The following is a 57,671-nucleotide window of genomic DNA, read 5'->3' on the forward strand; positions in this document are numbered from 1 at the left end:
CAAACCCACCGCCAGCGAAATCACATATAACTTCATGGCGCATTCCTTTCGATGAAAAAAAACGCCGCGCGCGGTCAGGCGCGCGGCGCATGGCACTGCCGCGTGGCGTTTACTTGGCCGGCACTGGCGCCAGGGTGGCGTGTTCGCCATGGATGCGCTGCGGCGCCTTGTGCACCATCGTGTAGGCGTAGTCGACACCCATGCCATAGGCGCCCGAATGTTCGCGCACGATGGCCATGACGGCGTCATAGGTTTCCTTGTGCGCCCAGTCGCGCTGCCATTCCAGTAGCACCTGCTGCCACGTCACGGGCACCACGCCAGCCTGGATCATGCGCTGCATGGCGTAATCGTGCGCTTCCTTCGAAGTGCCGCCGGAAGCGTCGGCCACCATGTAGATTTCGTAGTCGCCTTCGAGCATCGCGCACAGGGCGAAGCTGTTGTTGCACACTTCCGTCCACAGGCCCGAAACGACGACTTTCTTCTTGCCGTTGGCGGCCAGCGCATCGCGCACCTTCTGGTCATCCCACGAGTTCATCGAGCTGCGCTCGAGGATATCCTTGCCGGGGAAGACGTCCAGCAGTTCCGGATAGGTATGGCCGGAGAAGCTTTCCGTTTCGACGGTGGTGATGATGGTGGGGATGTTGAATACCCTGGCGGCCTTGGCCAGGCCCACGGTATTGTTTTTCAGCGCTTGCCGGTCCATCGACTGCACGCCGAACGCCATCTGCGGCTGCTGGTCGATGAAGATGATCTGGCAATTATCGGGGGTGAGGACTTCCAGTTTCGGATTGGTCATGATGTCATCCATGAAGAAAGGGTTGAGTGGGTACTGCCGTGCATCGTATGCCTGGCGGCGTGCCCGCACCACTATCTAAATATAGGCTGGCATGCAGGCTGCCTCCGGGAAATGCCCCCTGCAGGAGGGCGGGCGCTGCGGTAAAATACCTTTTGCTCACCATGCTCCGACGACTCTTGATCGATAACTCCTCTTTGCCAGGCAACATCATGCGCAGCGATACGGCGCCGATACGCGTCCTCATTGCCGACGACCACCAGTTACTGCTCGACGGCATCGCGGCCCTGCTACGCGCCTTTCCCGGCGTGGCGCTGGTGGGCCAGGCCACCGATGGCCAACAAGCGGTGCAGCAGTTTGACGCGCTGCTGCCCGATGTCACGCTGATGGATTTGCAGATGCCGCGCATGAACGGCCTTGACGCCATCGGCGCCATCCGCGCACGCCATCCGCAGGCGCGCATCATCGTGCTGACCACCTACAAGGGCGACACGCAGGTGCTGCGCGCCATCCGCGCGGGCGCATGCGGCTATGTGCTGAAAAGCGCGCTGCGCCACGAATTGCTGGCGGCGATACAGAACGTGCATGCAGGGCGGCGCCACATCACGCCCGAGATCGAGGCGGAACTGGCGCTGTATGCCTGCAGCGACGTGCTGTCGAACCGCGAACTGGATGTGCTCAAGCAGGTTGCGCAAGGCAATTCCAACCGCGAGACAGGCGCCCTGCTGCAAATCAAGGAAGAAACCGTCAAGGCGCACATGAGCACCATCCTGGCCAAGCTGGGCGCTCGGGACCGCACCCACGCCGTCACCATCGCGCTACGGCGCGGCATCCTCGACGCCTGAGCGGCGCCAGCGCTGCCACCAGCGGCGCAGCGGGCCGTGCTCCGCCGGCCAGGCGCGGCGCGCCGGCACCCGCAGGCGCCACTGCGTGCCGCCCCCATCGCGCCCGCCCACAGTCAGGCGCGCGCCAAGTTTCACCGCGCGCTCGCGCATGCCGGGCATGCCCCAGTGTCCGGGAATCTGCCCGTTCGCCGCGACCACCGGCGGCAAGCCCTGGCCATCGTCGCGCACGAGCAGTTCGATGCCTCCGCACGCATAGCGCACCGCCACCTCGACCACCTGCGCGCGCGCATGCTGGAAGGCATTGCGCAGCGCTTCGCTGGCGATGCGGTAGATTTCATGCGCGGCACGCGCATGCAGCATGCGCGCCTCGCCTTCCTCCGCATAGCGGAACACGATGCCGTGCTGCGCCGCCAGACGCTCGCCTTCGCGCCGCAGGATGGCGCTCCAGCGCGCGCCCGCATCGTCGCCCGCGCGCAGGTCGTGCACATGGTCGCGTCCCTCGCCCAGCATGCGGTCGGCATCGTCAAGCGCGCGCAGCATGGCGGCGCGCGCGGGATCATCCTCGGCGATGGCCATGCTGGCATTGTGAAAGTGCAGGATCATCGCCTGCGTGCCCTGCAGCAGGGTATCGTGCAGCTCGCGCGCGATACGCTCGCGCTCGGCCTGCTGCGCCTCCATCCGCGCCTGCAGGCGCGCGGCGTGCTGGCCCAGCCGCCAGCGGCAAACGCCGTATGCGGCCGCCAGCAGCGCCGCCGCGCACAGGCTGCGGAACCACCAGGTCTGGTAAAAGGCGGGCAGCACGCGGAACGGCAGTTGCGCCACCGTGCTGGCCACGCCGTCGCCATTCGCCGCGATGACTTCGAAGCGGTAGCTGCCCGGCCCCAGGCCCGTGTACTGCGCCAGGCGCCGGCCGCCCGCCTGCTGCCACTGTGTATCGTAGCCGTCGAGCCGGTAGCGGAACTGCAAACGCTCCGGCGTGCCCAGACTGGCGGCGTTGTAATGGAATTGCACGTCGCGCGTGCCTGCCGCCAGCTGCAGGCCGGCGCTTGCGGGCGGATCGACGCGTCGGCCGTCGGCCAGCAGCGCGCCGATTTCCACGCGTGGTGCCGGCAAGGGAGCAAGCGTCTGGCGCGGATCGATCCAGAACGTCGCGCTCTGGCGCGAAAACCAGATCTTGCCATCGTCCGCTTCGGCAACCGAGCGGTTGTGCAGCATGCCGATGCTGCCGTTCAAGCCATCGACGGCGTCGTACGAGGTGGCGCGCATGGCATGGGCGGCGTCGCGCAGCGCCAGGTCCACTTCCGCGGCGGGAATGTGCGCGGCGCCGCTGCCGTGATTGAGCCACAGGCTGCCGTCGCGCACGCGCAGCAGGCCCACCACGCCCTCGGTGGCGCTGGCCGGCTCGCTGCGCAGGGTGACGAAGCGGCCACCGCGCCACAGCGCCACGCCACGCTGCCCGCCCGCCCACACCTGCCCGTGGTATTCGATCAGCATGGGAATCTTGCCCAGGTCCAGGCCCTGCGCGGGACCGAAGGCGTGCAGCCGCCCCCGTTCCAGCATGGCGACGCTGCCATCGGCATACGATAGCCACAGGCGCCCGGCCGCGTCGGCCAGCAGCGCCAGCGGCACTTTCGCGCCGCCATCGGGCAGCAGCGGTTCGCGCCGCCAGGCCCCGTCGCGATACTGGAAAACGCCGGCGCCGCTGAACACGCCCCAGATGCTGCCATCGGGCGCGAGCACGCCGGCGCGCATGCGCTTGACCGCGGCAGCGCCGGATGGATAGGCGATCGTGCGCAGTACGCGCCCATCCTCGCCGGCCAGCTGCTGCAGGCCGGCGCGGGCCGCCACCCACAGGCCGCCCGGCGCTTCCAGGATGGCGCTGATGGGGCCCAGGCGCGGCGCGCGCAGCACCGTGCCGTCGGCCCGCGCCAGCAGCAGCGGCCCCAGGACGTCATCGCGCGACAGCCACATCGCGCCTGCCGCTCCGGCCAGCATTTCCTGGGTACGGAACACTTCGGCCACGCCGGGCGCGGCACGCGTACGCAGGACCACTGGCGCGGCCTGACGGAAACGGTCCAGGCCTCCGTACGTGGCAACCCAGACATTGCCTTCATTGTCGTCGCACATGGAGCCGACGAGGACATTGCTCAAGCCATCGCGCGGCAGGAACGATTCCGTGTCGCTGCTGATGCCCAGCTGTCCCGGCGCCAGCGCGCCGCTGCTGCGCGTGCGGTGCAAGCCGTACTGGCTGTCGAACCACAAGGTGCCGGCGCGATCGACCAGCATGCTGCCGCTGGTGCCGCTGGTATCGCGGTAGATCCACCGATGATCGAGCTGCTCGTAGCGTTCCAGCGACTCGATGATGCGGATGCCGCGCATCTCCAGCAAATAAATGCGGCCGTCGGGTCCCTGCTGCGGCGGCGCGCGCAGGTCAAGCCGGCCGATGGGCGGCGCGAAGCGCGACTGCGTCGCCTGCCACATGAACAGGCCGTTTTCACTGAACACGGCGATGCGGCCATCGCGGTCGGCAAACACGGCGGACGCCTTTTGCGCCGTGTAGCCCTGCGCCGGTCCCAGCGCCTGCCAGCGCCGGCCATCGAAGCGCGAGATGCCGGACACGCCGGCCGCCCACACGGCGCCGTCACCGCCGATGGCAAAGCCCCAGATGGCGCCCGCCGGCACGCCCTGGGGCTCGGCGTAATTGCGCACCACGCCATCCTTGACGTGGCTGATGCCGCCCACTTGCCAGCCTATCCACATGCCGCCGTCGGCGGCGCGCTTGAGCGCCAGCGCCACCGTGTCGGGAAAGCTGCCCTGGCGCGCGCGCACGGGCTCGAAGCGCAGGCCGTCGAAACGGCGCACGCCTGCATGCGTGCCCAGCCACAGGAAACCGTCATTACCCTGTGCCATGACGATGATATCGTCGGGCGCGCCGTCACTGGCCGTCCAGCGCGTGTGCTGCAGTTGATGGATGCCGCGTGCGGCATCGATGGCCAGCCCGCAAGGACTGGCCAGCATGAACATCAGCCACAGCAGGAAGGCGCGCATGGCGGCTGTCAGGACACGGGCACGGCGGTCCGACCGCTACGCTGCTCCACGACGATCAGGCCGCCCAGCAGCACCAGCGGCACGGCCAGCGCCGCGAAACCGAAGACCAAGTAGCCAAAGCCGGCAGCGATGGCGCCCAGCGCAAAGGCCAGCAGCGGCCAGAAGAACTTGCCGCAGCGCGCGCGCGTGCCCTCGTCGGCCGCGCCGCGCAGCACATCGACGGTGTCGAGCACGATCTGCGTCACGTTCCCCGTCATCATGGAGGTCGGCGCCAGGTGTGCCAGCAGCAGACGGCTGGTGGCGCTGTGCACGCCCATGGCGGCCGTGCCCAGCAAGCCTGCCGCCATGGCCATGGAACTGGCATCCTTGCCGACCGGCTCGGCCAGCACGCCAAACACCATGAAACCGGCCAGCAAGATCCATTGCAGCAGGAAGGCCAGCGTCAGCGCCGGACCGCCGCGGCGCTCGATGGCCAGCACCATCAGGCGCGTGACGACGATGCCCGCGATAAAGGCGGGAAAAGCAAGGATTTTCAGCAGGATGGGGATGCGCGTCGGTTCGGCCAGGGCGGCGCCGATCAGCACGAAGTTGCCCGTGACATGGGCCGTAAACAGGCCGAACAGGGCGATAAAGCCCAGGGTATCGACATACCCGGCCAAAAAGCCCAGGCTGGTGCCGTATAAACGGCTATGTGGTGGCTGATCCATCGAATGACTCCTGATACCGTGCAATGCACTAAAAAACGAAAAACGCGCCAGGGAAGCGCCCCGGCGCCGCTGCCTGCATGGTAAGCCATGCGGCCGGCCGCCGCCCCCGCCATTCGGCCAGTGCGCGACGCGCCACCTGATCTTTTGGCCCGTGTTCAAGCGCGGGACGTCCGCTACACTGGCCGACGTGACTTTCGCGCCGCGCACGCCGGCCCCCTCCCCCTGCACCGCAACCATGGAGCTGCACCATGCCAGAACACACCCTCCCCGCCGCCGCACCCTTGATCCTGCTCAATGGCTGCTTCCATACCGTCGATAAAAGCTGCCCGCAAGCGAGCGCCGTGGCCATCGCCGACGGCAAATTCCTCGCCGTGGGCGATCTTGAAGACGTCATGCGCCACCGCGCGCCCGACAGCCGCGTGATCGACCTGGGTGGCTGCACGGTCATTCCCGGCCTGAACGACTCGCACCTGCACCTGATCCGCGGCGGCTTGAACTACAACCTGGAATTGCGCTGGGAAGGCGTGCCTTCGCTGGCCGACGCCCTGCGCATGCTCAAGGAGCAAGCCTTGCGCACGCCGAATCCGCAATGGGTGCGCGTGGTGGGCGGCTGGAACGAATTCCAGTTCGCGGAAAAGCGCATGCCGACCCTCGATGAAATCAACGCGGCCGCGCCCGACACCCCTGTCTTCATCCTGCACCTGTATGACCGCGCCCTGCTGAACCGCGCCGCCCTGCGCGTGGTCGGCTACGACAAGAACACGCCGAACCCGCCGGGCGGCGAAATCGTGCGCGACGCTGCCGGCAACCCCACTGGCATGCTGATCGCCCGTCCAAACGCCATGATTTTATATGCGACCCTGGCCAAGGGTCCGACCCTGCCGCGAGAATTGCAAGTCAACTCCACGCGCCAGTTCATGCGCGAACTCAATCGCCTCGGCCTGACCAGCGCCATCGACGCGGGCGGCGGCTTCCAGAATTATCCGGAAGACTACGCGGTGGTCGAGGAACTGGCGCAAAAAGAGCAGCTGACGATACGCATCGCCTACAACCTGTTCACGCAAAACAAGGGCCGCGAACTGGAGGATTTTGAAAAATGGACGGAGATGGTCACGCCGGGCCAGGGCGACGACTACTACCGCCATAACGGCGCCGGCGAAATGCTGGTATTTTCCGCCGCCGACTTCGAGGATTTCCTCGAACCGCGCCCGGACCTGGCACCCGGCATGGACGACGAACTGGAAAAGGTCGTGCGCCACCTGGTGTCCAAACGCTGGCCCTTCCGCCTGCACGCCACCTATGACGAATCGATCGACCGCATGCTGACGGTATTTGAAAAGGTCAACCGCGATATCCCGTTCGACGGCCTGCACTGGATGTTCGACCACTGCGAAACCATCACGCCGCGTAACATCGACCGGGTCAAGGCGCTGGGAGGCGGCATCGCCATCCAGCACCGCATGGCTTTCCAGGGCGAGTACTTTGTCGACCGCTACGGTGCCGAAGCAGCCAAGGCCACGCCGCCGATCGCGCGCATGCTTGCCTCGGGCGTGCCGGTAGGCGGCGGCACCGACGCCACCAGGGTCGCCAGCTACAACCCGTGGACGGCGCTGTACTGGCTGGTGTCGGGCCGCACCGTGGGCGGCTTGCGCCTGTACGACGCGGGCAGCCGCTTGTCGCGCGACACGGCGCTGGAACTGTGGACGGCGGGTAGCGCCTGGTTCTCCAGCGAGCAAGGCAAGAAGGGCCGCATCCAGGAAGGCATGCTGGCCGACCTGGCCGTGCTGAGCGCGGATTTTTTCAGCATAGCTGAAGAGGCGATCAAGTCCATCGAATCGGTGCTCACCATCGTCGGCGGCAAGATCGTCTACGGCCAGGCGGAATTTGCCAATCTGGCGCCGCCTCCTATCCCCGTATTGCCCGACTGGTCGCCCGTGAAAAACGTGGCCGGCCACTACCGGTCCGCGCCGCCGCAAAAGAGCAGCGTGATGCAACAGCACCAGTGCCAGGGCGCCTGCGGCGTGCACGCCCACGCCCATGACGTGGCGCGCAAGAGTTCCGTGCCCGTCTCCAGCCACTCCGGCTTCTGGGGCGCGCTGGGGTGCAGCTGCTTTGCGTTCTGAGGCCATGCTGACGCGATTGCCCCTGCTGGCGGCCGGCGCGCTCGCGCTGGCGGCTGCCCTGCCCGCCGCGGCACAGGACAATGTGCAGCTGTACGGCCGCCTGAACGTGGCGCTCGAAGCGATGCACTCGTCCGCCAGCGGCGACAGCGTACAGCGCCTGTCCAACAACCGCTCGGTACTCGGTTTTCGCGGCGGCGAAGACCTGGGCGGCGGCTGGCAGGCGCTGTTCCAGGTCGAGGGCACCTTGTCGCCCGATACGGGCGCAGGATCAATCGCCGCGCGCGACACGCGCGTCGGTATAGCCGGACCGTGGGGTACGCTCTTTGCCGGCAACTGGACCCTGCCCTACAACAGCGCCACGTCCGCGCTCGACCCGTTCTACCCCACCACGGCCGGTTACATGAGCCTGATGGGCAACGGCGCGGGCGCCACCGAAAGCAATACCAGCAACACGTATTCCTTCGACCGGCGCCAGCAAAACAGCGTGCATTACTGGACGCCGCAGTGGCAAGGCTGGTCGCTGCGCGTGGCGCGCGGCATGGCGGAAGAACGACCCGCCAGCGGCGCGCATCCGGCACTGACCTCGGCCGCCTTGCTCTACGATGGCGGCGCCCTATACGCCACCCTGGCGCATGAGGCACACCACGACTATCAGGGACGCGGACTCTCCGACCGTGGCAGCAAGCTGGCCCTGGCCTGGCGCGTCGACAGCGCCACGCAGCTGGCTGTGGTACTGGAAAGCCTGCGCTACGCCACGGCCACGGGCCAGCTGCGCCGGCGCACGGCCTACTTTTCCGCCACGCGCCAGTTCGGCCGCCACGGCCTGCGTTTCGGCCTGGCGCATGCCCAAAGCGCCAGCGGCGGCGCGCTGGAAAGCATCGGCACCGTGCGCGCGGGAGCCGGTACGGGCGCCACCCACGCCACCGCCGGCTACGACTACCAGCTGTCGAAACGCAGCAGCCTGTATGCCTACTACACGCGCCTGGCCAACGGCCGCCACGGCATCGCCGACTTTGCCATCAACAGCTTGGGACACGAAACAGGCAGGGCGGGCGCCACCATGTCGGGCGTGGCGCTGGGGATCAGGCACAACTTCTGAGCGGCGCTCAGTCCCAGCAGACCGACAGCACGGTATAGCCCTGTGACGGGTCAGGAGCGTTGTCGGGCTTGCCGTAAGGCCAGCCGGGGATGACGCCGTCGGCTTCCATGCCGGCGATCCAGCGCTCCACCTCGTCCTGGCGTGCGGACGTGAAGATATGCACGTTTTCCGCAGGCGGAAAACGTTTCGCGTCCACGTCCGCCTCGCCATAGTCGCACCAATCCTGGTGCAAGCCGACCAGCACCTTTTCCACGTCCGGCCTGGCGGCGATCTCGCGGAACCTTTCATACAGCTGCGCAATCGGCGGGCGGCCATAGCCCCACTGGTTCGGCGCGATCGACTCTTCGTCGGTATTGCCTGCAAAGTAGAGATCGAGATCAATCACGGGTGGCGCATCGCCATCGTAGGCGTCGAGCGAGGCCAGGTACTGGGACAGTTTTTCGGGCATGGGTAAAGTTCCGCTGATGTAAAAGCCAATGCAATATTGTAGCCTGCAGACGTATATGCCGGCGGAGCACCGCGCCCGGGTTCGAGCTCGCGGCCGGCTTCCAATACAGATTGGTCCCGTCAGCCATGGCGCTGAAATCGAGGACGACAAAAAACCCGCTGACTTTTGCAAGCAAGCGGGTTTTCTGATGAAACTTGGTGCCGTTGGCCGGAATCGAACTGGCGACCTTCACATTACGAATGTGCTGCTCTACCAACTGAGCTACAACGGCGAAGACCCACATTCTACAAACAATGCACAAAATTTGCTAGTGTCAACGCGAACTTTTTTTGCATTTTTTTAGCGGCCCGGCTGCGGGCCGCTGAAAATCGTGGAAAAGTGCGGCTTTTTACTCCGCGTGGTAGGCGGTCACGCGGGCCACTTCGTCTTTCGAGCCGAGGAAGACGGGCACGCGCTGGTGCAGCTTGTGCGGGGCGATGTCCATGATGCGCTGCTGGCCGTCGGTGGCTGCGCCGCCGGCTTGCTCGACGATGAAGGCCATCGGATTCGCTTCGTACATCAGGCGCAGCTTGCCCGGCATCGACGTATCGCGCAGGTCGGCAGGGTACATGAAGATGCCGCCGCGGTTCAGGATGCGGTGCACGTCGGCCACCATCGAAGCGATCCAGCGCATGTTGAAGTTGGTGCCGCGCGGGCCCGTGTCGCCGGCCAGCAGTTCATCGACATAGCGTTTCACGGGCGGATGCCAGTGGCGCGCGTTCGACATGTTGATGGCGAATTCCTTCGTCGTCGGCGGAATCTGCATATTGCTTTGCGTGAGGACCCACGAACCCATCTCGCGGTCCAGGGTGAAGCAGTTCACGCCATTGCCGAAGGTCAGTACCAGCATGGTTTGCGGGCCGTACACGGCATAGCCGGCCGCCACCTGCTTGCTGCCCGCCTGCATGAAGTCCTGCTCGGTCGGCTGACCCATGCCGTCCGGCGCTTTCAGCACCGAGAAGATGGTGCCGATGGAGACGTTGACGTCGATGTTCGAGGAACCATCCAGTGGGTCGAACAGCAGCATGTATTCGCCCTTCGGATAGCGGTTCGGGATCGGGTGGATCGATTCCATCTCTTCCGACGCCATGGCCGCCAGGTGGCCGCCCCATTCATTCGCTTCAAGCAAGATCTCGTTGGAGATGATGTCGAGTTTCTTCTGTACTTCGCCCTGCACGTTTTCCGTGTCGGCCGTGCCCAGCACTTCACCGAGCGCGCCCTTACCGACAGCGTGGCTGATGGTTTTGCAAGCGCGCGCGACGACTTCGATCAGCAGGCGCAGTTCGGCCGGAATGCTGTTGTTCGAGCGCTGCTCTTCAACCAGGTATTGCGTAAGACTGATGCGTTTCATGAAATCCCTCTGTTTTGATGATTATTGCGGTGTTAATTGGCCAATGCCTTGCTGACGACTTCCATCACGTCATTCGACAGGCTGGCCTGGCCGGCGACTTTTTCCAGCGCCTCGCGCATGTGGCTTTGCAGCGCAGGCACGTAACGGCGCCAGCGGTCCATGGAGCGCGCCAGGCGGGCCGCCACTTGCGGGTTCAGCGCGTCGAGCGCGATGACTTGTTCGGCCCAAAAGGCATAGCCGCTGCCGTCAGCCGCATGGAATTGCGACGGATTGGCGTTGGTGAAATTGAAGATCAGGCTGCGCGCGCGGTTCGGGTTTTTCAGGGTGAAGGCCGGATGCGTCATCAGCTGACGCACGGCTTGCACATCGGTCGTTGGCGCGGCCGCCTGCATGGCGAACCACTTGTCGACCACCAGCGCCTCGTTCTCGAAATCGCCATAGAAGCTGGCCAGGGCCGCCTGCGCATGCGGCTGCGAGCCGGAATGAATCAGCGCCGCCAGTGCCGCGGCGCGGTCCGTCATGTTGCCTGCATTGTCGAACTGCAGCCGCGCCAGGTCCAGCTCCGCCGCTGCGGGCGCAATCAGCAGATACGACAGGGCCAGGTTTTTCAGCGCGCGCTTGCCGGCCGACAGCGCGTCCGGGCTGTACTCGCCCGGCGTCTGGTTGGCGTGGTATTGCGCCAGCAGCTCAGGTTTCAGCGCGGCAGCGATGGTACGGCGCATGAACTGGCGCGCCGCATGGATGGCCTGCGGATCGACTTGCGCCAGGCGCTCGGCGATGATGGTTTCCGACGGCAGGATCAGGGCCAGCTCGCGGAAGGCAGGATCGAGCGTTTCATCGGCCAGCAGGGCGCGCTGCGCTTCGATGAAGGTGTCGTCCAGCGCCAGCGCTTCGCCTGCGGCGACGGCGCCGGTCAGTTTCAGCAGGCGCTCCATGGCCAGGCGCTGGCCCGCTTCCCAGCGGTTCACGGGATCGCTGTCGTGGCGGAACAGGTGCAGCAGTTCGGCGTCGGTATAGCCGTATTCGAGCACCACGGGCGCGGAAAAGTCGCGCAGCAGCGACGGCACGGGGGCTTGCGTCACATTCGTGAAGCGGAAAGTCTGCGACGCCTGCGTCAATTCCAGCACGACGCTGGTGGCGCCGTTCGATGCCACGCCATCCACATACAGCGGCAGGTCGCCGCCATCGGCAGCCAGCAGGCCGACGGTGACGGGAATGTGGAACGGCAGTTTCTTCGGCTGGCCCGGCGTGGCGGGGCAGCTTTGCGCCAGGGTCAGCTCGAACGTCTGGCTGGCGGCATCATAGCGCGTGGAAGCGGTGACGACAGGCGTGCCGGCCTGGCTGTACCAGCGCTCGAACTGGCTGAAGTCGCGGCCATTCGCATCGGCCATGGCGGCGCGGAAGTCGTCGCACTGGACGGCCTGGCCATCGTGGCGCTCGAAATACAGGTCCATGCCCTTGCGGAAGCCGTCGCGGCCCACGAGGGTCTGGTACATGCGCACCACTTCGGCGCCCTTTTCGTAGATCGTGACCGTATAAAAGTTATTGATCTCGACGAAGGAATCGGGACGCACGGGGTGGGCCATCGGGCCCGCGTCTTCAGGGAACTGCGCCTGGCGCAGGGTGCGCACCTGGTCGATGCGCGTGACGGCGCGGCCCGTATCCGTGCCGATCATGTCGGCCGAGAATTCCTGGTCGCGGAACACCGTCAAGCCTTCCTTCAGCGACAGCTGGAACCAGTCGCGGCACGTCACGCGGTTACCGGTCCAGTTATGAAAGTATTCATGGCCCACCACCGCTTCGATGCCCGCGTAATCGACGTCGGTCGCCACGCGCGCATTGGCCAGCACATACTTGGTATTGAAGATGTTCAGCCCCTTGTTTTCCATGGCGCCCATGTTGAAGTCGCCCACGGCGACGATCATGAAGCGGTCCAGGTCCAGTTCCAGGCCGAAGCGCTCCTCGTCCCAGCGGATCGAGTTTTTCAGCGACTGCATGGCGTAGTCGGTCTTATCGAGGTTGCCGTCTTCCACCCACACTTGCAGCAGCACTTCGCGGCCCGACTTCAAGGTGTAGCGCTCTTCCTGGCACACCAGGCGCGCGGCGACAAGGGCGAACAGGTAGGACGGCTTCTTGAACGGGTCTTCCCACTTGGCGTAATGGCGGCCGTCACCGAGGTCGCCCTCTTCGATCAGGTTGCCGTTCGATAGCAGTACCGGATATTGCTCCTTGTCGGCGCGCAGCATGACCGTGTACTTGGCCATCACGTCCGGGCGGTCCGGGAAGAAGGTGATGCGGCGGAAGCCTTCGGCCTCGCATTGCGTGAAGAAATTATGGTTCGACACGTACAGGCCGGACAGCGAGGTATTGTCCTGCGGCGCCAGCACGGTTTCGATATCGAGCGTAACATCGTCCGGTGCCTTGGGAATGGTCAGCATGCTGGCCGTCAGCTTGTACTGCGACGGCTTGAGCAGCTTGCCGTTCAGGCGGACTTGCACCAGTTCAATATGTTCGCCGTGCAATTCGATGCTGCGGCTGGTGCTGGCCGGGTTGTGGCGCATGCGAATCCGGCTCGCCACCACTGTGCGGGCGGGATCGAGATCGAAACCAAGTTCGACGCTGTCGACCAGGAAGCTGGGCGGCGTGTAATCTTTGCGGTAAATCGTCTGAGGGCTGTCTGTGCGCATAGGGATTTGGGTGGGAGCGGAGGCAAAAGCCTATTTTACCAACACCAGCCCCCGATAGTCGCGATTCAGGCCAGGAATGTTGGATTCCCTTACACGCCAACATGCTCGGTAACATTCTGTAATAATGAATAGAAACAAATAGAACTATTCTTATAATACTAAGCGATGAATTGTGTCTACTATCAGGAGGTCATGCAATGAAACGTTATCTCACCATCATGATGGCCGCATTGACCGTGTTGCTGACCGGATGCGCCACCACCATACGCAGCGACGTCACCGTCTTCCACGAGTGGCCTGCGCAATTGCAGGACAAATCGTATGCGTTTGAAGCGCCAGCGGCGGAAAACGACACGCTGGAATACCGCAGCTACCAGAACCTGGTGCGCGCGGAACTGGCCAAGCACGGCTTCGGCGAAGCTTCCGGCCCTGCGGCAGCCAATCTGCGCGTGGCGATGCAGTTTTCCACCGTCGACTATCCTGAGCGCGTGCTGCAGGCGTCCGATCCATTCTGGTATGGCCCCGGCTACTGGCCTGGCCGCTACGGCTACCGCTACGGCGCGTGGCCAGGCTATGGCCGCTTTGGCTACAACCCCTACTGGTATGGTCCGATGGACATGGAAGAAAGCGTGCGCCACAAATACGAACGCGAATTGCGCGTGACGATCAATGACCGCAACGGCAAGAAACTGTACGACGTGACCGTGCAATCGACCAGCAACAAGCGCGCCACGTCGCAAGTAATGCCCGCCATGGTCGCCAGCGCCTTTGCCGACTTCCCCGGACAAAGCGGCGTTCCCCGCAAGGTGGAAGTCAAGGTAGAATAGTTACGTGGCAATACAAAAAACCGGCTGGTGCAGCGATGCGCCAGCCGGTTTTTTTATGCCTACGAATAATACGCTTCTGCCGCAATGGTCAGCGCGCCGATCAGGGCGACGGCCAATAACAGCACGATCAGCAGGCGGCCGAACTTCGGCGTGCCGTCATTGCCGCCGCTCATGGCACGATGATGGTGGAACCGGTCGTCTTGCGCCCTTCCAGGTCCGTGTGCGCCTGGGCGATATGGGCCAGGCTGTAGCGCTGGTTGATCTCGATCTGCACTTCGCCGCTGCTGACGACGCCGAACAGCGAGGTGGCCATTTCTTCCAGGTTGGCGCGGTTCGAGGCATAGCTGAACAGGGCCGGGCGCGTGAGGAACAGCGAGCCGCGCGACGCCAGTTCACTGAGGGTGAAGGCCGGCACGGGACCGGACGCGTTGCCGAAACTGACCATCATGCCCAGCGGCGCCAGGCAGTCGAGCGAACCCGTAAACGTATCCTTGCCGATGGAATCGTACACCACGGAGACGCCCTTGCCGCCCGTGATCTCGCGCACGCGCTCGACGAAGTTTTCCGTGTTGTAGTTGATGACGTGGGCGGCGCCATGCGCCTTGGCCAGCGCCGCCTTTTCATCGGAACCGGCCGTGCCGATCAGGTTCACGCCCAGCACTTTCGCCCACTGGCAGGCGATCAGGCCCACGCCGCCCGCGGCCGCGTGGAACAGGATGGTATCGCCCGCCTTCAGGGCCACCGTGCGGTGGAACAGGTATTGCACCGTCAAGCCTTGCAGCATCATGGCGGCGGCCGTATCGAAAGCGATGCGCTCGGGCAACACCAGCAGCAGGGCCGCCGGCAAGTTACGCTGCTGCGCATACGCACCATTGATGCGCGCCGCATACGCCACCCGGTCGCCGATTTTCACTTCCGTGACGCCCTCGCCCACTGCCTCGACGATGCCCGCCCCCTCGACACCGAGGCCATTGGGCAGCGGCTGCGGGTACAGGCCCGTGCGGAAATACACGTCGATGAAATTGAGGCCGATGGCCTCATGTTTCACGCGCGCCTCGCCGGGGCCGGGCGGCGGCAGTTCCACGTCCACGTATTCCATCACGTCCGGGCCGCCCACGCGCTGTACGCGGATGGCCTTGGTGGTAATCGTTGCACTCATGCTCATCTCCTTGTCTGGGGGAATCAGGCGGCCGCGCCGGCCCGCGCCTGCAACTGCGACAGCACCAGGTGCGCCGAAGACAGATTCGTCGCGCACGCCACGTTGTGCACGTCGCAGGCGCGCACCAGGGCGTTGATGTCCGGCTCGTGCGGCTGCGGCGTCATCGGGTCGCGCAGGAAAATCACGCAATCGATCAAGCCTTCCACCAGCAGCGAGCCGATCTGCAAGTCGCCGCCGAACGGACCGGAATGCTTGCGTTCGACCGCCAGGCCCAGTTCGTTGATCAGGCGGCCGCCCGTGGTGCCCGTGGCCGACAGTTCGCAACCCTTCAAAAAGTCCAGGTATTCGCCCGCCAGGGTAATCATGTCATCTTTTTTCTTGTCGTGGGCAATCAGGGCGATACGTGTTTTCATGGTGAGGACCATTTCAGTGGGTGGAGGAATTATTTCTTTTTCGACAGCAAGTAGATGCCGGCCAAGACCAGGCTGGTGCCAGCCAGTTGCCAATTGGTGATCGGCTCATCGAGAATCATGGCGCCCAGGAACAGGGTCGACACGGGGCCTATCATGCCCGCTTGCGAGGCGACGGGCGCGCCGATGCGCTCGACGGCGATCATCGTCATGAAGACGGGCATCACCGTGCAAAAGATGCCGTTCAGCAAAGACAAGCCATACACGGGCATGGGCTGGATCAGCAGCTCGACGGGACGCAGGATGAAGAATTGAAAGATGCAGGCAAAGCTGGCCACGCACATCGCATAGCTAACCAGGCGCATCGAGCCGATGCGCTTGACCAGTTCACCTGAGCCCAGCAGATACACGGCATACGCGCAAGCCGAACCCAGCACGAGAGTCGATCCCAGCGCCACATTGCTGGCGCCGCCCTGCAAGTCGTGCACGAACACCAGCACGATGCCGCAGTAGGACGTGAATAGTGCCAGCCACTGCAGGCGGCTGATGCGCTGCTTGAAATACACGGTCGTAATCAGCAGCACGAAGGTGGGCGTAAGGAACAAAATGAGCCGCTCCAGGCCCACGGAAATGTATTGCAAGCCAAGAAAGTCCAGATAGCTGGACAGGTAGTAGCCGACGAGGCCCAGCCCGACGAGGCGCCAGCGGTCGCTGGTCGACAGCGGCGGCTCCGTGCGCATCTTCCACCAGGCGATGACGGCGAATACGGGCAGCGAGAAAATCATCCTGAAGGCGATCAGGGTGACGGCATCGATCTGGTAGCGGTACAGCAGCTTGGCGACGATGGCCTTGGTGGAAAACAGCACCGCCCCGCCCACGGCGATGGCCAGGCCACCGAGGTAGACGGAACGGGGAATAGATGCAGGGGTTGCTTGCGGGGAACTGGAGCTCATCTCCAGATTGTAAGGCAAAAGCGACAGGCGGCTGATAAGCCCGACGGCAAAAAACGGGGTCGGACCCTGAGGGTCTGACCCCAGCCCTTGCTTTGGGCTTGACGTTTAATAAATAATTTTAAGACACCACCACCGCCGCCGCGCCCGCCGTCACCGTCGCCGTCGTCACCCGCGCAATCACGTTGCCTGGTGCCGCCGTGCCGATCAGTTTATTTACCTGCTTGAACTGCGCCACCAGCTTGCCCGGCGTCAAAGTGACCACCGTGTAGCCCTGCGCATCCGTATTCAAATGCTTGATCCACGGGTTGTTGCCCAGGCCGGACAATTGCTGCGCCAGGCCCAGCAGGGTCGCGCTGAAGTCAGTGCTCGCTTTCAAGCCGGCCTGCACGGCAGCTACCGTGGCTTCGAGCTGCGCCTCCGGCACGCCCTTGGCGGCCAGGGCGCCGCGCAGCTGCACGCGCAATTGCTCCAGCAGGCTGTCGATGGTGGCCGCCGCCTTGCCCATGGTGTAGTCGAGCAGATTGATGTCGAGATTCACCGTGCCCAGGCCCGTGACGGGAATGGCCAGCGGATAGCTGACGAGGGTGCCGATGTCGCCCATGCTGCCGGCGGCCGATTTCAGGTAACTGAAGAAGGAATCGGAGCTCACGCCAGCCGACACCAGGTCCACCATGACGGGCGTGCCGCCGCCGGCGGCGTCGAAATCGTCGCTGACCGTGCCCGCAAAGAAGGAGTGGATATCGCCGGTAATCGCCACCACGTTGCCGATGGCATTGTTTTTCAGGTGCGCCATCAGATTCTTGCGCTCGCTGTTGTAGCCATCCCACTGGTCGCAATTGAGCAGGAAGCGCGTGAAGAATGGCGCCAGCGCGGCCTGCTGGCCGGAAGCGGCGACAAAACTCGATGCCGCACCCTTGGCCTGCACGTCGGGCTTGATCCAGCCGAAGGCGATCACTTGCGCGGCGGCGGCCAGCGAGCCGCTGTTGTAGGCAGCCACCGTGATGCCGGCCTGGGCCGCGCTCAAGCCGGCGCCCACGGCAGCGGCGCCCTGCGCGCCGGCATTGGCTGGCGCAGCGGCAATCGCCATGGCCGCCGCTTGCGCCACGGTCGCCGATGCGCCTGCCGTCGAAGCGGCCACGATGCTGGAGGCCAGTGGCACGCTGCCACCCACCAAAGGCAGGGTGCTGGCGATGGCCTTGCCCACGTTCGCCATGGCGCTCAGGGCCAGCAAGGTGGCGATCGCATCCGTGCCATTCAAGCCCATGCGCAGCAGCGACACTTCATTGCCCCACAGCTTCCAGGTAGAGGTCGCTGCCTTCATCTTGCTTTTCCACCAGTCGCGCTGGGTCGTGCCCAGCATGCCGACGGCCGCCAGCGGGTCGGCGCCGGCCTTCGTGGCGGTGGCCATCTTCTGCCCTTCCACGCTGTCGAACAGCGCTTGCGGCACCAGGTAGCGGCTGCCGATGCTGCCCAGCGGCTTGCCCGTGGCGGGATTGATGGTCGACTCGGCGATCGCATGGTCGGCGCGGTACAGGCGCTCGTCCGTCATCACCAGCTGCATCAGTTTGCCGAACTGGAAATCGCGGTAGATCTGGATGTTCTGGAACGTTGTCGCGGCGGCATCGAACGTGACGTCGGCCGGCATGTATTCGAACCACGCCTGGTTGGCGCTGCGGCGGCGGGCCGGCTGGTGCAAATCGCTGCCGTCGGCGGCCACGATGCCCTCGTAGGTGGACGCGTCCTGCCAGGCGTCGTCCGTGAATTCGTGATCATCCCAGATGGCGATGAAGGCAAAGCGTTCATGCACCGCTTGCAGGCGTGCATCGGTGCGGTATTTCTTGTACAGGTAGCGGTAATCGGCCACCGTAGTGGCATATTTCGAGCCGGACGTGCCGCTTTTATACGTGCCGTCTGGCAGTTTCAGCTGGTCGTGGCGACTTTCCACGGCGCCGCTCTGGAAGGCCTCGCCCACCGCTTCATAGATGTAATCGCCCAGGTGGACGATGAAATCCAGGCTTTCATTGGCGGCGATGTGCGACAGCGCGCCCCAGTGGTTGATGCTCCAGTCCTGGCACGTCAGGTAGGCGAACTGCAGCTGCGGCACGTCGGCCGTGGCGGCGGGCGCCGTCTTGAAGCGGCCCACGTTCGAACGCACGTCGCCGGCGATGAACTGGTAAAAATACACCTGGCCCGGCTGCAAGCCCGTCACCTTGTGGCGCAGCGTATTGTCGAAATCGGCTTTCAGCGGCAATTTTGCATCGACGATGGGCGTGCCGGCCAGGGCCGTGTTGCTGCCCAGCGCGGCTGTATTGTCGCTCACGCTGACGATCAGGCGCACGGCAACCTCGTCCTTGCCGGCCACGGCGGGCGCGACGGCATCGAAACTGGCGGGCACGACGCGCGTCCACAGCATGGCGCTGTCGGCGCGCGGGTCGCCCGAGGCCACGCTTTGCGGGAATTTCCAGTCGCTGCCCGAGGCCAGCGGCACGCCAGGATCGCTGTAATCGGTGCTGCCGCAGGCGGCGAGGCCGGCGGTCGCCACGGAGACCGTGATAAAGCCGCCCAATTTCAGAAATTGCCGCCTATCCATTTGACTTGCCATGATGTCGCGCCCTCGATATGGTGAAAGCGCGTCACTTTAGCAACAGATTGTGTCATCCTGATGACGGGGCCATGCCGCTTCGCAGGGGGCCGATATGCTAAAATGTCGGCCACAATTGAACACCCGTCTAAGGAAGATTCGACATGGCAGGACATAGCAAATGGGCCAACATCAAGCATAAAAAGGCTGCCACCGATGCCAAGCGCGGCAAAATCTGGACGCGCCTGATCAAGGAAATCACGGTCGCGGCCCGCATGGGCGGCGCCGATGCCATCACCAATCCGCGCCTGCGCCTGGCGGTTGACAAGGCGGCCGATGCGAACATGCCAAAAGACAACGTCCAGCGCGCGATCAACCGCGGCAGCGGCGGCGTCGACGGCGCCAACTACGAGGAAGTGCGCTACGAAGGCTACGGCGTGGGCGGCGCGGCCGTCATCGTCGAATGCATGACCGACAACAAGGTGCGCACGGTGGCCGAAGTGCGCAACGCCTTCAACAAGAATGGCGGCAACATGGGCAATGAAGGCTCGGTTGCCTTCATGTTCCAACACTGCGGCCAGCTGCTGTTCGCGCCGGGCACCGACGAAGACAAGCTGATGGAAGCGGCACTGGAAGCGGGCGCCGACGACGTCATCGCCGATGAAGAAGGCGGCTTCGAAGTGGTCACTCCCGTGCACGATTTCGCTACCGTCAAGGAAGCGCTGGAAGCGGCCGGCTTCAAGGCCGAAGTGGCCGAAGTCATCATGAAGCCGGCGACGGAAACCGTGTACGCGGGCGACGACGCCATCAAGATGCAAAAGCTGATCGATGCGCTGGAACTGCTGGACGATGTCCAGGAAGTGTTTACGAATGCCCTGATCGAGAATTAAGCAACAACATCAAGGGCGGCACCGCCGCCCTGCAACCCACATTGAACGAACGGTACCTATGAAAATTCTGGTAGTCGGCTCTGGCGGCCGCGAACACGCCCTGGCCTGGAAACTGGCCCAGTCCGAACGCATACAGATGGTGTATGTCGCGCCGGGCAATGGCGGCACCGCGCGCGATGCGCGCCTGGTCAATCTCGACATCAGCGACCCGCAATTGCTGGCCGATTTCGTTCAACAGGAACACATCGGCCTCACGGTCGTCGGTCCGGAAGTGCCGCTGGCGGCGGGCATCGTCAATCTGTTCCGCTCGCGCGGCCTGAAAATCTTCGGCCCGACGAAAGAAGCGGCGCAGCTGGAATCGTCGAAGGACTTCGCCAAGGCCTTCATGCAGCGCCACGGCATCCCGACAGCCGCCTACCAGACGTTTTCCGACGTCGCTCCCGCGCACGCCTACATCGACGCCATGGGTGCGCCCATCGTCATCAAGGCCGATGGCCTGGCCGCCGGCAAGGGCGTCGTCGTAGCCATGACCCTGGAAGAAGCGCACCAGGCGGTCGACATGATGCTGTCCGATAACCAGTTCGGTGACGCCGGCGCGCGCATCGTCATCGAGGAATTCCTCGCCGGCGAAGAAGCGAGCTTCATCGTCATGTGCGACGGCAAGAACATCCTGCCGCTGGCCACCAGCCAGGACCATAAGCGCCTGAAAGACCACGACCAGGGCCCGAACACGGGCGGCATGGGCGCGTATTCGCCGGCGCCTATCGTCACGCCGGCCATGCATGCGCGCGTCATGCGCGAAATCATCGTGCCGACCATCCAGGGCATGGCCAAGGATGGCATCACGTTCACGGGCTTCCTGTACGCGGGCCTGATGATCGACGACAAGGGCACGCCAAAGACGCTGGAATTCAACTGCCGCATGGGCGACCCGGAAACGCAGCCGATCATGGCGCGCCTGAAAACCGACCTGGTCACCGTCATGGAGCACGCCGTCAACGGCACGCTCGACGCCGTGGAACTGGAATGGGACCGCCGCACGGCCGTCGGCGTCGTCATGGCTGCCGCCGGCTACCCGGACGATCCTGTCAAGGGCACGTCCATCGGCGACATCCCGGCCGAAACCGTCGATTCCGTCACCTTCCATGCGGGCACCCGCATCGAGGGCGAACGCCTGGTCACCAACGGCGGCCGCGTGCTGTGCGTGGTGGGCCTGGGCGACAGCATCAAGATGGCGCAGAAGCAGGCGTATGAAACCGTGGAAAAAATCCATTTCGACGGCGCCCAGTACCGCCGCGACATCGGCTGGCGCGGTTTGAAGCATTGATCGCCCCATAACGATCACACGGCGGGCCGGCGCGGAATGCATCCGCCCCGGCCCCGTTTGCATAGGCGCGCCGAAAAAGCTGGCTTTGCGCTAAGATTTTGTCTTCCAGACAAAATTGCTGCCCATGCCCAACCAACTCCATCCCGCCCTCGCCCAGGTACGCCAGCTCGGTCTGATCACGAACGATGAACTCGACGACGCCATCGCCGAACTGGAGATCATCGAACTGCAGCGCAAGCATAACGAAGAAGAGGATATCGACGTGCCGAAACTGGCCGCTGGCGCGGGACTCGTCGACACCCTGGCATGGCTGCTGCTCACGGACCTGCTGCCACAGGACGCGTTTTTTCAGCGGGTGAGCGACCTGCCGCGCCAGCATGGTGGCGCGGCCCTGCTCGAGCGCCAGCAACTGGCAACTGAGGCGCTAAAGCTGGTCAATGGCCAGGCCATCGACACCCTGTACGACGAGGATCTGATCGACCAGTGGCAGCGCGACGCCGCGCACGCCAGTTTGTCGGCGGACCGCCTGCTTGCCTCGCCGGTCGCGGCCTTGCGCGCCATGCTACGGCAGGGCACCTTGTCCGCGCCCCAATTCGAGGCACTGCGCCTGCGCACCCGCCAGCGCGGCTCGGAGCTGGGCCGCATCATCGTCGAGGGCGTCGCGCAACAGGCCCGCCGCAAGCGTCCCGCTTATGCGCGCCCGGGAACATGGGTGATGGCCGTGCTACTACTGGTGGCGGTATTAGCCGTTGCCGGTCGCTCCATCACCTCCAGGCCGCAGCCCTCTCCCGCCGCCGGTCAGGACATCGAACGGCCTGACCTGCAGCCGCGCGCCGCGCAAGCAGTCGAGAGTGCGCGCCTACCCGGCGCCGCGCCGGACCTGTCCATCACCGTCGTGCAGGACGACGCCACGCCGCCGGCGCGCTGAAACACAGCGCACTTCCCGCACCGGTGGTCATGATGGCATACTGCCGTTTTGCCACCAATGCGGGGAAGCCATGGCCTGGAATGAAGGATACGTGTCGGATATCGAGTACACCAACGGTTTTTACAGCGACTTGAGTCCGCATCACCTCAATTTCAGCTGCATCCTCAACGGCATCGAGCCGGTGCCGCTGGATCAGCCCTACAATTATTTCGAGCTGGGCTTTGGCCGTGGCCTGACGCTCATGGTGCTGGCCGCCACCAACTCGAATGGGCGCTTCTACGGCAATGACTTCAACCCGGCCCATGTCGCCGGCGCGCGCACCCTGGCAGCGACGGCCCAGCTGGACAACCTGACCCTGCTGGAAAACAGCTTCGAGGAACTGGCGCAGGGCCGCGTGGACGGGCTACCGCAGTTCGACTTCATCACCCTGCATGGCATCTACACCTGGGTCAGCCGCGAGAACCGCCAGCATATCGTCGACTTCATCGCGCGCTACCTGAAACCGGGCGGCATCGTCTCGCTCAGCTATAACGCCATGCCAGGATGGAGCTCCGCCCTGCCCCTGCAACGCCTGCTGCTGGAGTTTGCCGCCCACTTCCCAGGCCGCAGCGAGATGCAAATGCAGGCCGGCATCGCCTACGTGCAGCAGTTGCAGAACCTGCAGGCCGGCTATATCACGGCCAATCCCGCGCTGGCGCCGCGCCTCGATAAGCTTATTGAAAGCGATCCCCATTACAGCGTGCACGAGTACCTGAACCAGAACTGGGAACCGCTGTACCACGCCGACGTGATGCGCGACGTGGCACGCGCCAAGCTCGATTTCGCCGGCTCGTCCGACCTGCATTTCACCTTTCCCGAGCTGTACCTGAATGCCGAACAGCAGGCCACCATCGACTTGCTGCCCGACGCAGCGATGCGCGAAACGATGAAGGACTATTTTTTCAATACCAGCTTCCGCAAGGACGTGCTGGTGCGCGGCGCGCGCCGCATGGGCGTGGTGCGCCAGGCCGAATGTCTGGCCGGCGTCCACCTGGCCATGCTGGTGCCACGCGAGCAAATGGTCTTTTCCTTCCAGACCAAGGCCGGCACCGTGACGGGCAACGAACAAGTCTACGGCGCCGTCTGCGACGCGCTGGCGCGGCGTCCACATAACCTGGCGGAACTGGCCGCACTCGACACCCTGCACGATCAAAGCCTGCACAGCCTGGCGGAAGTGGCGGCTATGCTGGTCACGGGCAGCCAGGTGGTCATGTATTTCAGGGGCGACTCGCAGGCCGACAGTGGCGGCGTCACGGCGCACCGCCTGAACCAAGGTATCGCCGCGCAGATCCGCTACGGCGACGACTACCGCCCCCTGTGCTCTCCCTTGACGGGTAGCGGCATCGACACGGAATTCCTCGACAGGCTGCTGTTTTCCGTGCTGACCCAGGACCTCGAACCGCCGGACCTGGCCCGCCTGCAGGCGCAGGCCGCCAGTGCCATGGCGCGCTGCGGGCGCCGGTTGCTCAAGGATGGCACGGCATGCGCCGACGAACAGGAGCACCAGCTGCTGCTCAATGCGGCCATCGACGAATTCCTGCGCGACAAATTACCCGTGCTCAAGCAGCTGCGCATGCTGTAGCCGGCAATGCCGGGAAGCTGGCCACGCAGCGCTTCCCGGCCAGCCTCAAAACCACAGCACCAGCGCCGCCCTATCACAAAAACGCGTAACAGGGTACAATCCGTCCTTACTTTTTTATTTCGGCCTCGTCGGCCCACGCGATGTCGTCAACTCCCTCTCCTTCGGCCGTCAAGGCCTATTTGCTCGATTTGCAAAGCCGTATCGTGCAGGCACTCGAAGCGCAGGACGGCAAGCCCTTCCTGACCGATGCCTGGCAGCGCCCCGAGGGCGGCGGCGGCATTTCGCGGCTGATCGAGGAAGGCAATGTATTCGAGCGGGGCGGCGTGAACTTTTCACACGTTACCGGCGCCGCATTGCCGCCATCGGCAGCGGCCGCGCGCCCTGAACTGGGCGGCAAGGCGTGGGAAGCGATGGGCGTGTCGCTGGTGCTGCATCCGCGTAATCCGTATGCGCCCACGGTGCACATGAATGTGCGGTTTTTCAGCACCGTCAATGCCAGTGGCGAACCCGTATGGTGGTTCGGCGGCGGCATGGACCTGACGCCGTATTATGGCGACGCGGGCGACGTGAAGCACTTCCACCAGGTGTGCCATGATGCGCTGGCGCCGTTTGGCGACGAACTGCATCCGAAGTTCAAGCAGTGGTGCGACGATTATTTCTACCTGAAGCACCGGCGCGAAGCGCGTGGCGCCGGTGGCATCTTCTTCGACGATTTCAACGCCCTGGGCTTTGACGACAGCTTTGCGATGATGCGCAGCGCCGGCGACGCTTTCGTCAAAGCCTATGTGCCGATCCTGGCGCGCCGCAAGGACACGCCCTACGGCGAACGCGAACGCGATTTCCAGTGCTACCGGCGCGGACGCTATGTCGAGTTCAACCTGGTGTTCGACCGCGGCACCCTGTTCGGCCTGCAGTCGGGCGGACGCACCGAGGCGATCCTGATGTCGATGCCGCCCGTGGTCAAGTGGCGCTACGACTGGCACCCGGAAGCGGGCAGTCCCGAAGCGGCGTTGTATACTGACTTCCTCGTGCATCGCGACTGGCTGCAGGCGTGACCGGAGTTAGCACGACGCATGGCATCGCCGGCAATACCCCATGCGTGGCGCTGCTGGGCGGCAGCTACGATCCGGTGCATATGGGCCATGTCGCGCTGGGCACGCATTTTTCCAGCCTGCTGCACGCCGATGAACTGCGCGTGATTCCGGCCGGCGCGCCCTGGCAAAAGGGCAACCTGGGCGCCACCGGCCAGCAGCGCGCCGAGATGGCCGGCCTGGCGTTTGCCGGCCTGCCCGTGCCGGTCGTGATCGACCGCCAGGAAATCGAGCGCAGCGAACATGGCCAGGCCAGCTACACCATCGATACCTTGCGCCAGGTACGCGCCGAGCTGGGAGCGCGCGCATCCATCGTTTTCCTGATGGGCGCCGACCAGCTGCAGCGGCTCGCGACATGGCGCGAATGGCAGCAATTATTTGAATACGCGCATATCTGCGTCGCGGCCCGCCCCGGCTTCGCGCTGAATGACACCGCAGTGCCGCAAGTGGTTGCCGAAGAATTTTCGCGCCGCCTGGGGTCACTGGAAAGCATCCGCAACACGCCGCACGGTCTGACTTATCTGGCACAGGACTTCGCGGTGGATATCTCCGCCACCGAAATACGTGCGGCATTACAACGGGGGAATCGGGCAAACTCGCTTGTTTCCCCGCTAGTGCTAGACTATATTGAACAACATAATTTATACAAAAGCTAAATGGACATCAAAAAACTGCAAACCCTCGTCGTTGACGCCCTTGAAGACGTCAAAGGCCAAGACATCGCCGTCTTCGAAACCAGTCACCTGACCAGCCTGTTCGACCGCATCGCGATCGTTTCCGGTACCTCGAACCGTCAAACCAAGGCGCTGGCCGCCTCGGTGCGCAACAAGGTCAAGGACGCCGGCGGCGACATCATCGGCATGGAAGGCGAGGAAACGGGTGAATGGGTGCTGGTCGATCTGGGCGACATGATCGTCCACATCATGCAAGCGCCTATCCGCGCCTACTACCGCCTGGAAGAAATCTGGGGCGACACGCCGGTCAAGCTGGGTGCCGCCAAGCGCGCGCCGAAAAAAGCGGCCGGCGACGAGCCGAAAAAGGTCAGCGGCCATCTGGCAGCGAGCAAGGCCAATGTGGAAGCTTCGCCCGTGATCGAGAAAAAGACACCGGCCAAGAAAGCCACGGCCGCCACCGCCGCCAAGAAAGCCCCGGCGAAAAAAGCCACCGCTTCCAAAGCTGTCGGCAAGACCGTGAAAGTCGCGCCAACCAAGACCGAAGCGGCTGCCGTGAAAGCCTTGAAAGCGCTGCCAGAGAAAAAAGTGCGCGCCCCACGCGCGGCCAAGCCGGCAGCCGATGCTGCACCGGCAAAAACCGTGATCAAGCGTATCAAAAAAGTCGAAGCGTAAGCCTCGATGCAGCTCATCATCGCTGCGGTCGGCCATAAAATGCCGGCCTGGATAGAGACGGGCTTCGCGGAATACGCGAAGCGCATGCCGCCGGAATTGCGCATCGTGCTGAAAGAAATCAAGCCGGTGGAGCGTTCCGGCAGCAAGACCGCCGCCACGGCGATGGCGCTGGAACGCGAACGCATCGAAGCCGTCCTGCCCAAGGGCGTGCGCATCATCGCGCTCGACGAACGCGGCAAGGACCTGACCAGTGTCGGCCTGTCGCAGCAGTTGATGGCGTGGCAGCAGGATGGCCGCGACACCGCCTTCCTGATCGGCGGCGCCGACGGCCTCGATCCGCAACTCAAGGCACGTGCCGAAGGCATGCTGCGCATTTCCAGCATGACCCTGCCGCACGGCGTGGTGCGCGTGATCCTCGCCGAGCAGCTGTACCGTGCCTGGTCGATCACGCAAAACCACCCCTATCACCGCGTCTGAACTCCCCCATGAAAACGGCTGATCACAAGATCTACCTTGCCTCCAAAAGCCCGCGCCGGCGCGAACTGCTGCGCCAGATCGGCATCGATTTCGAATTGCTGCTGCTGCGCAGCGACGGCCCGCGCGGCGCCGACGTCACCGAGGAAGTCCTGCCCGGCGAATCGGCGCTCGACTATGTCGCCCGCGTGTCGAATGAAAAAGCCGCCTTCGCCTGGGACCTGGTGCGCCGCCGCCACCTGACCCCGCGCCCCGTGCTGGCAGCCGACACCACCGTCACCATCGACGGCATCATCCTCGGCAAGCCGGCCGACCGCCTTGAGGCCGTGGCGATGCTGCAGCAGCTGTCGGGCCGCACGCACGAGGTGCTCACCTCGATCGCCGTGCACTACAAGGATTTCGCCGAGCAGCGCACGCAGGTGTCGCAAGTGCGCTTCGGCGTGCTCTCGCCGGCCTCCATCGCCGCCTACTGCGCCACGCCCGAGCCCTACGACAAGGCCGGCGGCTACGGCATCCAGGGCAGCGCCGCCCTGTTCGTCGAGCATATCGAAGGCAGCCATTCCGGCATCATGGGCCTGCCCCTGTACGAGACGGTGCAATTGCTGCGTGAAGCAGGTTTGCCCCTGCCCTGATCCCGGGTATGATGTCATTCGTCGCCTCCACTTCCCCGCCTCCATGAACGAAGACATCCTGATCAATATCACGCCGCAAGAAACGCGCGTCGCCCTCATCCTGCAGGGCGCCGTGCAGGAATTGCACATCGAGCGCACGCTCACGCGCGGCCTGGCCGGCAATGTGTATTCCGGCAAAGTGGTACGGGTGTTGCCGGGCATGCAGTCGGCCTTCATCGACATCGGCCTCGAGCGCGCCGCCTTCCTGCACGTGGCCGACATCTGGGAAGCGCGCGGCCACGACGGCCAGAACGCGACACCGGCGCCGATCGAAAAAATCCTCTTCGACGGCCAGGTGCTGACGGTGCAGGTGATCAAGGACCCGATCGGCACCAAGGGCGCGCGCCTGTCGACGCAGATTTCCATCGCCGGACGCATGCTGGTGTACCTGCCCCAGGACAAGCACATCGGCATTTCGCAGAAAATCGAAAAGGAAGCGGAGCGCGAGCAGCTGCGCGTGCGCCTGCAAAGCCTGCTGCCGCCCGATGAAAAAGGCGGCTACATCGTGCGCACCATGGCCGAGGACGCTTCCGACGCGGACCTGAAGGCGGACGTCGACTACCTGCGCAAGACCTGGAGCACGATCACGCACGGCGCGCGCACCCGTCCCGCCACCAGCCTGCTGCACCAGGACTTGAGCCTGGCGCAGCGCGTGCTGCGCGACTTCGTCGGCGATGAAACAGCCACCATCCAGGTCGATTCGCGCGAGAACTACGTCAAATTGCGCGAATTCGCTGAAATCTACACGCCCAGCGAACTGACGCGCTTGCAGCACTACACGGGCGAGCGCCCGCTGTTCGACCTGTATGGCGTGGAAGAAGAGATCCTGCGCGCGCTGGGGCGCCGGGTCGACCTGAAATCGGGCGGCTACCTGATCGTCGACCAGACGGAAGCGATGACCACCATCGACGTCAACACGGGCGGTTTTGTGGGCGGGCGCAATTTCGCCGACACGATTTTCAAGACCAACCTGGAAGCGGCGCACGCCATCGCGCGCCAGCTGCGCCTGCGCAACCTGGGCGGCATCATCATCCTCGACTTCATCGACATGGACAATGCCGAGCACCGCAACGCCGTGCTGGCCGAACTAAAACGCACGCTGTCGCGCGACCGCACCAAGGTTTCGGTGAGCAACTTCTCGCCACTGGGCCTGGTGGAAATGACACGCAAGCGCACGCGCGAATCGCTGGCCCACATCCTGTGCGAGCCCTGCCCCGCCTGCGCCGGCAAGGGACAAGTCAAGACCTCGCGCACCATCTGCTATGAAATCCTGCGCGAACTGCTGCGCGAAGCGAAACAGTTCAACCCGCGCGAATTCCGCATCCTCGCCTCGCAAGAAGTGGTCGATCTGTTCCTCGAAGAAGAATCGCAGCACCTGGCCATGCTCGGTGATTTCATCGGCAAGAAAATCTCGCTGCAGGTGGAGAATGCCTACCACCAGGAGCAGTACGACGTGATCCTGATGTAGTCATGCCGGGCACCACCGCCTTCTGGCGCGACCCGTCTTTCCCCCACGTGGAGAGCCGCCGCGCCTGCCACAGCCGGGCGTGCTACAAGCCGCACAGCCATCCCACGTTTTCCATCGGCGCCGTCGACGCAGGCGGTAGTATCTTTACGGGCAGTAAAGACGGCAAGGTCGCCCTCGGTAATGGCAGCCTGGTGCTGGTGCCGGCCGGCTGCGTGCACGCCTGCAATCCCCTGCCTGACGCCCCGTGGAGCTACCAGATGCTGCATCTCGATGCGCGGTGGCTGCAAGCACACGCGCTGGCGCTCGATGGCGACACGGCGACGGTGTTGCGTTGCCCGCTACTGTATGCGCAGTTTTGCGCCATGAATGCGCTGCTGTTTTCAAGGGCCGGCGCGGCGGAGAAAAATGCGGCGCTGCTGGCGTTCCTTGGCGCCTGCGCCAGCGCCTGCGCGGACGTGCTGCCGTCGGAACGCAAGCCGCTGCCCCAGCAACTGGCGCCCGTGCTCGCGACGCTGCAGGCGCAGCCCTCTGCCAGCCTGCGGCAACTGGCGGAGGCGGCTGGCCTGAGCCCCTATCAATTGATCCGCGCCTTTCGCGCCGCCACGGGCCTGACGCCGCATGCCTACCAACTAAATATGCACGTCAACCGCGCGCGCAGCCGCTTGCAGGAAGGGACGGCGCTGGCGCAGCTGGCGCATGAGCTGGGCTTTGCCGACCAGAGCCACCTGCAGCGCGTCTTCAAGGCGCATGCGGGCATCACGCCCGGGCGCTACCGCTAGCCTGCAATTTTCTTCAATACGCGCCGGCAGCAGCATTGCATACTCGCCTCCCTATCGTTACGGAGCGCAAGCCATGCAGGACTTTTTATTGATCGCCGCCTCCCACTTTCTTTCCCTGCTGTCGCCCGGTCCCGATTTTTTCCTGATCGCGCGCACCTCGCTGGCCCACGGCTGGCGCGCCGCTGCCGGCACGTGCATGGGCATTACCGTGGCCAATGCGGTGTTTATCGTGGCGGCATTTGGAGGACTGTCGGTGCTGCGGGCGGGCAGTACGGCATTCATGGTGGTGCGGCTGGCGGGATGCGCCTATCTGCTGTACCTGGGCTGGCTGTTCTTGCGCCATGCGGGCAAGAGCCGCCTGGATGCCAAGCCCGCCACCGGCAAGGCGCGCTGGCGCGGCGGTGTCGTGATGGGGTTTGCCTCCGCCATCCTGAATCCGAAAAATGCGCTGTTCTACGTCAGCCTGGCCACCGTGCTGGCCTCCAGGCAGACAGACACCGCTGCGATGGTCGCATATGGCGCGTGGATGGTCTTTGCCGTGCTGGCGTGGGATATGGCGGTGGCGCTGGCTATCGGCAGCACCGCCCTGCGGCAGCGCTTTGCGCGCGCGCTGCCGTCGCTGGAACGGCTGTCGGGCGCGATGCTGATCGTGCTGGCGGTGCTTCTGCTGGTTCAGGCAGGCAACGGATCCAGGTAAAACACGGCATACACTTTCAAGGGCGTGGTTTCCGTCGCTTTTTCCGAGCGCACGACGGAGCAGTCGTCGGCGGCCAGGCTGCGCCAGTTCTGGATGCCGGCCTTGGCGAACATGGCGTGCGCGGGGGCATTCGCCGCCAGGTCCAGCACCAGGCAGGCGTTGCGCGGGCCGGCGCCGTAGTTGATGGCGCGGATTTCAATGCCGAAGGTCGTCATCCACGGTTCCCACAAGCCTTTTTCCTTGCCGGCGGCCATGCGCTCGAGCATCTCGCCAAACGTCAGACCTTTCTTGACGGTATCGCGCAGTGCTTGCAGCGACGGCGCCAGGCGGGGATCGGGCTGCTTGTTGCCGGCGCGGATCTCGGCGATCGCTTTCAATTCCTTGATGATGGCCGCATCGCGTTCCGTGTAATCACGCATGCGCGCGTAAAACTCGGCATCGAGGAAGGGATTGACGGTCAGCTTGGCGACGCCCTCTTCGCGGCGTTTCGGGGAGGGCGTGTTGGTTTTGGTCATGGCGATGGAGGGCAAAATACGTTGAGGGCCGCCAGTTTAACACCATGGCGCGTCGGCGGCGGCGTTAGCGCCGCTTTAATGTTGCCCCTGGCGGGTGCGGGGCGGCCACTGCGGCGCGCGCGCCAGGCCGCATGAAGTCACGCCGTGGCCCGAACAGGAAGACGGCGCCCGCATACAGCCCCGCCAAGGGGAAGCGCACCTCCCTGAGCAACTGCTGGAAAATGGCGATCGACTGCGCGCGGGTGACGGGAATGTCGGCGCGCCACTGGCACAGCACGTCATGCACGAGGCTGGCATGATACGTCGCCGGCAAGCCCAGGTGCTGCGCGCCATCGGGCGTGCCCACATAAAATAGGCCGAGCACGCTGATACAGGGCGAACAGCCATCCCAGGCATAGCCGGCGCGGATGCGGATCGCCGATTCGCGTATCGTCACCCACTCGTTTTCAAACTCTATGCCGTCAAGCAAGGGCGAGCAATAGCCATAGTCGCTGCCCAGCGCATAGCGCCAGGCGTTGCCAGGCATGCCGAAATTCTTCGGCATCAGCGGCCTCCCTGCCGTGCATGCCGCCGTTGTCGCCTATATGTCGTCTGCATGGGGTTATCTTGATCATTATCAATATCAAGATTTAAACATACTCCAGCAAAAGAAGGGCAACAAGCGGCAGACTCAGGCGCGCGGCGCCGCCGTCGATTCGCGCACCACCAGTTCGGGTTTCAGGCGCACGTCGAGCACCGGGGAATCGGGCGAAGCTATGGTTTGCAGGATCAGCCGGGCCGCTTCCGTGCCGATGCCGTGGTGACGGATGCGGATGGTGGTCAGGGGCGGACGGATCATGTCCATGTAGGGCATGTCGTTGTGGCCCACCACGGAAATATCTTCGGGGCAACTCAAACCCAGTTCGCGGATGGCGTCGTAGCAGCCGAGGGCCACCAGGTCGCTGCCCGTCACCACGGCCGTCGTCCGCGGCGACTGGCGCAGCAGTTCCAGCAGGGCCGCCTTGCCGCATTCGCGCGAATAGCCGCTGCTTTCAAACACGAACGCTTGCGAGCGATCGAGTTCGCTGGCCTGGATGGCGGCCAGGAAACCGAGGCGGCGCACGTGGCCCGTGGACAGGTTTTCCGGGCCGGCGATGTGCGCGATATGGCGGTGGCCCAGCGCCAGCAAGTGTTCCACCGCCAGACGCATGCCGACCACGTCGTCGCTGACGACGCAGGAAGCGACGCCCGTCTCGTCGCTGCGGTTGACGGTAACGACGGGCACATTCTGGTCGATGCACATCTTGATGACGGGATCGTCGCGCCGTGCGGTAGCCAGGATCAGGCCATCGACCTGCTGCCCCAGCAGGCGGTTGATGACGAACAGCTGCTCTTCCTCGTCAGCGCCCACGTTGGCGACGATGGCCAGGTAGCCATGCTTGCGCAAGCCTTCCTCGATGCCCAGCAGGATCGGTGGAAAGACAGCGTTGGTAATGTCGGGCAAGACCACGCCGATGATGCGCGACTTGCGGGTGACGAGGGTGGAGGCGGCGCGGTTCGGCCGGTAGCCGAGCCGGCCCGCTTCGGCCAGCACGCGCGCGGCCACCTCGGCGCTGACCATTTGCCGCGTTGCCGGGTTCATCACGCGCGAGACGGTGGAAAAGTGCACGCCGCTGGCCCGCGCGACGTCGCTTAAGGTGGGGTTCTTGTTTGTCATGGGCTTCCCGGATCGCAATACTGTGATTTTATCGTAAAAATTCCCTATTCCGTCAAAAACCGAGCAAACGCTTGCATTGAAATAAAGCCGACGCCCAAAGCGGTTTTGACAGGCTTTAGTACAATCCAGCCTTGACAGCGTGCAAACGCTTGCATACCATGACTCGGACTTACCACTCGGGCCCGGTTGCCCCTCACAGAATTCCTATGTCTACTTCGCACAGCAAGCACGCCGAACAGAACGGCGAAACCTTCAACCTGAAAGAAGCCGCCCTCGCCTACCATGCGCAACCCCGCGCAGGCAAGATTTCCGTCACGCCAACCAAACCGCTGGGCGACGCCCGCGCCCTGACCCTGGCGTACTCGCCGGGCGTGGCCTTTGCCTGCGAAGCCATCGTGGAAGATCCGCGCACGGCCGGCATCTATACGTCGCGCAGCAACCTGGTGGCCGTGATCACCAATGGCACGGCCGTGCTGGGCCTGGGCGATATCGGTCCGCTGGCCAGCAAACCGGTGATGGAAGGCAAGGCTTGCCTGTTCAAGCAGTTCGCCGATGTCGATGTGTTCGACATCGAACTCGCGGAGAACGATCCCGACCTGTTCATCGACACCGTGGTGCGCATGGAGCCGACCTTCGGCGGCATCAACCTGGAAGACATCAAGGCGCCCGACTGCTTCTACATCGAACAGCAATTGCGCAAGCGCATGAATATTCCCGTCTTCCACGACGACCAGCACGGCACGGCCATCATCGTCGCGGCCGGCATCCTGAACGGCCTGGAACTGGTCGGCAAGGACATCGGCAACGTCAAAGTGGCCGTCTCGGGCGCTGGCGCCGCGTCGATCGCCTGCCTGGACCTGCTCGTCTCGCTGGGCCTGAACAAGTCGCTGCTGAAAGTGTGCGACAGCCAGGGCGTGATCTACCCGGGCCGCGATGCCAGCATGGAAGAGAACAAGGCGCGCTACGCGAACGACACGAGCGACCGCGACCTGGCTGACGCCATGGTCGGCGCCGACATCTTCATCGGCGTCTCGAAGGGCGGCGTGGTCAGCGCGCAGATGGTCGAATCGATGGCCGCCAAGCCGCTGATCTTCGCCCTGGCCAATCCGCATCCGGAAATCGCGCCGGAAAAAGTGCACGCCGTGCGCGACGACGCCATCGTCGCCACGGGCCGCTCGGATTACCCGAACCAGATCAACAATGTGCTGTGCTTCCCGTACATCTTCCGTGGCGCGCTCGACGTGGGCGCCACCACCATCAATGAAGAAATGAAGCTGGCCTGCGTGCGCGCCATCGCCGCGCTGGCCAAGGAGCCGCTGCCCGGTCACGAGAGCAGCGCCCTGACGCCGCTGCAACTGATACCGTCGCCGTTCGACGAGCGTCTGCGCAGCTGGGTCGCGCCTGCCGTGTCGCAAGCGGCCATCGCCACCGGCGTCGCCACCCGCGTGCCAGCAGTCGCCTGATACACGTGGCAGGCGATCCTGCCTTGGCAAAATAACAGCAAGTTACCATTGCTTACAAAAAAACCATGGCTAAAAACCATGGTTTTTTTCATTTCCCCCTTGAGACCGCCTATATAGTTATCGAAGAGCAAATTCCCGGGCACCGTTTTTGCTGCCACCTTCGATTACAATGACGCCTACTTTATGTTGCTACAGTTGCCATAATGGCGACGTCGTGCGTTACCAAGGATATTCATGCTCGGCCTGACCTCTGTTTGTGTTTTTCTCTTTTCGGCATTGGCGCTGGCAGTCAACAGCGGATATTCCCTTGGCGCGCTGGTGCTGCTGCTGGCCAGCAGCTGGCTGCTGTGGAAACGCCCCCGTCTGAATCTGCAGCGCCGCGATTACCTGATGCTCGGCACGCTGCTGCTGTACTTCTTCATTTTTACGGCCAATATGTTGTACCACGGCGATCCGGCGCGCGAACTCGACATCCCCCTGCGAGCGCTGCTGGCTGCGCCGGTCATGCTGCTGCTGATTGCCTATCCGCCGCGGCCTGCTGCATGGTGGAGTGGATTGGCAATTGGTGCCACAACTGGCGCTGCGCTGGCCTTCTCGCAGTTTCTCGCCACCAACGCCACACGCCCACAAGCGGCGACCAGCAATCCTATCCATTACGGGAACGCCAGCATGCTATTTGGCATGCTGGCGTTGTCAGGACTCGGCTGGGCCCGTGAGCAACGCCACTCGACCGCCTGGACATGCCTATTGCTTGCGGGCGGCCTGGCCGGCGTTTTTGGCTCCGTTATCAGTAGCAGCCGGGGCGGTTGGGTGGTACTGCCTATCTGTCTCGTGATTATCGCGGTACATCACGCCAAACAGCATGGAAAACGCTACCGGATCGCCATGTTTACCTTGTTGCTTGCAATAATCGCAGCGGCCTATGCAATGCCAAGCTCGCTTGTCTACCAGCGCGCGATCATTGCAGTTTCTGAACTGGAAAAATTCGAAAGAGCCGGCGATGCGGCGACATCTGTGGGGCAACGACTGGAGATGTGGCATACCGCGCTGGAGATGTCCAAGCAGAATCTCTGGCTGGGTATGGGGCGCACAGGCTATCTCGCACAAAAGCAAGAGCTCGTGGCCGAAGGAAAGATGAGTACCTCTATCAGCGCTTATACCAACGCCCACAATGACTATCTCGACGCCTTGGTCAAGCGCGGCATCCTCGGCCTGCTGGCTTTGCTGGCACTATTTATTGTTCCGCTCACCCTGTTTGGGTATGCTCTGCGCCACAACCTTCCAAGTGCACGGCCATATGCCCTCGCCGGCGTAATATTGTGTACCTGCTATCCTGTTTTTGGCCTGACGACGAGCTCGCTCACCCTGAATATCGGCATCATCATGCTGGTCTTCCCGATGGTGATACTGTGGGCCATGCTGCGTCAGCAAGAACGCGTTGCCTGAGCTCGTTTTTCGCCTGACCGTTTTTGCTGCCCCCTGCAAGGAACCATACCGATGCTCACGCCCGACCTGAAAAGGCTCACCGCACTGCACGCGCCCTACAAGAAACATCTGGCCCTGGCCCTGCTGGCGATGGTCGTCACGGCGGCCACGGAACCGCTGCTGCCGTATGCGCTCAAACTGCTGCTCGACAATGGCTTTGGCGGCAAGGTGAATTTTTCCTTCTGGCTCGTGCCGCTGATCGTCATCGGCATCTTTGCCATGCGCGGCGCGTCGACGTTTGCCAGCAGCTACCTGATGAGCTATGTCTCCACGCGCATCCTCAACGAGTTGCGGCGCAGGATGTTTGCCAGCATGCTCAACTTGCCCATCGACTTCTACAACACCCACACGGTGGGCAAAGTCATCAACTCCATCATGTTCGAAGTGCAGCAGATCATCGAGATGGTGACCAAGGTGTTTACGTCGATCGTGCGCTCCTCGCTGACCGTGCTGGGCCTGCTGGCGTGGCTGCTGTACCTGAACTGGGTACTGACGCTGGTGACCCTGGTGCTGCTGCCCCTGCTGACCATCGTCGTACGCACCACGGGCAAGCGCCTGAAAAAACTCAACCGCGACTCCCTGGCCGTCAACGCGGAGCTGACCCAGGTCATCGAGGAAACCACGCGCGCCCAGCAAGTGATCAAGATCTTCGGCGGCCAGGACTACGAAAAGTCGCGCTTCGAAGAGCGTGCCGAGCAATTGCGCCGCTACAGCATGCGCATGACCACCACTTTTTCCGCCACCGTCCCCATCACGCAGGTGATCACGGCCGCCGCCGTGGCCCTGGTCATCGTGATGGCCCTGTTCCAGTCGGAGCAGGGGCAGATCACGGTCGGCGGGTTTGTGTCCTTCATCACGGCCATGCTGATGCTGCTGACGCCCTTGAAGCAACTGGCCGAAGTCAACGGCCCCCTGCAGCGCGGCATGGCCGCCGCGGAAGAAGTCTTTTTGCTGATCGACAAGACGCCGGAACGCACGGGCGGCAAGCCGCTCGCCGGGCGCAGCAAAGGCCGCATCGAGTTCAGGGACGTGAGCTTTGCCTATCCCGGGCATCCGGAACCGGCGCTGCAACACATCGATCTGAGCATCGCGCCAGGACAAACGATCGCCTTTGTCGGCATGTCCGGCGGCGGCAAATCAACCCTGGTCAGCCTGCTGCCCGGCTTTTACTCGGCCAGCAGTGGCGAGATCTTGCTCGATGGGCAGAATATCGATGCCATCGCCCTGACGAGCCTGCGCAGCCAGATCGCCATGGTCAGCCAGCAAGTCGTATTGTTCGACGATACCCTGGCCGCCAATATCGCGTATGGCGATGCGGCGCCGGACCGGCAACGCATCGAAGCGGCTGCGGCCGCCGCCTTCCTGTCGGACGTCATCGACGGCTTGCCCGACGGCCTGGAAACGCGCTTGGGCGACAACGGCTCGCGCCTGTCCGGCGGCCAGCGCCAGCGCGTGGCCATCGCCCGCGCGATCTACAAGGATGCGCCCATCCTGATCCTCGATGAAGCGACCTCGGCACTGGATACGGAAGCGGAACGGGCCGTGCAAGCGGCGCTGGAACATCTGATGCAAGGTAAAACCACCCTCGTTATTGCTCATAGGCTATCAACAATTGAACGTGCGGACCGTATCGTGGTATTGTCACATGGGAAAATAATGGAAACCGGCAGTCACCAGCAGTTATTGGATGCCAACGGCGCCTATGCCAATCTGCATCGCCTGCAGTTTTCCCAGCAAATGGTTTGACGCCATCGAATGAATACCTGAAATCGTACTGATACATGACGCCTTTGATTCCCGCCGAACTTCTACAAAAGTCGGACAAAATTCTTTTCATCGCCCATCTGGCGCTGGGAGACTTTACCTACCTGCAAAACGGTTTCCGCGCCTTTGCCGCGGCCTATCCCCATATCCAGATCCACCTGTGGGTCGACGAAGTCCGCCGCACGTCCGACGCGAAACAATGGGAAAGCCTGCGCACCTATTCGCTGTATGACTGGGTAGAGCAGTCGGGCCTGTTCGCCAAGGTGTACCGCAAGACCTACAGCCCGGCGCTATACGAAGAATCACTGCGCGAAGCCAAGGCGGAACACTATCCTGTCGTCGTGTCTCTGGCCCACGTACGGCCACAGCAGTACGCGGATCTTGCCCGCGCGATCAGCCCGCACGGGCTGGTGATCGGCACGCGCAAACCGTTCAGCCCGCTACGCCCCTGGCATTACCTGGCCTATCGCAAGATCGATGCCGTGCTGGCCTCGTATGCGGGACAGGATGCCGGCGAGCACCATATCAGCAGCGTGTATGCGGACTGGTTCCATCAATTGACGGGAATCGACATTCCCGTGGCCGAACGCTATCCCTTCGTGCACATTCCCGAGCAGGCGCTGCAGCAAGCGCAGGCGCAGCTGGCCACCTGGGGCTTTGCCCCGCGCCAGGGTCCGCTCGTACTCCTGAACCCGTTTGCCAAGTCGCACAAGCGCGGCTGGCCGCTGGAACGCATCGCCGAGCTGATCGCGCGCATGCAAGCGATGCCGAAGTGGAAAAATGCCTGCTTCCTGATCAATGCCATGCCGCAGGAACTGGCCAAGGTCGATGCGGTCGTGCAGGCGCGTGGCTTGCCGCGCACGCAAGCCTTCAGCGCTGTCGACAACTTTTTCCAGCTGCCCGCCATGCTGGCGCAATGCGACCTGATCATTTCGGTGGAAACGTCGATCATGCACCTGGCGAACGCCGTGCATGTGCCGGTGGTGGCATTGATGCGCAAGAAGAATCCGGAATGGGCGCCGTTCGACAGCGCCAACAGCACCGTCATCACGGTGGCGCGGCGCAGCGACTGGGTCAAGGCGATCTCGGTCGACCAGGTATTGCAGACCATCGCCTAGACAACGCTGCAGTGGCTAACCGGTGCCCAGCATGCTGATGCGCACCAAGTCGGCCACATTGTCGACGCCCAGCTTGTCCATCAGGCGCGCCTTGTGCACTTCCACCGTGCGCACGGAAATGCCCAGTGCCGGGGCGATATCTCGGTTGTGCTGGCCTGTTACCACCAGATGCATCACTTCCCGCTCGCGCGGCGTCAAGGCGCGCAGCAAGGCTTGCCCCTCCACCTGGCGCAGCAATTGGCCGCGCGCATGCGCCTCGCGCGAAAACGCTTCATCGATGGCTGCCAGCAACTTGTCGTGGTCAAACGGTTTTTCCAGGAAATCGCTGGCCTGCGCCTTGAAGGCCTGGCGTGCCAGGGCGACGTCGCCGTGTCCCGTGATAATGATGACGGGCAGCATGCATTTGAGCTCCAGCAAGCGGCGCTGCAGGCTCAGGCCATCCATGCCCGACATGCGGATATCGACCAGCAGGCAGCCAGCCCACTCGGGACGCCAGCTGTGCAGGAAATCCTCGCCGCAGGAAAACAGGGCCGTGCGGTAGCCGCGTATGCCCAGCAGCAAACCCAGCGCATCGCGCACGGCGGGATCGTCGTCGACGATAAACACCGTCAAATTACTTGTCACCATACTCTCCTGTAGCGGCCGCACTGGCGCGTGCCAGGGGCAGGACAAAACGAAAAATGCCATGCTTGCCCACTTCGGCCCATAACTGGCCGCCATGCGCTTCGACGATGCTGCGGCTGAGCACCAGCCCCAGACCCAGGCCGCTGGCCTTGCTCGAGACAAACGGTTCGAACAGGCGCGCCGCCAGGTTATTGGAAATGCCGGGGCCGCTATCTTCCACGGACAGGCGCAGCCGCCCGCCTTCGAGCCGCTCGGCCGAGACCGTGATGCGGCGCCGTCCGCGCGGCTGACCCATCACCGCATCCTGCGCATTGGCCAATAAATTACGTAACACCAGCTCGATTTGCAGGCGGTCGGCGTTGACGGCCAACGGCGACGGCGGCACCAGCACCAGTTCGATGCCATGTTCATGGAACAGCGGCGTGAACTGGCGCGCCATGCCCTCGATCAAGGCGCTCGCCTCCACCGCTTCAAGCTGCATCGCGCCCGTGCGGAAAAAGTCGCGCAGGCGGCGCACCACGTCCGCGGCGCGTCCCGATTCCACGATCATGTGCCCCACCGCGCCCTGCAGCAAGGCGCCCGTTTCGCCCCGCTCCAGCAAGTATTCGCACGCCTTGCCATAGGTCGACAAGGCCGTCAGCGGCTGGTTCAGCTCATGCGCGAGCGCGGCCGCCATCTCTCCTGCGGCCGCCAGGCGCATCGTGTGTTTCAGTTCGTCGGCCACCTGCCGCATCTCATCGACGACGATGCCGATAAAAAATCCCACCAGCGCCAGCACGGCATCGAGCAGTTGCAATTCATAAAACTGGATATCGACCGCATGCGTCCATTTCACCAGGGTGATAATGCACAGTTGCAATACAAACACGGCCAGCACGGCGCCATGCAATCCCTGGCGCGAGGCGGCCCAGATCACGGGGAGAAACAGGAAGTAGAAATGCTTGTATTCGGAACGCACGATGGAACCGAAGAGGCTCCACAGCACAAAACTGGCGAGTGCCAGATACGCCAGGGTTTCCCAGCGCCAGACGGCGGCATGCAGGCGCTCGCGCCCCCGTTCGCTGAACAGCACCCAGATCAGCGGCATCGACACCAGCATGCCGACCATGTCGCCGATGCCGAAACGCCAGACTGCCGTCCCCCATTCGCCGGCCGGGATGCGTCCCGTCAGCGACAGCAGGGAAATATAGCCGAGCGCATTGAGCACGGTGCCAAACAGCACGATGGCGACCCAGGCGCTCAGGCGGCGCCGGTTGTCGAAGATGTCGCTGCTGCTGAAACTGCGGCGCAAGACTGCGCCCATACTGCCATAGCCGAGCACCAGCCACGCCGAACAGAGCAAGGTCAGGGGCAAGCCTGCCGGCATGCCGCGCACCAGTACCTCGCCTGCCACCAGGGCGATAAACCACGGCAGCGCCGCCTTGCGGCCGTGGATCAGCCAAAATACCAGGCCCAGCGCGGGATCGGGATTCCAGGGGGTGATGTTCAGCCCGTACATCGGGTCGATATACGTGGCCCAGTCAAACAGCAGATACAAGCCGACAAAGGCGGGATACGGCAGGTAGCGGGACAGAAATAGGCGCATAACGGTGTTTTTTTAACTGTCCCGCATTATGCATCGCAAGCGTGCGCCACGCCATGCCAACTTGCGTTATAAGCACATGAAATAATTTTCATGCAATATCGCAAGGCACGCAGGCGGCGTCAGGCTTCGGCCAACGGCAAGCGCACTTCCACCAGCAAGCCCAGGCCGCCATTACCTCTGTGCAACTGAATCGTGCCGCCGTGCTGGCGCACGACGGAAGCGACGATGGACAAGCCCAGGCCGCTGCCTGGCTGCACCTGCTGCGGCGCGCGGAAAAAGCGGTCGAACACGCGTTCATACAGGGCCGGCGCGATGCCCGGCCCCTGATCGGCCACATGCAGCACGGCCTGGCCCCGCTCCGCGTGCAGCGACACCGTCACGCTGCTGCCGCGCGGGCTGTACTTGATGGCGTTTTCCACCAGATTGTCGATCAGCGAGACCAGGCTCTCGCGCTGTCCGGCCACGCTGAGCGAAACGCTGGCTTGCAACTCGAGTTCGATATCGCCCGCCTGGGCCAGGCCGGACAGGGCCGCCAGCCGGTCTTGCAGCAAGGTATCGAGCGCCTGCCGCCGCGGCAACTCGCCCCCGCCCGCCTGCACTTCGCTGCGCGTCAGCTGCAGCAGCTGGCCCACCAGGCGCGCGGCCCGGTTGCCGCTGTTCAAGATACCGTCCAACAGCTCTTGCTGGCGTGCATCATGCGCCTGCCCCTGCAGAGCCTCGACATTCACGCGCATGGCCGCCAGTGGCGTGCGCAGCTCATGCGTGGCATCGGCGATGAAGCTGCGTTCGCGCGAGGCACTGGCATCGACCCGCTGCAGCAGGGCATTGATATTGTCGACCAGCGCCGCCAGTTCGCCATGCGGCGGCTTGAACGCCAGCGGACGCAAATCCTGCGGCCCGCGCGCCGCCACCTCCTGCGCCACCTTGCGCCATGGGCGCATGGCAAGGCGGATCGACAGCCAGGCCGGCACCAGCAGGAACGGCAGGCTGATCAGCAGCGGCAGTAGGTAGTAGCCACGTGAATTGATCGTGACGAAAAATTGCCAGGCGCCCCCCACTTCCAGCACGGTCACGCGGGTTGTCCCTTCGGCCAGGCTGCGGCTGCGCCAGGCCTGGCCCTTGATATACACCACTTCCATCTGCTCGGGGCCGGCGCTGCGGATGCCGCTGGGCGCCGCGGGGGACTTGTAGACCAGTTTGCCTTCGCGCCAGACCAGGATGCGCGGCGCCAGCTCAGGTACCTGGCCCATTTCAAATTCCTCGCGCAAGGCTTCGTCGATCGCGCGCAAGCTTTGCTCCTGGCGCTGCGGCTGCTCGGCCAGGTTATCGGCCACGCTGATAATGGCGTGCAGGACGCCGCGGCTCACCGTGCTCGCTTCGCTCGTCCCCTCGAACAGCACATACGCCACGGCCAGGCTCCACAGCACGGTCAGCATCAGCATTTGCGCCATCATCAGGCGGCGCACCAGGGTAGGCCGGCGCAGCATGGCCCAGAAACGCCCCATCATGCGCCAGCACCCGGCGGGGGGGATGTCTCGCCCTGCTGGTCGATGACATAGCCAACGCCGCGCACGGTACGGATATAACCTTCGCCTATCTTGCGGCGCAGGTTGCCCATATGCACATCCAGGGTATTGCTGGCATTGGCCAGCCCGCCGGGCAGGATGTGCTCTTCCAGCACGCGGCGCGTGATGACCCGGTTGGCGCGCATCAGCAAGGTTTTCAGCAGGGCATATTCACTGGCCGTGAGCTCCACGGGCCGGCCATGCACGCTGACCCTGCGCGTGGGCACTTGCAGCAGCAAGCCGCGCAATTCGATGGTGTCGCCATCGAAGCCATAGCTGCGGCGTGCCAGGGCGCGCACGCGCGACAGCAGCTCGGCCAGCACGAACGGCTTCACCAGGTAGTCATCGGCGCCACCGTCCAGGCCACGCAAGCGCTGTTCCAGCGTATCGCGGGCGCTGAGGATCAGCACCGGCAGGCGCGCCGCGCGCAGCCGGGCCAGCAAATCGAGGCCATCGCCATCGGGCAAGCCCAGGTCCAGCAGCACCAGTTCGCAACTGTCGTGCTCGATGCTGCGCGCCGCATCCTCCAGGCTGCGCACCCAGACCACTTGCATGCCCTGGTCGCGCAGGGCAATCCGCACGCCATTGCCCAGGTCCATATCGTCTTCAATCAGCAGTATCTTCATGGGGAGTATTAAACCACCGCAAGCTGAAGAATGGGTAAAGAAGCGTTCTTCATCCAATCTTAATAAAAGGCTCATTTTTCCTTCATGGCAAGGATGAATACTGTCGGCTGTCAATCGAGCCACTCCGGACTCGGTTCTCCACCTGACGGAAAACTCCATGCACGCATCTACAACCTTGTTGACCTCGCTGGCACTGGCCTGCGGCCTGAGCTTGAATCCCCTGGCCGCCGCCGCGGCCGAACCGGCGGCGGAAAATGTCTTCACCATCGGCGGCGGCGTCGCTGCCGTGTCCAGCTATTCCGGTGCTGACAAGCTGTCGGCCTCGCCGCTGATCATCCTCGACTACGCCATGGCCAATGGCTTGTTCTTCAGCACTTCGCGCGGCATCGGTTATGGCGGCCAGGCAGGCCCCTTCAGCTACAGCGCCGCGCTGGGCTACCGCGGCAATCGCGAAGACCACAAACGCAATGGTGCCAACGGCTGGGGCGGCAGCGATTATCTGAAGGGCATGGGCGAAGTCAAGGGCAACGCCAGCGCCCTGCTCAGCGCGGGCTATTCGCCCTTGCCGGGCCTGTCGCTGAGCGTGTCGAGCGACATTCCCCTGTCGAATCGCGAAAATGGCGCGAATGTGCATTTCGGCGCAACAGGCCAGATCTATGGCCGGGCCGATGCCAGGGGCATGCAGCAAGACAGCGTGAACATCAGCGGCCAGCTCGGCTGGGGCGAGCGCAAGTACGTGCAGACCATGTATGGCGTGACGGCCACCCAGGCGGCGAATACCTCGTTCAAGCAATACACGCCCAAGGGCGGTTTCTATGAAGCACAGGCCACCATCAACTGGGAGCACCGCTTCGATGCGCGCTGGGGCATCAATACCCTGGTCGGCGTCGAGCACCGCATGGGCGACGCGGCCAAGAGCCCCATCGTGCAGCGCAAGACATCGCCGATCGGCGCCGTGTATGTCACTTACCGCTATTAAAACCGGGGCGGCATAAGGGGAACCCGTACGCTGTTTCGCCAATTTACACAGGGGGATGGCATGGATAACATGACATGGTTTTCCGACTATGGCCATCCCTTCCATGCATGCATCGCGCCTTGCCCCGCAACGTCACCGCGCCCCGGACAGCGCCGCGGGCGCGGGCGGCAAGACGGGCCAGGATACCTTGCTGCTGCTCTTGCCCGTCAAGCGCGCCAGCGACATCATCTACGGCGCGCGCTACGCCAGGCGCCTTCAGGAATGGGGGATACAGGTCAGCGTCAGCCTGCTGCACGTCACACCGGCGCCATCGCGCCGGACCGATGGCTTGCCCCGGCACAGTGCCGGCGCATGCCATGCGCTGGACCTGGCCACGCAGCAGATGATGCACGAGGCGGGCCTGTATCTGAGCCGTTCGCAGCTCGCCTTCAGCACCCATATTGTCGCCGGCGAGCTGCTGTTTACGATCCTCGATACGGCTGAACTGCTCGGTTGCCACGAAATCGTCCTGCCGGCCCTGCGGCACTGTGCCTGGCAGCGCCGCTTTGCCGGAGCGCTGGCATCCAAGCTGGCGCGCGCCACGCGCAGCGCCACGGTATTGCTGGCCGATACCGACGGCATGAGCGGGCCGCCGCCTGCCTGAAGCGCCGTCGGCGCCCGGCCATCCACATACACATGGAAACTCTTTGATGACACAAGCTATTACCCTGCACGCAGGCCTGAGCAATATGCCGCCAGGCATGTCACGCGTGCGCGAGCTGCTCAAGCTGCAATTGCGGGCGCAGCTGCAGCGCCGGCAGACGCGCATCTGGTTGCAGCTGCTCAATTCCCATCCCGTGTTCCAGGACTTGCTGCAAGCCTATCCGCGCATGATGCACAAGGTGTACCGCCATTACCTGAGCACGAACCTGTCTTGCCGCCAGCGCGTCGCCTTGCTGGTCGAGCACTATCATTTCATCCTGCAACAAGGCTGGGGCAAGCTGATGGCGCAGGCGGCGCGCGCGCCGGTGCGGCTGGGCTGCGTGCCGGGAAAATCGGGCGCGCCCTACCACCTGCAGCTATGTTCGCTGCAACCGATGGACCGCGAAGGCGAGATGGTCCTGCAACTGGCCCACGGCGATGACGTGATCTACTCGGTCGCGTTTACCTTTTTTGGTTCCCGCGCGCGCGCCAGCATGGGCGTGGGCATCGGTTGCATCCAGGGTCCGCGCGGCGCGGAAGGCTTGCGCCGCGTGCGCGAGGCCACGCGCGACCTGCATGGCATGCGTCCCAAGGCCCTGATGGTGCGCCTGGTGCGCCAGCTGGGACATGAACATGGCTGCCGCAACATGGTACTTGTAGGCAACGCCAACCGCGCCGTCCATCATTCCGCAAAAAAGGGCCGCCTGTTCGCCGACTACAATGCCCTTTGGCAAGAACTCGGCGCCCAGCCACGCAAGGATGGCGATTTTGAGCTGCCATGCGAAAACTTGCCCTTGCTGGCCCTGGAAGACATTCCCTCGAAGAAGCGCTCGGAAGCACGCAAACGCCACGAACTGACGCTGGCCATGATCAGCAGCCTGCGTAGCGGCCTCGATGCCCATCGCAGCCCGGTGCAGGTCGCCACGGCAGGCACTGCGGCAGCCGCCAACGCGGTACGGCAATCGGCCGATCTGGACGACGACTACGCTTCCGCTGTCGCCTGAGCCCCCCCCGGCCACCGCACGACGCCCCGCCCCCGCATCGTTGCTCGCCGTCATTGCCGCACCGCCGCTCCTCCTCCTGCAGCACACGCTTCAACACATGCGCGGCACAATCCTGTTACGCTAGCGCTATCGGTATGCACATGTGGTGCGCCGGTTCCCCCAACGCTTACTAGGAGGCATTCATGCGCGTAGACATCTACCGCCGGGCCGAGCACGACGGCATTTTTTCCTACCTCGCCGTGCCGGAAGGAAAGCTCATTCCGGAAGAAGTTACCAATACCGACTGGCAGCTGGAGGTACGCGCCAGCGAAGTGGCCGACGATGCCCAGGCCTTGCCCAACTACCATATCGAACAGCCGCACCAGCAGATCGCCGCCAAGGGCTATGCGATCACGGGCCTGAAAGACATGTAAACGAAAAAAGCCAAACCAGCATGTCTGCGGTTTGGCTTTGTTTTACGCGCCGGACGGTGCCGGTCAGTATTCGACCGCCACTTCTTGCGCACCCAGCATTTGCTCCAGCGCCATCTGCAACTCATCCGATGGCGCCACTTTCCACTCGTCACCAAACTGCAGCACGCAACTGACGCCCTGCGGGCTGACCTTGGCTGCGATCGGCAGTCCGTCCGCAGCCCGGTGCGGCGTGATCACGTCGCTGATGCGTTTCATGTCCAGCGTCGTGGGCAGAGTCAAGCCCAGCTGGCGGCCATACTGCACCCGCGCGGCGATGATGTCGAAAGCGCTCTCGGCGGTGATGCGCAAGCCGCCCGAAAAACGGTCTTCCGACACCTTGCCCACGACGGCCAGGAATTCATCTTCCTTGAAGATTTTCCTGTTGGCGTCGAACAATTCGCCATACACCGTCACTTCCACCGTGCCGCTCTTGTCGTCCAGGGTGACGATGAGTATCTTGCCGCGCTGCGTCATCTGCGTGCGCAAGCCCGTGATGACGCCAGCCATCATGCGCGGTTCGCGCGACGGCGACAGTTCCGACAATTTCGTGCGCGCAAAACGGCGCGCCTCGGGCGCATACGAATCGAACAGGTGGCCGGACAGGTAAAAACCCAGCGCGATCTTTTCTTCCGTCAATCGCTGCTTATCCGTCCACACGGGTACCTTGACGTACTCGGGCGGCGCCACCATGTCGCTGTCGTCACCGCCGAACAGGCTCACCTGATTTGCCGCCTTGGCGGCCTGGTCGGCGCATTCCATGGCGAACGCCACGGAAGCGAGCAGGATGGCGCGGTCGACCTTCAGGCAATCGAAGGCGCCGCTGCGGATCAGGGACTCGATGGTGCGGCGGTTGATCTGCTTCTTGTCCACGCGCTTGCAGAAATCGAACAGGCTCGTGAATGGCCCGCCCGCCTCGCGCGCGGCGATGATGGCTTCGATGGCGTTCTGGCCGGAGCCCTTGACGGCGCCCAGGCCATAGCGGATCTGCGTGACTTTCTTGCCGCTCACGGACGGCGCCTCGCCGCTCGGTGTGAAACGGTAGTCCGATTCGTTGATATCCGGCGGCAACAAGGTCAGCTTGCAGATTTCCAGCGAATCTTCCACCAGGATCTTGATCTTGTCCGTGTCGTCCATGGCCAGCGACAAGTTGGCGGCCATGAAGGCGGCCGTGTGGTGCGCTTTCAGGTAGGCCGTGTGGTACGACAGCAAGGCATAGGCGGCGGCGTGCGACTTGTTGAAACCGTAGCCGGCGAACTTTTCCATCAAGTCGAAGATTTCGTCGGCCTTTTCCGCCGTCAAGCCATCTTTTGCGGCACCGGCGCGGAAGATCTCGCGGTGCTCGGCCATCTCTTCGGCTTTCTTTTTACCCATCGCGCGGCGCAGCATGTCGGCGCCGCCCAGCGAGTAGCCGCCGACGATCTGCGCCATCTGCATCACCTGCTCCTGATACACCATGATGCCGTAGGTTTCGGACAGAATCGATTCCGTGCGCGGATCGGGATAATCGAAGCGCTCGCCGTGCTTGCGCTTGCAGAAATCCGGAATCAGGTCCATCGGGCCCGGACGATACAGGGCCACGAGCGCGATAATGTCCTCGAAGCGGTCGGGCCGCGCATCTTTCAGCATGCCCTGCATGCCGCGCGACTCCAGCTGGAACACGGCCACGGTCTTGGCCTTGGTCAGCAAGTCATACGACGGCTTGTCGTTCAGCGGCAAGGTCGCCAGGTCGAAGTTCGCTTGCGCAGGATCGAGCTGCTTGATGTAGCGCACTGCGCGGTCAAGGATGGTCAGCGTAGTCAGACCCAAAAAGTCGAACTTCACGAGGCCGACGGCTTCCACGTCATCCTTGTCGTACTGCGACACGACGCCCGAGTCGCCGCCCTGCGTGTACAGCGGACAGAAATCCGTCAGCTTGCCGGGCGCAATCAGGACGCCCCCCGCGTGCATGCCGATATTGCGCGTGATGCCTTCGACTTGCTGCGCCAGGTCCAGCAGCTGCTTGACCTCTTCCTCGTTTTCCAGGCGCTCCTTGAGCAGCGGTTCCTCTTCGATGGCGTCGGCGATCGACACGGGTTTGCCGGGCTTGAACGGAATCAGCTTGGAAATGCCGTCGCAGAAGTTGTAGCCGAAGTCCATCACGCGGCCCACGTCGCGGATCGCGCCCTTGGCCGCCATGGTACCGAAGGTGGCGATCTGCGAGACGGCCTCCTTGCCATACAAATCCTTGACGTGCTGGATGACGCGGTCGCGCCCTTCCTGGCAAAAGTCGATATCGAAGTCGGGCATGGAGACGCGTTCGGGATTCAAGAAGCGCTCGAACAGCAGGTTGTACTGCAATGGATCGAGGTCGGTAATGAGCAGCGAATACGCCACCAGCGAACCCGCACCCGAACCGCGGCCCGGGCCGACGGGCACGCCGTTTTCCTTGGCCCACTGGATAAACTCGGCCACGATGAGGAAGTAGCCGGGAAATTTCATGTTGCAAATCGTGTCCGTCTCGAACTTCAGGCGCGACTCGTAGCGCGGGCGCTCCTTTTCACGGCGCTCGGGATCGGGATATAGCTGTAATAACCGTTTTTCCAGGCCCGCCTGCGATTCGGCGACGAGGAACTGGTCGATCGTCATGCCGTCCGGCGTGGGGAAGTTCGGCAATTGCGGCTTGCCCAGGGTCAGGGTCAGGTTGCAGCGCTTGGCGATTTCCACGGAATTGGCCAGCGCGGCCGGCAAGTCGGCGAACAGTTCCGCCATGTCGGCCTGCGACAGGAAGCGCTGGCTGTCGTTAAAGCGTTTCACGCGCTTGGCGTTGGCCAGCATTTCGCCTTCGGCGATACAGGTCCTGGCTTCGTGGGCAATAAATTCTTCAGGGGAAATGAATTGCACGGGATGCGTGGCCACCACGGGTAAACCGAGCTTGGCTGCCAGGGCCACTGCATGGCGCACCTGCGCCTCCTGGTTGGCCTGGCCGCCGCGCTGGATTTCGATATAGAAATGGCCGGGGAAAATCTCGGCCCAGCGCTGCGCATTGCGCTCGGCCAGGGCCAGGTTGCCATTCTCGATGGCCGTGCCGACATCGCCGAAGTGCGCGCCCGACAGCACGATCAAGCCATTCGCCGCGCTTTCGCCCGGGTACAGATCGTAGGTATTCGTCGCCAGCGCCTGCAGCCACTCGATGCGCAGTTCGGCGCGGCCCTTGTACTGGTTCGTCAGCCAGGCCGTCGACAGCAATTCGCACAGTTGCAGATAACCCATGCGATTCTTCGCCAGCAGCAGCAAACGCGACGGTTTTTCGCGGTTGTCGTCATTCGTGATCCACACGTCGACGCCGACGATGGGCTTGATGCCCTTGCCGCGCGCTTCCTTGTAGAACTTGACCATGCCAAACAGGTTCGACAGATCGGTGACGGCCAGCGCCACCTGCTTGTCCTTCGCCGCCGCCTTGACCACGTCGTCGATGCGCACCAGGCCATCGACGATCGAGTACTCCGAGTGCACGCGCAAGTGGACGAAGGCAGGACCGGGCTGCATCGCTTGCTGTGAACCTGCCGGAGCGCCGGCCTCTTGCATTACCATTTCCATCCTGTGTACCGTTTCGTGCAAAATTCAATGGGGTCTATTCTACCGCGTCGCGGCCCCGGACCGGCGGTGCGGCCCTCGGTTGCGGGCAAGAAATTCCTGCCGTGCACAGCCCGCCGGCACGGCAAAACGTGGCTGGCCGGGTATCCTGCCTGGCCTGTCGGGCTTATAATATCGGCTGTTCAGTCTAACCCGATCGCCATCATGCAAGCCATCACCCCAGCAATACCCGCCGTTTCCGCCGCCGTCAGCCCGCCCGCCGCCGCGTTCGTCAATATCGCCGCGTATAAATTCATTACGCTCGCCGATACGGAAGCCATGCGTCCCTTGTATCAGGAGCAATGCCTGGCACTGGAACTGAAGGGCACGATCCTGCTGACGCCGGAAGGCATCAATATGTTCCTGTCCGGCACGCGCGAGCATATCGATGCCTTCCTCGCCTGGGTCCGCAGCGACGAGCGTCTGGCCGATCTGGAATGGAAGGAAAGCTTGTCGAATGAGCAATCACACAAGCGCATGCTGGTCAAGCTGAAAAAAGAAATCATCACCATGCGCATGCCGCTGATCAAGCCGGAACTGGGCCGCGCCCCGTCCGTCGATGCGCATACGCTCAAGCGCTGGCTCGACGCCGGCGTCGACGATGCAGGCAAACCCGTGGTCATGATGGAAACGCGCAACGCCTTTGAAGTGGACGTGGGCACATTCAACAACACGCTCGATTACCGCATCGACAAGTTTACGGAATTCCCGGCCGTGGCAGCCGCCCACAAGGATGAACTGGAAGGCAAGACCGTCGTCACCTTCTGCACGGGCGGCATCCGCTGCGAAAAAGCCGCCATCCACATGAAGGAAATCGGCTACGACAGCGTGTACCAACTCGACGGCGGCATCCTGAAATATTTCGAGGAAGTGGGCGGCGAGCACTACACGGGCGACTGCTTCGTCTTCGACTACCGCACCGCCCTGAACCCGAAACTGGAACCGACGGAAACCGTGCAGTGCTTTGTCTGCCGCGCCGTCGTCACGCCGCGCCAGCAGCTGGCGCCGGAATACGTGTATGAGGTGTCTTGCCCGCATTGCTACAGCAAGCACGTCGAATAAATTACAGGTAATTTACCCGACGCCCCCTAGAACCGGCTTACTCAGCCGGTTTTTTTGACTTGGTCGTCACCCATTGGCGCGCCAACACAAGTAATCCGGAAAGTAATACGCCTCCCAGGAAGCTCATCATCAAAGCGGTCGAGAGTCTGGTCGACGGATGTTCCGGCAAGCTCGGTCCCGCAATGAAACGGCTTTTCTCAAGATACACATTCATGGCACTTTGATTATCAATGGTGATTTGGTTGTAAACCTCCTTCACCAACTCATCATTCAAATCCTTGCTCTTGAAGACCCCTTCTTTGATCTCCTCCAGTGCGCGCAACACTGTTTCACCGGATTTATTGTTGTCGATTAAAACTTTGGCCTTATCGTAATATTCACGCATCAACAAGTTCTGCTTTTTTTCGCGTTGAAATTTGATGATCGACTCATTCGCCGACAATGCTTCCAATTCTGTCGACATAAGATGGGTTACTGGCGACAAGTAGCGGGAATTCTCCTCCGTAATGGTGACCACTTGCCTGTTTCCTTGGTTTACCGCATCCGGATAATGGCTGACGATCTGCTTCAACGCGCCACCTTTACGCTGGTAACTTTCAAGCTTATCTTTAAGATCGATAATCTGATTATCCAGGCGAGTGATTCTTGTCGTAATTTCAGCATGCTTAAACCGCAAGGCATCGGAATAAATCAGATACACGATACTATCCATTGCATACCGCCCCAGAAACGCAACCATCGCCTGTGCATCGGCAGGATTACGTGCCTCAAAATTGATGCGCAAGCCAATCACGTTATTGTCGCTATCTTTCGGCGGTTCCATCAATTCTTTAGCATCGATTTTGGTAAATGGATATACCGGCTCAATAATCTTTCCAATGCCATCACGCGAGAAGAACGCCTTGCGCAGCTCACTCAGTGCAGGATCGCCCTGCAGCTTGTTTTGCACTACAAAATCATTAAACCGGCTACCGGTGGTGTAGGCAGCAGCGTAACGTTTATAGTCCGCCAAGGAAATTCCATTCGCTGGCTCCTTGGTCTTGGCATCCATGTCGGTTTTGACAATCAATGGAATCGGGCCACCAAACTGCAAAAATCCATCGCTGCGGTATTTAGAGAAATACATCGTGCTCGATACGCCCAATATCATGATCAGCGCCGTGCCACCCACTAATGTCTTACGACCATTCCACAATATGGAAAATACTTCGCTCCATACGATAGGTTCATCGTTGCTATTTCTTTTCAATTCAGGCATATCATCTAATTTTTTCATAATTCTCTTCAAATATTTCATTAACCGCTACTAAGTCAATTGACCACCGACACGCACCTTTTCTTAAAGTCAACGTGCCAATGTAACCACCGGCTTGTAATCGCATGCAGTCCGGCTATATTGTACTGACCAAAGCAGGTCCTCAATACCGCACTGCGGTGCATATTCACGCACAATCCGCAACAACAAAGCACGTATTTGTTCATGGTCAAAATTATTACAAGCCTCGGTCATTTCGTTCAACATTGGCTCCAATTGTTGCCAAGGAATTTCCGACTCTTGCGCCCGCATAATCAGTGGATGTTCAGTCCCTTCCACATTCTCACCAATCAACAATTCCTCATACAGCTTTTCTCCCGGCCGCAAGCCCACATGGTGAATCTCAATCGTTCCGTCAGGGGTCGACTCGCTTTTCACTTCCAGTCCACTCAAGTGAACCATACGCTTGGCGAGATCAACAATCTTTACCGGATCACCCATGTCCAGCACAAATACATCTCCACCAGCCCCCATCGCTCCCGCCTGCAATACCAGTTGAGCCGCTTCAGGAATCGTCATGAAGTAACGGGTTATCTCCGGGTGCGTGATGGTAATGGGACCACCTGCCATAATTTGCTTGCGGAACAACGGCACGACAGATCCTGAAGAACCCAGCACATTCCCGAAACGCACCATGCAAAAACAGGTATGCGTTTGCTTGCGCGAAAATGCCTGCAAAATCAATTCGGCCATCCGTTTTGTCGATCCCATAACATTCGTCGGACGCACTGCCTTGTCGGTCGAAATCAATACAAAACGCTTCACGCCAGCCGATACCGCCGCCTGTGCCAGGCTCCATGTGCCAAGCGCATTATTGCGAATACCATCGATCGGATTATGTTCGACCAGTGGCACATGCTTGTAGGCCGCAGCATGATAAACCGTCTCGACATTGAAGCTGCGCAAAATCTTCTCGCACTTCTCCGTTTCCAGCACCGACCCCAAAAAGGGGAGCAATTCCACCTCAATGTGCAAGGACTTGCGCAAGGCTTGCAGTTCCTGCTCAATGGAGTACAGCGCAAATTCCGACATTTCCAGCAAAATCAGGCGCGCTGGCTGCTGGCGCAATATTTGACGGCACAGTTCCGATCCTATCGACCCCCCAGCGCCACTCACCATCACGGATTTTCCAATAATGCACATGGCCATCAATTCGTGGTCAGGCTCGACCGCATCCCGTCCCAGCAGATCCTCGATCTCGATTTCACGAATATCTTGTACCCTCGCAATACCACTCACCAGACTCTTGATTGGCGGCGTCACGAGTGTTTTGATCTTCAAGGGTTCCAACTGGTCCAGGATGCGACGTTGCTGTGCCTTGGATAGTGAGGGCATCGCAACCAGAATCTTGCTAATCTGTTTATCGACGATCAAATCCGGCAGCGCCTCTGGTGCATAAACACGAATACCGCCCAGAGTTGCTCCTTGCAATTCTTTCTTATCATCAATAAAAAACAGTGGGCGATATTCACCAGCACCGTTCAGAGCTTGGGCCAATTGATTTCCGGAACTTCCCGCACCGTAGATGGCAACCCGCACGCCACCGTCGGTTCTCGCTGTCCGCACAAAATAGGCACGCGCAAAGAATCGACTGGCCAACATGTACATGATGGCGTTCACCCAATAAATGCCAAACACGCCCCGCGACAAGCCATTGAGCCCGCTCACGAACGCCGCCAATGTCACCAGCACGGCCACAGAGAGGGTCACTCCTATCATAACCACATAGACAATCTTGTAGTCGATGAAACGGATGACGGCCCGGTATAAACCAAATCGGATAAAAATCGGAATGGCCACCAGTGGCGCTGCAATGATCAGCCACACATATGGCCGGAACAAGGCGAGGTTGAAGCCGTCAAAACGCAAAAAAATCGCCACGCAAAAAGTAAATGGCAGGAAAAACATATCCACCATCATCGCGACGATTTGTTTACGTAACCGCGAAAAACTTAATAACGGTTTCATTAATTATTACCCATCTAAATATAAACTATGGCGCGTTCACGGGCCAGAACGGCATCGCTAAAATTCACGCCAGCACCGTCGTCGACATAGGCGCTGTACCAAATACGCTGCAAGCAGTTAACGCGATGCCTCGGCAAATACCGCTCGTATCACTTCACCGACCGCCCGCATATACTCGGGCGCCAACGTAGGATGAACCAAGAACATCAGGCTCGTCTCCCCCAGCTCATGTGCCACTGGCGTGTGCACGGCACGCTTAGGCAAGCTCTCGAATGCTTTTTCAAGATGTATTTCACTGCAAGAACCGGAGAAGCAAGGTACACCTGCGGCATTGAGTTCAGCCATGAGACGGTCGCGGCTCCAACCCGACGCAAGGCATTCCGGCTTTACGAACACATAATACTTATAGTAAGCATGGCCAATCTCGGGCGGCGGCAATGTCAGTCGCAGCGCGGGAATCGTGGAAAACACCTCGGTCAAGAAAGCGGCATGCTGTTTGCGCGTGATGATCCAGTCATTTAATTTGGCAAGTTGCAGGCGACCTATCGCCGACTGTACCTCTGTCAAACGCCAATTCGTTCCGAAGGTTTCTGTCAACCAGCGGAATCCTGGTGGGTGCTCGCGCCGGTAGACAGCATCGTAGCTTCGACCAATATCTTTGTAAGCCCAGGCCTTTTCCCATACAGCCTCGTCGTTGGTGGTCATCATCCCACCTTCGCCTCCGGTTGATATGATTTTGTCCTGGCAAAAAGAAAATGCCGCCGCATGACCGATCGACCCGACTTGACGTCCCTTGTAGGTGGCGCCATGCGCTTGTGCGCAGTCCTCGATCACCTTCAGATTAAATTCTTCGGCCAGGGCCATGATCGCGTCCATGTCGCATGGCCAGCCAGCCAGATGCACAACCAGAATGGCTCTGGTTTTCGGCGTGATTGCAGCACGAATCGCAGCAGGCGAAATATTTTGCGTGTCGCGGTCAACGTCGACGATAACAGGCACGGCACCGCGCATTACTGCACAGCTTGCCGAAGCGATATAAGTACGACTGGTGGTAATAACCTCATCACCGGAACCGATGTCCAGTGCATAAAGTGCAAGCTCCAGCGCTACGGTTCCATTGGCAACTGCAATGGCATGCTTGCTCCCGACATAGGCGGCATATTCACGCTCAAAAGCCCGGCCGGTATCGCCAGTCCAATAGTTAACTTTCCCTGATCGCAATATATCCGTGACGACAGCAATTTCGTCTTCCGGATAAACAGGCCATGCAGCAGGAGGAGGTAATGTAGATTTCATCTTATGATCCATGATGCCAGCCAGGCTGGCGAGTTTTAATCACTTTGGCGGGAACGCCAACAACGGTAACGTCAGATGCGACGTCATGTATAACAACGGTTCCGGCGCCGATAATCGACCAGGGACCTATACTTTTCCCCTGGATAATGGCGCTACCGATTCCCAAATCGCAACCTTCACCAACTTGCACTGCGCCAGAAATATTGACTGACGGTGCAACAGTGACGTAGTCATGAATGTGTGCATCATGAAAAATCGCAGCACCAACATTCACGATAACATGCTTGCCAATCACAATATCCGTAGTCAAGCGCGCGCCTGCACAAATAATCGCACCATCGCCGATCGCTACGCGATTTCCGATCCAAGCCTGCGGATGCACCAGTTTATGAAATTTTACGTCGCAGCTTTGTTCAATGCGCGCAACGATTTTTTGTCTTGCGATCGTATTGCCAATCGCAATGACAACATGTACATCGATATCACTGTGCTGCTCCAGCCATTCCAGTCCACCCAGTACGGGAAATCCATGCACATCGCATCCATGGTTCTCCCGCTTTTCGTCTAGAAAACCAAGAAAGTTGAACTCAGGTGCCACTGCATTGATATCCTCGACAATCTGATGCGCCTCGCGTCCCATGCCGCCAATTCCAAAAATCACCAGGTTCTTATACATTAGCTTTTTTCCTTGCTACCACCTTGAAAGCGTGGCATCGTCTCCACTCCTTCAGCGCTAATGCCTTCTTTAACCAGCACTTTCTTTACTGTAAGAAACAATATTTTCATATCCAAAAGAAATGACTGATGATCTACATACCAGACATCCAGTTCAAATTTTCGTTCCCAGCTAATAGCATTACGTCCATTTACCTGCGCCCAGCCTGTGATACCTGGCCGTACCAGATGCCGACGAGCCTGCTCTGAGGAATAGAGTGGCAAATATTCCATCAATAATGGCCTTGGACCTACTAGACTTACATCTCCTTTCAATACGTTGAACAATTGAGGCAGCTCATCGAGACTGCTACGCCGCAGAAACTGGCCAAAACGCGTCAAACGTATCTCATCAGGCAACAATTCACCAATTGCATTTTTTTCATCCGTCATGCTACGAAATTTATAGACGGTAAACGGCTGTCCATGCAACCCAGGACGTATTTGCGAGAACAAGACAGGGCTGCCAAGAAATAGGCGGACCAGCAATGCCAGTACGATGATCAGAGGCGACAGCACAATGATCGCGAACAAGGCCGCCATGAAATCAAAGGTTCTTTTCAACATATGCATCACTACTTTCCAGCATTTTTTTTGGAAAACAAAACATGCTCAAAAACCTTGATGAAGGCGGCCACACCAACACTCAAGGAAAGCTTGTTCTTATAGAACTGAGCAGCCTTCTGTCCCATCGTTTCGCGCTCGGGCAACGGCAACCGGGCCAGTTGCAATACGCCTTGCGCAATCGACTCAGGGTCCTCTGGTATCGCCACGACACCGGCTTCCGCTTCACGCAACAAGTCAGCAGCGTCACCCCGCACTGCCATGATAATTGGCCGCCCAACAGCAAGATAAGCTTGTGTCTTGGATGGAATCGTGATGGAGAACAAAGGATCATCCTTCAGGTGCACCAGCAAGGCATCTGCACGGGCCAATACTTCGCCAACCTCGTTCATCGGCATGCGAGGCACAAAACGCAAGTTCTGCAAGTTATACCGCGCGCATAATGCCTTCAGGTTTTCCACCTCAACCCCGCCACCAACCAGTACAAATTGCACACGGCTCTCTTCCGCCGCCACCAGCTGCGCAGCAGCGATGACCGCCTCCAACGCCTGTGCCTTTCCCATATTCCCCGCGAATACCACATTAAAGCGGCCATTCATAAAGGACAGGTCAGCAACCCCGCCCACTGGCGCTTGCAACCCAGTCTCATCACACCAATTGTAGATGAGCGACATTTTCTTCTCGGGCACCCCACGCTCGGCCAACAGACTCCGAAAGCCCGGCGACAACACAACAATATGGCTGGCTCGGCGATAAATCCAGTTACACACAGCCCCCGCGACACTCAATATGCGGGGATTGCCGATCATGCCCGTCGCCTTCAGGGTGTCTGGCCACAGATCCTGGATATCATAGACAAAAGGTGTACGCCGGAACCAGCCGATCAAGGCGCCGGCGACACCCACCGTCATTGGCGGATGATAAACGTAGATGATATCCGCCTTGCGCGCCATGAAAATCCCGTACAGGCTGGACGACAAAGCAAAGCTAAAGTAATTCAACAGACGTTTCAAGGCAGAGCTATCATGGCTAGCATAAAGCGGTACGCGTGCTATCCGCACACCGCCGATGCTTTCGCGATGGCACCACGACTGACGATAACCGGCATAGATCTTTCCCTCAGGATAATTGGGGAAACCAGTAACGACCTCGACTTCATGTCCGAGTTCCTGCAATTTTTGGGCAAATAAAAGCCCCTTGAAGGTTGGCTCTGGATCAAAC

At 61.9% G+C, this 57,671-nt stretch carries 49 protein-coding genes, 1 tRNA gene and 1 pseudogene (2 of these 51 running past the window's edge); 25 read left to right on the forward strand and 26 right to left on the reverse strand.

Going from position 1 to position 57,671, the window contains the following annotated elements; translation table 11 throughout:
* Both LSO07_RS24695 and LSO07_RS24700 read right to left on the reverse strand, forming a co-directional pair.
* Positions 1 to 36, reverse strand: partial view of a XapX domain-containing protein gene (locus tag LSO07_RS24695; protein ID WP_034786497.1) — the beginning only. The gene continues 246 nt to the left of window position 1, outside the view; the window shows 36 of its 282 coding nt (coding positions 1-36); the start codon lies at positions 34 to 36; its stop codon lies off the left edge, out of view.
* A gap of 73 nt (positions 37 to 109) precedes the next feature.
* A complete protein-coding gene (locus tag LSO07_RS24700) occupies positions 110 to 796 on the reverse strand; it encodes a hydrolase (RefSeq protein ID WP_151096853.1) in 687 nt (228 codons plus the stop codon).
* 209 nt (positions 797 to 1,005) lie between these two features.
* Here LSO07_RS24700 and LSO07_RS24705 point away from each other — a divergent pair, with 209 nt between their 5' ends.
* Entirely contained in the window at positions 1,006 to 1,638 is a 633-nt protein-coding gene (locus tag LSO07_RS24705; protein WP_151096854.1) for a response regulator transcription factor, read from the forward strand.
* Here the strand turns inward: LSO07_RS24705 and LSO07_RS24710 are convergent.
* Both LSO07_RS24710 and LSO07_RS24715 read right to left on the reverse strand, forming a co-directional pair.
* Positions 1,612 to 4,686 (reverse strand): sensor histidine kinase, encoded by a 3,075-nt coding sequence (locus tag LSO07_RS24710; RefSeq protein WP_151096855.1) that lies wholly within the window; start codon positions 4,684 to 4,686, stop codon positions 1,612 to 1,614. The two genes, LSO07_RS24705 and LSO07_RS24710, sit on opposite strands and share 27 nt — an antisense overlap.
* Positions 4,687 to 4,694: 8 nt before the next feature.
* A complete protein-coding gene (locus LSO07_RS24715; protein WP_151096856.1) occupies positions 4,695 to 5,393 on the reverse strand; it encodes a YoaK family protein in 699 nt (232 codons plus the stop codon).
* Positions 5,394 to 5,641: 248 nt separating this feature from the next.
* On the opposite strand from LSO07_RS24715, the gene LSO07_RS24720 reads away from it, so the two are divergent.
* Both LSO07_RS24720 and LSO07_RS24725 read left to right on the forward strand, forming a co-directional pair.
* Positions 5,642 to 7,516, forward strand: a complete 1,875-nt coding sequence (locus LSO07_RS24720) for an amidohydrolase (RefSeq protein ID WP_151096857.1) — start codon at positions 5,642 to 5,644, stop codon at positions 7,514 to 7,516.
* Between the two features lie 4 nt (positions 7,517 to 7,520).
* Positions 7,521 to 8,615, forward strand: a complete 1,095-nt coding sequence (locus LSO07_RS24725; protein ID WP_151096858.1) for a porin — start codon at positions 7,521 to 7,523, stop codon at positions 8,613 to 8,615.
* A 7-nt stretch (positions 8,616 to 8,622) separates the two neighbouring features.
* On the opposite strand, the gene LSO07_RS24730 is transcribed toward LSO07_RS24725, so the two are convergent.
* The 4 genes from LSO07_RS24730 to pepN all read right to left on the reverse strand — a co-directional run bounded on the left by LSO07_RS24730 (position 8,623) and on the right by pepN (position 13,140).
* Entirely contained in the window at positions 8,623 to 9,063 is a 441-nt protein-coding gene (locus LSO07_RS24730) for a hypothetical protein (protein WP_034786491.1), read from the reverse strand.
* 195 nt (positions 9,064 to 9,258) lie between these two features.
* Positions 9,259 to 9,334 (reverse strand) — tRNA-Thr (locus LSO07_RS24735).
* Between the two features lie 117 nt (positions 9,335 to 9,451).
* Positions 9,452 to 10,453, reverse strand: coding sequence for a class 1 fructose-bisphosphatase (locus LSO07_RS24740; RefSeq protein ID WP_034747152.1), 1,002 nt, complete (start codon positions 10,451 to 10,453; stop codon positions 9,452 to 9,454).
* A gap of 32 nt (positions 10,454 to 10,485) precedes the next feature.
* Positions 10,486 to 13,140, reverse strand: coding sequence for an aminopeptidase N (gene pepN / locus LSO07_RS24745; RefSeq protein WP_151096859.1), 2,655 nt, complete (start codon positions 13,138 to 13,140; stop codon positions 10,486 to 10,488).
* A gap of 197 nt (positions 13,141 to 13,337) precedes the next feature.
* Here pepN and LSO07_RS24750 point away from each other — a divergent pair, with 197 nt between their 5' ends.
* On the forward strand, positions 13,338 to 13,967 hold the full coding sequence (locus LSO07_RS24750) for a DUF4136 domain-containing protein (protein WP_092608134.1): 630 nt from the start codon (positions 13,338 to 13,340) through the stop codon (positions 13,965 to 13,967).
* Positions 13,968 to 14,136: 169 nt separating this feature from the next.
* Here the strand turns inward: LSO07_RS24750 and LSO07_RS24755 are convergent, their stop codons facing one another.
* From LSO07_RS24755 to LSO07_RS24770, 4 genes are all read right to left on the reverse strand, one after another.
* The gene (locus LSO07_RS24755) at positions 14,137 to 15,126 is read right to left on the reverse strand and encodes a quinone oxidoreductase family protein (RefSeq protein WP_151096860.1); all 990 of its coding nucleotides are present in this window, start codon (positions 15,124 to 15,126) and stop codon (positions 14,137 to 14,139) included.
* Between the two features lie 23 nt (positions 15,127 to 15,149).
* Positions 15,150 to 15,539 (reverse strand): methylglyoxal synthase, encoded by a 390-nt coding sequence (locus LSO07_RS24760; protein ID WP_151096861.1) that lies wholly within the window; start codon positions 15,537 to 15,539, stop codon positions 15,150 to 15,152.
* Between the two features lie 29 nt (positions 15,540 to 15,568).
* On the reverse strand, positions 15,569 to 16,489 hold the full coding sequence (locus LSO07_RS24765; protein ID WP_151096862.1) for a DMT family transporter: 921 nt from the start codon (positions 16,487 to 16,489) through the stop codon (positions 15,569 to 15,571).
* Positions 16,490 to 16,607: 118 nt separating this feature from the next.
* On the reverse strand, positions 16,608 to 19,079 hold the full coding sequence (locus tag LSO07_RS24770) for an alkaline phosphatase D family protein (RefSeq protein WP_151096863.1): 2,472 nt from the start codon (positions 19,077 to 19,079) through the stop codon (positions 16,608 to 16,610).
* A gap of 155 nt (positions 19,080 to 19,234) precedes the next feature.
* Here LSO07_RS24770 and LSO07_RS24775 point away from each other — a divergent pair, with 155 nt between their 5' ends.
* From LSO07_RS24775 to LSO07_RS24830, 12 genes are all read left to right on the forward strand, one after another.
* Positions 19,235 to 19,960, forward strand: coding sequence for a YebC/PmpR family DNA-binding transcriptional regulator (locus tag LSO07_RS24775; RefSeq protein ID WP_034786485.1), 726 nt, complete (start codon positions 19,235 to 19,237; stop codon positions 19,958 to 19,960).
* Positions 19,961 to 20,018: 58 nt separating this feature from the next.
* On the forward strand, positions 20,019 to 21,287 hold the full coding sequence (purD, locus tag LSO07_RS24780) for a phosphoribosylamine--glycine ligase (protein ID WP_151096864.1): 1,269 nt from the start codon (positions 20,019 to 20,021) through the stop codon (positions 21,285 to 21,287).
* A gap of 124 nt (positions 21,288 to 21,411) precedes the next feature.
* Positions 21,412 to 22,215: a hypothetical protein gene (locus LSO07_RS24785; RefSeq protein ID WP_151096865.1), complete on the forward strand. Its 804-nt coding sequence runs from the start codon at positions 21,412 to 21,414 to the stop codon at positions 22,213 to 22,215.
* A gap of 70 nt (positions 22,216 to 22,285) precedes the next feature.
* Positions 22,286 to 23,836 (forward strand): class I SAM-dependent methyltransferase, encoded by a 1,551-nt coding sequence (locus LSO07_RS24790; protein ID WP_151096866.1) that lies wholly within the window; start codon positions 22,286 to 22,288, stop codon positions 23,834 to 23,836.
* A 140-nt stretch (positions 23,837 to 23,976) separates the two neighbouring features.
* Entirely contained in the window at positions 23,977 to 24,891 is a 915-nt protein-coding gene (gene hemF / locus LSO07_RS24795) for an oxygen-dependent coproporphyrinogen oxidase (RefSeq protein WP_151096867.1), read from the forward strand.
* Between the two features lie 80 nt (positions 24,892 to 24,971).
* Positions 24,972 to 25,583: a nicotinate (nicotinamide) nucleotide adenylyltransferase gene (gene nadD / locus LSO07_RS24800; protein ID WP_070254338.1), complete on the forward strand. Its 612-nt coding sequence runs from the start codon at positions 24,972 to 24,974 to the stop codon at positions 25,581 to 25,583.
* The gene (rsfS, locus tag LSO07_RS24805) at positions 25,584 to 26,273 is read left to right on the forward strand and encodes a ribosome silencing factor (RefSeq protein WP_034786479.1); all 690 of its coding nucleotides are present in this window, start codon (positions 25,584 to 25,586) and stop codon (positions 26,271 to 26,273) included.
* A 6-nt stretch (positions 26,274 to 26,279) separates the two neighbouring features.
* Complete coding sequence (gene rlmH, locus LSO07_RS24810; RefSeq protein WP_034747108.1) at positions 26,280 to 26,750, forward strand: 23S rRNA (pseudouridine(1915)-N(3))-methyltransferase RlmH; 471 nt, start codon at positions 26,280 to 26,282, stop codon at positions 26,748 to 26,750.
* A gap of 8 nt (positions 26,751 to 26,758) precedes the next feature.
* The gene (locus LSO07_RS24815) at positions 26,759 to 27,379 is read left to right on the forward strand and encodes a Maf family protein (protein WP_151096868.1); all 621 of its coding nucleotides are present in this window, start codon (positions 26,759 to 26,761) and stop codon (positions 27,377 to 27,379) included.
* 43 nt (positions 27,380 to 27,422) lie between these two features.
* Positions 27,423 to 28,886 carry a ribonuclease G gene (rng, locus tag LSO07_RS24820; protein ID WP_034747098.1) on the forward strand — a complete coding sequence of 488 codons (1,464 nt, stop codon included), beginning with the start codon at positions 27,423 to 27,425 and terminating at the stop codon, positions 28,884 to 28,886.
* 2 nt (positions 28,887 to 28,888) lie between these two features.
* A complete protein-coding gene (locus LSO07_RS24825) occupies positions 28,889 to 29,665 on the forward strand; it encodes an AraC family transcriptional regulator (protein WP_151096869.1) in 777 nt (258 codons plus the stop codon).
* A gap of 73 nt (positions 29,666 to 29,738) precedes the next feature.
* Complete coding sequence (locus tag LSO07_RS24830; RefSeq protein ID WP_151096870.1) at positions 29,739 to 30,362, forward strand: LysE family translocator; 624 nt, start codon at positions 29,739 to 29,741, stop codon at positions 30,360 to 30,362.
* Here LSO07_RS24830 and LSO07_RS24835 read toward each other — a convergent pair.
* From LSO07_RS24835 to LSO07_RS24845, 3 genes are all read right to left on the reverse strand, one after another.
* The gene (locus LSO07_RS24835; protein ID WP_225317414.1) at positions 30,338 to 30,877 is read right to left on the reverse strand and encodes a hypothetical protein; all 540 of its coding nucleotides are present in this window, start codon (positions 30,875 to 30,877) and stop codon (positions 30,338 to 30,340) included. The two genes, LSO07_RS24830 and LSO07_RS24835, sit on opposite strands and share 25 nt — an antisense overlap.
* 64 nt (positions 30,878 to 30,941) lie before the next feature.
* Entirely contained in the window at positions 30,942 to 31,421 is a 480-nt protein-coding gene (locus tag LSO07_RS24840) for a hypothetical protein (protein ID WP_052140504.1), read from the reverse strand.
* A 126-nt stretch (positions 31,422 to 31,547) separates the two neighbouring features.
* On the reverse strand, positions 31,548 to 32,573 hold the full coding sequence (locus LSO07_RS24845) for a LacI family DNA-binding transcriptional regulator (protein ID WP_034786474.1): 1,026 nt from the start codon (positions 32,571 to 32,573) through the stop codon (positions 31,548 to 31,550).
* 206 nt (positions 32,574 to 32,779) lie between these two features.
* Between LSO07_RS24845 and LSO07_RS24850 the strand changes: the two are divergent.
* The 4 genes and pseudogenes from LSO07_RS24850 to LSO07_RS24865 form a co-directional block, all read left to right on the forward strand.
* A pseudogene (locus LSO07_RS24850) lies at positions 32,780 to 34,018 on the forward strand (malic enzyme-like NAD(P)-binding protein); the annotation flags it as partial.
* A gap of 252 nt (positions 34,019 to 34,270) precedes the next feature.
* On the forward strand, positions 34,271 to 35,482 hold the full coding sequence (locus LSO07_RS24855) for an O-antigen ligase family protein (protein WP_151096873.1): 1,212 nt from the start codon (positions 34,271 to 34,273) through the stop codon (positions 35,480 to 35,482).
* Positions 35,483 to 35,533: 51 nt separating this feature from the next.
* Entirely contained in the window at positions 35,534 to 37,267 is a 1,734-nt protein-coding gene (msbA, locus tag LSO07_RS24860; protein WP_151096874.1) for a lipid A export permease/ATP-binding protein MsbA, read from the forward strand.
* Between the two features lie 35 nt (positions 37,268 to 37,302).
* Entirely contained in the window at positions 37,303 to 38,403 is a 1,101-nt protein-coding gene (locus LSO07_RS24865) for a glycosyltransferase family 9 protein (RefSeq protein WP_151096875.1), read from the forward strand.
* Between the two features lie 15 nt (positions 38,404 to 38,418).
* On the opposite strand, the gene LSO07_RS24870 is transcribed toward LSO07_RS24865, so the two are convergent.
* The 4 genes from LSO07_RS24870 to LSO07_RS24885 form a co-directional block, all read right to left on the reverse strand.
* Positions 38,419 to 39,030, reverse strand: coding sequence for a response regulator transcription factor (locus LSO07_RS24870; protein WP_034786674.1), 612 nt, complete (start codon positions 39,028 to 39,030; stop codon positions 38,419 to 38,421).
* Positions 39,017 to 40,612, reverse strand: coding sequence for an ATP-binding protein (locus LSO07_RS24875; RefSeq protein ID WP_151096876.1), 1,596 nt, complete (start codon positions 40,610 to 40,612; stop codon positions 39,017 to 39,019). Before LSO07_RS24875 ends, LSO07_RS24870 begins: the two co-directional genes overlap by 14 nt.
* Before the next feature lie 119 nt (positions 40,613 to 40,731).
* A complete protein-coding gene (locus LSO07_RS24880; RefSeq protein ID WP_081345478.1) occupies positions 40,732 to 42,120 on the reverse strand; it encodes an ATP-binding protein in 1,389 nt (462 codons plus the stop codon).
* Positions 42,117 to 42,803 (reverse strand): response regulator, encoded by a 687-nt coding sequence (locus LSO07_RS24885; protein ID WP_070254281.1) that lies wholly within the window; start codon positions 42,801 to 42,803, stop codon positions 42,117 to 42,119. The genes LSO07_RS24880 and LSO07_RS24885 overlap by 4 nt, the downstream gene beginning before the upstream one ends.
* Positions 42,804 to 42,960: 157 nt before the next feature.
* On the opposite strand from LSO07_RS24885, the gene LSO07_RS24890 reads away from it, so the two are divergent.
* From LSO07_RS24890 to LSO07_RS24905, 4 genes are all read left to right on the forward strand, one after another.
* Positions 42,961 to 43,782, forward strand: coding sequence for a MipA/OmpV family protein (locus LSO07_RS24890; RefSeq protein ID WP_151096877.1), 822 nt, complete (start codon positions 42,961 to 42,963; stop codon positions 43,780 to 43,782).
* Positions 43,783 to 43,870: 88 nt separating this feature from the next.
* Positions 43,871 to 44,425 carry a universal stress protein gene (locus LSO07_RS24895; protein ID WP_151096878.1) on the forward strand — a complete coding sequence of 185 codons (555 nt, stop codon included), beginning with the start codon at positions 43,871 to 43,873 and terminating at the stop codon, positions 44,423 to 44,425.
* Positions 44,426 to 44,471: 46 nt separating this feature from the next.
* Positions 44,472 to 45,467 carry a VirK/YbjX family protein gene (locus LSO07_RS24900; RefSeq protein WP_151096879.1) on the forward strand — a complete coding sequence of 332 codons (996 nt, stop codon included), beginning with the start codon at positions 44,472 to 44,474 and terminating at the stop codon, positions 45,465 to 45,467.
* A 182-nt stretch (positions 45,468 to 45,649) separates the two neighbouring features.
* A complete protein-coding gene (locus LSO07_RS24905) occupies positions 45,650 to 45,880 on the forward strand; it encodes a DUF6139 family protein (protein ID WP_034786466.1) in 231 nt (76 codons plus the stop codon).
* Positions 45,881 to 45,943: 63 nt separating this feature from the next.
* On the opposite strand, the gene dnaE is transcribed toward LSO07_RS24905, so the two are convergent.
* A complete protein-coding gene (gene dnaE / locus LSO07_RS24910; RefSeq protein WP_151096880.1) occupies positions 45,944 to 49,483 on the reverse strand; it encodes a DNA polymerase III subunit alpha in 3,540 nt (1,179 codons plus the stop codon).
* Positions 49,484 to 49,696: 213 nt separating this feature from the next.
* Between dnaE and LSO07_RS24915 the strand changes: the two genes are divergently transcribed.
* Positions 49,697 to 50,593, forward strand: a complete 897-nt coding sequence (locus LSO07_RS24915) for a sulfurtransferase (protein ID WP_151096881.1) — start codon at positions 49,697 to 49,699, stop codon at positions 50,591 to 50,593.
* A 37-nt stretch (positions 50,594 to 50,630) separates the two neighbouring features.
* Here the strand turns inward: LSO07_RS24915 and LSO07_RS24920 are convergent, their stop codons facing one another.
* The 6 genes from LSO07_RS24920 to LSO07_RS24945 all read right to left on the reverse strand — a co-directional run.
* Positions 50,631 to 51,869, reverse strand: coding sequence for a lipopolysaccharide biosynthesis protein (locus LSO07_RS24920; RefSeq protein WP_151096882.1), 1,239 nt, complete (start codon positions 51,867 to 51,869; stop codon positions 50,631 to 50,633).
* Positions 51,870 to 51,938: 69 nt separating this feature from the next.
* The gene (locus LSO07_RS24925) at positions 51,939 to 53,876 is read right to left on the reverse strand and encodes a polysaccharide biosynthesis protein (RefSeq protein ID WP_151096883.1); all 1,938 of its coding nucleotides are present in this window, start codon (positions 53,874 to 53,876) and stop codon (positions 51,939 to 51,941) included.
* Between the two features lie 117 nt (positions 53,877 to 53,993).
* Positions 53,994 to 55,172: a DegT/DnrJ/EryC1/StrS family aminotransferase gene (locus LSO07_RS24930; protein ID WP_151096884.1), complete on the reverse strand. Its 1,179-nt coding sequence runs from the start codon at positions 55,170 to 55,172 to the stop codon at positions 53,994 to 53,996.
* A 1-nt stretch (position 55,173) separates the two neighbouring features.
* Positions 55,174 to 55,848 (reverse strand): acetyltransferase, encoded by a 675-nt coding sequence (locus LSO07_RS24935; RefSeq protein WP_151096885.1) that lies wholly within the window; start codon positions 55,846 to 55,848, stop codon positions 55,174 to 55,176.
* Positions 55,848 to 56,453: a sugar transferase gene (locus tag LSO07_RS24940; protein ID WP_151097954.1), complete on the reverse strand. Its 606-nt coding sequence runs from the start codon at positions 56,451 to 56,453 to the stop codon at positions 55,848 to 55,850. Before LSO07_RS24940 ends, LSO07_RS24935 begins: the two co-directional genes overlap by 1 nt.
* 8 nt (positions 56,454 to 56,461) lie before the next feature.
* Positions 56,462 to 57,671: the 3' portion of a glycosyltransferase family 4 protein gene (locus LSO07_RS24945; RefSeq protein ID WP_151096886.1), read on the reverse strand. 26 nt of this gene lie beyond the right edge of the window; 1,210 of the gene's 1,236 nt are visible here — the last part of the coding sequence; its start codon lies beyond the right edge, outside the window; its stop codon occupies positions 56,462 to 56,464.

It is taken from the genome of Janthinobacterium sp. PLB04 (assembly GCF_021165895.1).
GTDB lineage: Bacteria > Pseudomonadota > Gammaproteobacteria > Burkholderiales > Burkholderiaceae_D > Janthinobacterium > Janthinobacterium lividum.

Excerpts from the sequence above, each read along its gene's own strand:
- LSO07_RS24700 (WP_151096853.1), bottom strand. The coding sequence starts at position 796 with ATGACCAATCCGAAACTGGAAGTCCTCACCCCCGATAATTGCCAGATC.
- LSO07_RS24705 (WP_151096854.1), top strand. The coding sequence starts at position 1,006 with ATGCGCAGCGATACGGCGCCGATACGCGTCCTCATTGCCGACGACCAC.
- LSO07_RS24710 (WP_151096855.1), bottom strand. The coding sequence starts at position 4,686 with ATGCGCGCCTTCCTGCTGTGGCTGATGTTCATGCTGGCCAGTCCTTGC.
- LSO07_RS24715 (WP_151096856.1), bottom strand. The coding sequence starts at position 5,393 with ATGGATCAGCCACCACATAGCCGTTTATACGGCACCAGCCTGGGCTTT.
- LSO07_RS24720 (WP_151096857.1), top strand. The coding sequence starts at position 5,642 with ATGCCAGAACACACCCTCCCCGCCGCCGCACCCTTGATCCTGCTCAAT.
- LSO07_RS24725 (WP_151096858.1), top strand. The coding sequence starts at position 7,521 with ATGCTGACGCGATTGCCCCTGCTGGCGGCCGGCGCGCTCGCGCTGGCG.
- LSO07_RS24730 (WP_034786491.1), bottom strand. The coding sequence starts at position 9,063 with ATGCCCGAAAAACTGTCCCAGTACCTGGCCTCGCTCGACGCCTACGAT.
- LSO07_RS24740 (WP_034747152.1), bottom strand. The coding sequence starts at position 10,453 with ATGAAACGCATCAGTCTTACGCAATACCTGGTTGAAGAGCAGCGCTCG.
- pepN (WP_151096859.1), bottom strand. The coding sequence starts at position 13,140 with ATGCGCACAGACAGCCCTCAGACGATTTACCGCAAAGATTACACGCCG.
- LSO07_RS24750 (WP_092608134.1), top strand. The coding sequence starts at position 13,338 with ATGAAACGTTATCTCACCATCATGATGGCCGCATTGACCGTGTTGCTG.
- LSO07_RS24755 (WP_151096860.1), bottom strand. The coding sequence starts at position 15,126 with ATGAGTGCAACGATTACCACCAAGGCCATCCGCGTACAGCGCGTGGGC.
- LSO07_RS24760 (WP_151096861.1), bottom strand. The coding sequence starts at position 15,539 with ATGAAAACACGTATCGCCCTGATTGCCCACGACAAGAAAAAAGATGAC.
- LSO07_RS24765 (WP_151096862.1), bottom strand. The coding sequence starts at position 16,489 with ATGAGCTCCAGTTCCCCGCAAGCAACCCCTGCATCTATTCCCCGTTCC.
- LSO07_RS24770 (WP_151096863.1), bottom strand. The coding sequence starts at position 19,079 with ATGGATAGGCGGCAATTTCTGAAATTGGGCGGCTTTATCACGGTCTCC.
- LSO07_RS24775 (WP_034786485.1), top strand. The coding sequence starts at position 19,235 with ATGGCAGGACATAGCAAATGGGCCAACATCAAGCATAAAAAGGCTGCC.
- purD (WP_151096864.1), top strand. The coding sequence starts at position 20,019 with ATGAAAATTCTGGTAGTCGGCTCTGGCGGCCGCGAACACGCCCTGGCC.
- LSO07_RS24785 (WP_151096865.1), top strand. The coding sequence starts at position 21,412 with ATGCCCAACCAACTCCATCCCGCCCTCGCCCAGGTACGCCAGCTCGGT.
- LSO07_RS24790 (WP_151096866.1), top strand. The coding sequence starts at position 22,286 with ATGGCCTGGAATGAAGGATACGTGTCGGATATCGAGTACACCAACGGT.
- hemF (WP_151096867.1), top strand. The coding sequence starts at position 23,977 with ATGTCGTCAACTCCCTCTCCTTCGGCCGTCAAGGCCTATTTGCTCGAT.
- nadD (WP_070254338.1), top strand. The coding sequence starts at position 24,972 with ATGGGCCATGTCGCGCTGGGCACGCATTTTTCCAGCCTGCTGCACGCC.
- rsfS (WP_034786479.1), top strand. The coding sequence starts at position 25,584 with ATGGACATCAAAAAACTGCAAACCCTCGTCGTTGACGCCCTTGAAGAC.
- rlmH (WP_034747108.1), top strand. The coding sequence starts at position 26,280 with ATGCAGCTCATCATCGCTGCGGTCGGCCATAAAATGCCGGCCTGGATA.
- LSO07_RS24815 (WP_151096868.1), top strand. The coding sequence starts at position 26,759 with ATGAAAACGGCTGATCACAAGATCTACCTTGCCTCCAAAAGCCCGCGC.
- rng (WP_034747098.1), top strand. The coding sequence starts at position 27,423 with ATGAACGAAGACATCCTGATCAATATCACGCCGCAAGAAACGCGCGTC.
- LSO07_RS24825 (WP_151096869.1), top strand. The coding sequence starts at position 28,889 with ATGCCGGGCACCACCGCCTTCTGGCGCGACCCGTCTTTCCCCCACGTG.
- LSO07_RS24830 (WP_151096870.1), top strand. The coding sequence starts at position 29,739 with ATGCAGGACTTTTTATTGATCGCCGCCTCCCACTTTCTTTCCCTGCTG.
- LSO07_RS24835 (WP_225317414.1), bottom strand. The coding sequence starts at position 30,877 with ATGACCAAAACCAACACGCCCTCCCCGAAACGCCGCGAAGAGGGCGTC.
- LSO07_RS24840 (WP_052140504.1), bottom strand. The coding sequence starts at position 31,421 with ATGCCGAAGAATTTCGGCATGCCTGGCAACGCCTGGCGCTATGCGCTG.
- LSO07_RS24845 (WP_034786474.1), bottom strand. The coding sequence starts at position 32,573 with ATGACAAACAAGAACCCCACCTTAAGCGACGTCGCGCGGGCCAGCGGC.
- LSO07_RS24855 (WP_151096873.1), top strand. The coding sequence starts at position 34,271 with ATGCTCGGCCTGACCTCTGTTTGTGTTTTTCTCTTTTCGGCATTGGCG.
- msbA (WP_151096874.1), top strand. The coding sequence starts at position 35,534 with ATGCTCACGCCCGACCTGAAAAGGCTCACCGCACTGCACGCGCCCTAC.
- LSO07_RS24865 (WP_151096875.1), top strand. The coding sequence starts at position 37,303 with ATGACGCCTTTGATTCCCGCCGAACTTCTACAAAAGTCGGACAAAATT.
- LSO07_RS24870 (WP_034786674.1), bottom strand. The coding sequence starts at position 39,030 with ATGGTGACAAGTAATTTGACGGTGTTTATCGTCGACGACGATCCCGCC.
- LSO07_RS24875 (WP_151096876.1), bottom strand. The coding sequence starts at position 40,612 with ATGCGCCTATTTCTGTCCCGCTACCTGCCGTATCCCGCCTTTGTCGGC.
- LSO07_RS24880 (WP_081345478.1), bottom strand. The coding sequence starts at position 42,120 with ATGATGGGGCGTTTCTGGGCCATGCTGCGCCGGCCTACCCTGGTGCGC.
- LSO07_RS24885 (WP_070254281.1), bottom strand. The coding sequence starts at position 42,803 with ATGAAGATACTGCTGATTGAAGACGATATGGACCTGGGCAATGGCGTG.
- LSO07_RS24890 (WP_151096877.1), top strand. The coding sequence starts at position 42,961 with ATGCACGCATCTACAACCTTGTTGACCTCGCTGGCACTGGCCTGCGGC.
- LSO07_RS24895 (WP_151096878.1), top strand. The coding sequence starts at position 43,871 with ATGGCCATCCCTTCCATGCATGCATCGCGCCTTGCCCCGCAACGTCAC.
- LSO07_RS24900 (WP_151096879.1), top strand. The coding sequence starts at position 44,472 with ATGACACAAGCTATTACCCTGCACGCAGGCCTGAGCAATATGCCGCCA.
- LSO07_RS24905 (WP_034786466.1), top strand. The coding sequence starts at position 45,650 with ATGCGCGTAGACATCTACCGCCGGGCCGAGCACGACGGCATTTTTTCC.
- dnaE (WP_151096880.1), bottom strand. The coding sequence starts at position 49,483 with ATGCAAGAGGCCGGCGCTCCGGCAGGTTCACAGCAAGCGATGCAGCCC.
- LSO07_RS24915 (WP_151096881.1), top strand. The coding sequence starts at position 49,697 with ATGCAAGCCATCACCCCAGCAATACCCGCCGTTTCCGCCGCCGTCAGC.
- LSO07_RS24920 (WP_151096882.1), bottom strand. The coding sequence starts at position 51,869 with ATGAAAAAATTAGATGATATGCCTGAATTGAAAAGAAATAGCAACGAT.
- LSO07_RS24925 (WP_151096883.1), bottom strand. The coding sequence starts at position 53,876 with ATGAAACCGTTATTAAGTTTTTCGCGGTTACGTAAACAAATCGTCGCG.
- LSO07_RS24930 (WP_151096884.1), bottom strand. The coding sequence starts at position 55,172 with ATGAAATCTACATTACCTCCTCCTGCTGCATGGCCTGTTTATCCGGAA.
- LSO07_RS24935 (WP_151096885.1), bottom strand. The coding sequence starts at position 55,848 with ATGTATAAGAACCTGGTGATTTTTGGAATTGGCGGCATGGGACGCGAG.
- LSO07_RS24940 (WP_151097954.1), bottom strand. The coding sequence starts at position 56,453 with ATGTTGAAAAGAACCTTTGATTTCATGGCGGCCTTGTTCGCGATCATT.